General features: G+C 70.1%; 50 protein-coding genes, 2 tRNA genes and 5 pseudogenes (2 of these 57 cut by a window edge). 24 read left to right on the forward strand and 33 right to left on the reverse strand.

All coding sequences use genetic code 11. The features are described 5' to 3' along the window. Window positions 1-203 carry the end of a DUF3515 domain-containing protein gene (locus tag BN971_RS19515; protein ID WP_085180732.1) on the forward strand. 364 nt of this gene lie to the left of the window's left edge, so only the last 203 of its 567 coding nucleotides appear in the window; its start codon lies beyond the left edge, outside the window; the stop codon is at window positions 201-203. An 8-nt stretch (window positions 204-211) separates the two neighbouring features. On the opposite strand, the gene BN971_RS19520 is transcribed toward BN971_RS19515, so the two are convergent. Then, window positions 212-1,330, reverse strand: coding sequence for a D-alanine--D-alanine ligase family protein (locus tag BN971_RS19520; RefSeq protein ID WP_085180731.1), 1,119 nt, complete (start codon window positions 1,328-1,330; stop codon window positions 212-214). Between the two features lie 67 nt (window positions 1,331-1,397). Next, entirely contained in the window at window positions 1,398-2,387 is a 990-nt protein-coding gene (locus BN971_RS19525; protein ID WP_085180730.1) for an NAD(P)H-dependent glycerol-3-phosphate dehydrogenase, read from the reverse strand. A 184-nt stretch (window positions 2,388-2,571) separates the two neighbouring features. On the opposite strand from BN971_RS19525, the pseudogene cofC reads away from it, so the two are divergent. From cofC to mutT1, 3 genes and pseudogenes are all read left to right on the forward strand, one after another. Next, window positions 2,572-2,988 (forward strand): annotated as a pseudogene (gene cofC, locus BN971_RS19530) (2-phospho-L-lactate guanylyltransferase); the annotation flags it as partial. A gap of 89 nt (window positions 2,989-3,077) precedes the next feature. Further along, complete coding sequence (locus BN971_RS19535) at window positions 3,078-5,270, forward strand: RNA degradosome polyphosphate kinase (RefSeq protein WP_085180728.1); 2,193 nt, start codon at window positions 3,078-3,080, stop codon at window positions 5,268-5,270. A gap of 71 nt (window positions 5,271-5,341) precedes the next feature. After that, window positions 5,342-6,286 (forward strand): 8-oxo-(d)GTP phosphatase MutT1, encoded by a 945-nt coding sequence (gene mutT1, locus BN971_RS19540; RefSeq protein WP_085180727.1) that lies wholly within the window; start codon window positions 5,342-5,344, stop codon window positions 6,284-6,286. Window positions 6,287-6,355: 69 nt separating this feature from the next. Here the strand turns inward: mutT1 and BN971_RS19545 are convergent, their stop codons facing one another. The 3 genes from BN971_RS19545 to leuC all read right to left on the reverse strand — a co-directional run bounded on the left by BN971_RS19545 (window position 6,356) and on the right by leuC (window position 9,224). Then, a complete protein-coding gene (locus tag BN971_RS19545; RefSeq protein WP_090350464.1) occupies window positions 6,356-6,955 on the reverse strand; it encodes an HU family DNA-binding protein in 600 nt (199 codons plus the stop codon). Window positions 6,956-7,169: 214 nt separating this feature from the next. Further along, window positions 7,170-7,766 (reverse strand): 3-isopropylmalate dehydratase small subunit, encoded by a 597-nt coding sequence (gene leuD / locus BN971_RS19550; RefSeq protein ID WP_085180725.1) that lies wholly within the window; start codon window positions 7,764-7,766, stop codon window positions 7,170-7,172. 18 nt (window positions 7,767-7,784) lie between these two features. After that, window positions 7,785-9,224: a 3-isopropylmalate dehydratase large subunit gene (gene leuC / locus BN971_RS19555; RefSeq protein WP_085180867.1), complete on the reverse strand. Its 1,440-nt coding sequence runs from the start codon at window positions 9,222-9,224 to the stop codon at window positions 7,785-7,787. Between the two features lie 65 nt (window positions 9,225-9,289). Between leuC and BN971_RS19560 the strand changes: the two genes are divergently transcribed. Further along, the gene (locus BN971_RS19560) at window positions 9,290-9,991 is read left to right on the forward strand and encodes an IclR family transcriptional regulator (protein WP_085180724.1); all 702 of its coding nucleotides are present in this window, start codon (window positions 9,290-9,292) and stop codon (window positions 9,989-9,991) included. Between the two features lie 151 nt (window positions 9,992-10,142). After that, window positions 10,143-10,643 (forward strand): pyridoxamine 5'-phosphate oxidase family protein, encoded by a 501-nt coding sequence (locus BN971_RS19565; protein ID WP_085180723.1) that lies wholly within the window; start codon window positions 10,143-10,145, stop codon window positions 10,641-10,643. A 52-nt stretch (window positions 10,644-10,695) separates the two neighbouring features. Here the strand turns inward: BN971_RS19565 and BN971_RS19570 are convergent. From BN971_RS19570 to BN971_RS19585, 4 genes are all read right to left on the reverse strand, one after another. Then, window positions 10,696-10,768: transfer RNA gene (locus BN971_RS19570), tRNA-Glu, on the reverse strand. An 82-nt stretch (window positions 10,769-10,850) separates the two neighbouring features. After that, window positions 10,851-10,922 (reverse strand) — tRNA-Gln (locus tag BN971_RS19575). A gap of 130 nt (window positions 10,923-11,052) precedes the next feature. Then, entirely contained in the window at window positions 11,053-12,540 is a 1,488-nt protein-coding gene (gene gltX / locus BN971_RS19580; protein WP_085180722.1) for a glutamate--tRNA ligase, read from the reverse strand. Beyond that, window positions 12,537-13,334: a fumarylacetoacetate hydrolase family protein gene (locus BN971_RS19585; RefSeq protein WP_085180721.1), complete on the reverse strand. Its 798-nt coding sequence runs from the start codon at window positions 13,332-13,334 to the stop codon at window positions 12,537-12,539. The genes gltX and BN971_RS19585 overlap by 4 nt, the downstream gene beginning before the upstream one ends. A gap of 163 nt (window positions 13,335-13,497) precedes the next feature. Between BN971_RS19585 and BN971_RS19590 the strand changes: the two are divergent. Further along, a pseudogene (locus BN971_RS19590) lies at window positions 13,498-14,511 on the forward strand (MFS transporter); the annotation flags it as partial. Between the two features lie 133 nt (window positions 14,512-14,644). On the opposite strand, the gene BN971_RS19595 reads toward BN971_RS19590, so the two are convergent. From BN971_RS19595 to serA, 3 genes and pseudogenes are all read right to left on the reverse strand, one after another. Further along, window positions 14,645-15,655 (reverse strand): 3-isopropylmalate dehydrogenase, encoded by a 1,011-nt coding sequence (locus BN971_RS19595; RefSeq protein WP_085180720.1) that lies wholly within the window; start codon window positions 15,653-15,655, stop codon window positions 14,645-14,647. Between the two features lies 1 nt (window position 15,656). Further along, window positions 15,657-15,756 (reverse strand): annotated as a pseudogene (locus BN971_RS26760) (hypothetical protein); the annotation flags it as partial. Next, window positions 15,753-17,339 (reverse strand): phosphoglycerate dehydrogenase, encoded by a 1,587-nt coding sequence (gene serA / locus BN971_RS19600; protein ID WP_085180719.1) that lies wholly within the window; start codon window positions 17,337-17,339, stop codon window positions 15,753-15,755. The gene serA and the pseudogene BN971_RS26760, both read right to left, overlap by 4 nt. A gap of 264 nt (window positions 17,340-17,603) precedes the next feature. Here serA and wrbA point away from each other — a divergent pair, with 264 nt between their 5' ends. After that, window positions 17,604-18,215, forward strand: a complete 612-nt coding sequence (gene wrbA, locus BN971_RS19605) for an NAD(P)H:quinone oxidoreductase (RefSeq protein WP_085180718.1) — start codon at window positions 17,604-17,606, stop codon at window positions 18,213-18,215. 6 nt (window positions 18,216-18,221) lie between these two features. Here the strand turns inward: wrbA and ilvC are convergent, their stop codons facing one another. From ilvC to BN971_RS19620, 3 genes are read right to left on the reverse strand one after another with little or no spacing between them, the layout of a single operon-like run. Next, complete coding sequence (gene ilvC / locus BN971_RS19610) at window positions 18,222-19,223, reverse strand: ketol-acid reductoisomerase (RefSeq protein ID WP_085180717.1); 1,002 nt, start codon at window positions 19,221-19,223, stop codon at window positions 18,222-18,224. Window positions 19,224-19,274: 51 nt separating this feature from the next. Further along, window positions 19,275-19,778, reverse strand: a complete 504-nt coding sequence (gene ilvN / locus BN971_RS19615; RefSeq protein WP_085180716.1) for an acetolactate synthase small subunit — start codon at window positions 19,776-19,778, stop codon at window positions 19,275-19,277. Further along, entirely contained in the window at window positions 19,779-21,647 is a 1,869-nt protein-coding gene (locus tag BN971_RS19620; RefSeq protein WP_085180715.1) for an acetolactate synthase large subunit, read from the reverse strand. It abuts the gene before it with no gap. 337 nt (window positions 21,648-21,984) lie between these two features. Between BN971_RS19620 and BN971_RS19625 the strand changes: the two genes are divergently transcribed. Beyond that, the gene (locus BN971_RS19625) at window positions 21,985-22,323 is read left to right on the forward strand and encodes a PH domain-containing protein (protein WP_085180866.1); all 339 of its coding nucleotides are present in this window, start codon (window positions 21,985-21,987) and stop codon (window positions 22,321-22,323) included. A gap of 7 nt (window positions 22,324-22,330) precedes the next feature. On the opposite strand, the gene BN971_RS19630 is transcribed toward BN971_RS19625, so the two are convergent. Continuing rightward, the gene (locus BN971_RS19630; protein ID WP_085180714.1) at window positions 22,331-23,188 is read right to left on the reverse strand and encodes a DoxX family protein; all 858 of its coding nucleotides are present in this window, start codon (window positions 23,186-23,188) and stop codon (window positions 22,331-22,333) included. A 220-nt stretch (window positions 23,189-23,408) separates the two neighbouring features. Here BN971_RS19630 and BN971_RS19635 point away from each other — a divergent pair, with 220 nt between their 5' ends. Then, the gene (locus BN971_RS19635) at window positions 23,409-24,530 is read left to right on the forward strand and encodes a PQQ-dependent sugar dehydrogenase (RefSeq protein WP_085180713.1); all 1,122 of its coding nucleotides are present in this window, start codon (window positions 23,409-23,411) and stop codon (window positions 24,528-24,530) included. Window positions 24,531-24,536: 6 nt separating this feature from the next. Here BN971_RS19635 and BN971_RS19640 read toward each other — a convergent pair whose 3' ends face one another. The 6 genes from BN971_RS19640 to gatC form a co-directional block, all read right to left on the reverse strand. Further along, complete coding sequence (locus BN971_RS19640; RefSeq protein ID WP_372512008.1) at window positions 24,537-25,103, reverse strand: flavin reductase family protein; 567 nt, start codon at window positions 25,101-25,103, stop codon at window positions 24,537-24,539. Window positions 25,104-25,165: 62 nt separating this feature from the next. Beyond that, on the reverse strand, window positions 25,166-26,677 hold the full coding sequence (gene gatB / locus BN971_RS19645) for an Asp-tRNA(Asn)/Glu-tRNA(Gln) amidotransferase subunit GatB (protein WP_085180712.1): 1,512 nt from the start codon (window positions 26,675-26,677) through the stop codon (window positions 25,166-25,168). A gap of 68 nt (window positions 26,678-26,745) precedes the next feature. Continuing rightward, entirely contained in the window at window positions 26,746-27,936 is a 1,191-nt protein-coding gene (locus BN971_RS19650) for a MinD/ParA family ATP-binding protein (RefSeq protein ID WP_249262750.1), read from the reverse strand. A gap of 291 nt (window positions 27,937-28,227) precedes the next feature. Continuing rightward, entirely contained in the window at window positions 28,228-29,259 is a 1,032-nt protein-coding gene (locus BN971_RS19655) for an ATP-dependent 6-phosphofructokinase (protein WP_085180710.1), read from the reverse strand. A gap of 117 nt (window positions 29,260-29,376) precedes the next feature. Continuing rightward, window positions 29,377-30,858: an Asp-tRNA(Asn)/Glu-tRNA(Gln) amidotransferase subunit GatA gene (gatA, locus tag BN971_RS19660; RefSeq protein ID WP_085180709.1), complete on the reverse strand. Its 1,482-nt coding sequence runs from the start codon at window positions 30,856-30,858 to the stop codon at window positions 29,377-29,379. Continuing rightward, complete coding sequence (gene gatC / locus BN971_RS19665) at window positions 30,855-31,154, reverse strand: Asp-tRNA(Asn)/Glu-tRNA(Gln) amidotransferase subunit GatC (RefSeq protein WP_090350466.1); 300 nt, start codon at window positions 31,152-31,154, stop codon at window positions 30,855-30,857. Before gatC ends, gatA begins: the two co-directional genes overlap by 4 nt. A gap of 169 nt (window positions 31,155-31,323) precedes the next feature. Between gatC and BN971_RS19670 the strand changes: the two genes are divergently transcribed. Beyond that, complete coding sequence (locus BN971_RS19670) at window positions 31,324-31,980, forward strand: ACT domain-containing protein (protein WP_090350502.1); 657 nt, start codon at window positions 31,324-31,326, stop codon at window positions 31,978-31,980. Between the two features lie 7 nt (window positions 31,981-31,987). On the opposite strand, the gene ligA is transcribed toward BN971_RS19670, so the two are convergent. Together ligA and BN971_RS19680 are read right to left on the reverse strand one after the other, a co-directional pair. Then, window positions 31,988-34,066, reverse strand: coding sequence for an NAD-dependent DNA ligase LigA (gene ligA / locus BN971_RS19675; RefSeq protein ID WP_085180706.1), 2,079 nt, complete (start codon window positions 34,064-34,066; stop codon window positions 31,988-31,990). A 135-nt stretch (window positions 34,067-34,201) separates the two neighbouring features. After that, window positions 34,202-34,993: pseudogene (locus tag BN971_RS19680) on the reverse strand (uroporphyrinogen decarboxylase/cobalamine-independent methonine synthase family protein); the annotation flags it as partial. Between BN971_RS19680 and BN971_RS19685 the strand changes: the two are divergent. After that, window positions 34,883-35,515 (forward strand): sensor domain-containing protein, encoded by a 633-nt coding sequence (locus tag BN971_RS19685; protein ID WP_428978068.1) that lies wholly within the window; start codon window positions 34,883-34,885, stop codon window positions 35,513-35,515. The pseudogene BN971_RS19680 and the gene BN971_RS19685 sit on opposite strands and share 111 nt — an antisense overlap. 1 nt (window position 35,516) lies before the next feature. Here the strand turns inward: BN971_RS19685 and BN971_RS19690 are convergent, their stop codons facing one another. Genes BN971_RS19690 through BN971_RS19710 form a run of 5 tightly spaced genes read right to left on the reverse strand, consistent with a single transcriptional unit; the run spans window position 35,517 to window position 39,952 of the window. Next, window positions 35,517-35,801, reverse strand: a complete 285-nt coding sequence (locus tag BN971_RS19690; RefSeq protein ID WP_085180704.1) for a hypothetical protein — start codon at window positions 35,799-35,801, stop codon at window positions 35,517-35,519. Window positions 35,802-35,852: 51 nt separating this feature from the next. Then, entirely contained in the window at window positions 35,853-36,971 is a 1,119-nt protein-coding gene (gene mnmA / locus BN971_RS19695) for a tRNA 2-thiouridine(34) synthase MnmA (RefSeq protein WP_085180703.1), read from the reverse strand. Beyond that, complete coding sequence (locus tag BN971_RS19700) at window positions 36,968-38,149, reverse strand: cysteine desulfurase family protein (RefSeq protein ID WP_085180702.1); 1,182 nt, start codon at window positions 38,147-38,149, stop codon at window positions 36,968-36,970. Before BN971_RS19700 ends, mnmA begins: the two co-directional genes overlap by 4 nt. A 34-nt stretch (window positions 38,150-38,183) precedes the next feature. After that, window positions 38,184-39,104 carry a lysophospholipid acyltransferase family protein gene (locus BN971_RS19705; RefSeq protein ID WP_085180701.1) on the reverse strand — a complete coding sequence of 307 codons (921 nt, stop codon included), beginning with the start codon at window positions 39,102-39,104 and terminating at the stop codon, window positions 38,184-38,186. Further along, a complete protein-coding gene (locus BN971_RS19710) occupies window positions 39,101-39,952 on the reverse strand; it encodes a GNAT family N-acetyltransferase (protein WP_085180700.1) in 852 nt (283 codons plus the stop codon). Before BN971_RS19710 ends, BN971_RS19705 begins: the two co-directional genes overlap by 4 nt. A 263-nt stretch (window positions 39,953-40,215) precedes the next feature. Here BN971_RS19710 and BN971_RS19715 point away from each other — a divergent pair, with 263 nt between their 5' ends. Further along, window positions 40,216-41,706, forward strand: a complete 1,491-nt coding sequence (locus BN971_RS19715; RefSeq protein WP_085180699.1) for a cryptochrome/photolyase family protein — start codon at window positions 40,216-40,218, stop codon at window positions 41,704-41,706. Window positions 41,707-41,999: 293 nt separating this feature from the next. Here BN971_RS19715 and BN971_RS19725 read toward each other — a convergent pair. Both BN971_RS19725 and BN971_RS19730 read right to left on the reverse strand, forming a co-directional pair. Next, window positions 42,000-42,812 (reverse strand): annotated as a pseudogene (locus BN971_RS19725) (electron transfer flavoprotein subunit alpha/FixB family protein); the annotation flags it as partial. A gap of 26 nt (window positions 42,813-42,838) precedes the next feature. Beyond that, window positions 42,839-43,639 (reverse strand): electron transfer flavoprotein subunit beta/FixA family protein, encoded by an 801-nt coding sequence (locus BN971_RS19730; RefSeq protein ID WP_085180696.1) that lies wholly within the window; start codon window positions 43,637-43,639, stop codon window positions 42,839-42,841. 225 nt (window positions 43,640-43,864) lie between these two features. Here BN971_RS19730 and BN971_RS19735 point away from each other — a divergent pair, with 225 nt between their 5' ends. From BN971_RS19735 to BN971_RS19750, 4 genes are all read left to right on the forward strand, one after another. Continuing rightward, window positions 43,865-44,698, forward strand: a complete 834-nt coding sequence (locus BN971_RS19735) for a class I SAM-dependent methyltransferase (RefSeq protein WP_085180695.1) — start codon at window positions 43,865-43,867, stop codon at window positions 44,696-44,698. Then, the gene (locus BN971_RS19740; protein WP_085180694.1) at window positions 44,695-46,275 is read left to right on the forward strand and encodes a 1,4-alpha-glucan branching protein domain-containing protein; all 1,581 of its coding nucleotides are present in this window, start codon (window positions 44,695-44,697) and stop codon (window positions 46,273-46,275) included. The genes BN971_RS19735 and BN971_RS19740 overlap by 4 nt, the downstream gene beginning before the upstream one ends. Window positions 46,276-46,396: 121 nt before the next feature. Continuing rightward, complete coding sequence (locus BN971_RS19745; protein ID WP_090350467.1) at window positions 46,397-47,593, forward strand: glycosyltransferase family 4 protein; 1,197 nt, start codon at window positions 46,397-46,399, stop codon at window positions 47,591-47,593. Between the two features lie 9 nt (window positions 47,594-47,602). Continuing rightward, window positions 47,603-48,955: a TIGR01777 family oxidoreductase gene (locus tag BN971_RS19750; RefSeq protein ID WP_085180692.1), complete on the forward strand. Its 1,353-nt coding sequence runs from the start codon at window positions 47,603-47,605 to the stop codon at window positions 48,953-48,955. Between the two features lie 60 nt (window positions 48,956-49,015). Here BN971_RS19750 and BN971_RS19755 read toward each other — a convergent pair whose 3' ends face one another. Next, window positions 49,016-49,711 (reverse strand): phosphodiesterase, encoded by a 696-nt coding sequence (locus BN971_RS19755; protein ID WP_276011136.1) that lies wholly within the window; start codon window positions 49,709-49,711, stop codon window positions 49,016-49,018. A 52-nt stretch (window positions 49,712-49,763) separates the two neighbouring features. Then, entirely contained in the window at window positions 49,764-50,258 is a 495-nt protein-coding gene (locus tag BN971_RS19760; RefSeq protein ID WP_085180690.1) for a MarR family winged helix-turn-helix transcriptional regulator, read from the reverse strand. Between the two features lie 329 nt (window positions 50,259-50,587). On the opposite strand from BN971_RS19760, the gene BN971_RS19765 reads away from it, so the two are divergent. The 7 genes in view from BN971_RS19765 to BN971_RS19795 are tightly spaced (at most 33 nt apart) and all read left to right on the forward strand, a layout consistent with a single transcriptional unit that may run on beyond the window. Beyond that, window positions 50,588-51,706, forward strand: a complete 1,119-nt coding sequence (locus BN971_RS19765) for a polyprenyl synthetase family protein (protein ID WP_085180689.1) — start codon at window positions 50,588-50,590, stop codon at window positions 51,704-51,706. Window positions 51,707-51,739: 33 nt separating this feature from the next. After that, window positions 51,740-53,269: a phytoene desaturase family protein gene (gene crtI / locus BN971_RS19770; RefSeq protein WP_085180688.1), complete on the forward strand. Its 1,530-nt coding sequence runs from the start codon at window positions 51,740-51,742 to the stop codon at window positions 53,267-53,269. Beyond that, window positions 53,266-54,216, forward strand: coding sequence for a phytoene/squalene synthase family protein (locus BN971_RS19775; RefSeq protein WP_085180687.1), 951 nt, complete (start codon window positions 53,266-53,268; stop codon window positions 54,214-54,216). Before crtI ends, BN971_RS19775 begins: the two co-directional genes overlap by 4 nt. Beyond that, a complete protein-coding gene (locus BN971_RS19780) occupies window positions 54,213-54,536 on the forward strand; it encodes a lycopene cyclase domain-containing protein (RefSeq protein WP_085180686.1) in 324 nt (107 codons plus the stop codon). The genes BN971_RS19775 and BN971_RS19780 overlap by 4 nt, the downstream gene beginning before the upstream one ends. After that, window positions 54,533-54,844, forward strand: a complete 312-nt coding sequence (locus BN971_RS19785; RefSeq protein WP_085180685.1) for a lycopene cyclase domain-containing protein — start codon at window positions 54,533-54,535, stop codon at window positions 54,842-54,844. The genes BN971_RS19780 and BN971_RS19785 overlap by 4 nt, the downstream gene beginning before the upstream one ends. Then, on the forward strand, window positions 54,831-55,559 hold the full coding sequence (locus tag BN971_RS19790; RefSeq protein WP_085180684.1) for a class I SAM-dependent methyltransferase: 729 nt from the start codon (window positions 54,831-54,833) through the stop codon (window positions 55,557-55,559). Before BN971_RS19785 ends, BN971_RS19790 begins: the two co-directional genes overlap by 14 nt. Continuing rightward, a protein-coding gene (locus tag BN971_RS19795; protein ID WP_085180683.1) for an FAD-dependent oxidoreductase crosses the window boundary here: on the forward strand, window positions 55,552-56,661 show its 5' portion. Its footprint extends 441 nt past the window's final position; the window shows 1,110 of its 1,551 coding nt (coding positions 1-1,110); the start codon lies at window positions 55,552-55,554; its stop codon lies off the right edge, out of view. The genes BN971_RS19790 and BN971_RS19795 overlap by 8 nt, the downstream gene beginning before the upstream one ends.

Genomic DNA, 56,661 nt, shown 5'->3' on the forward strand with positions numbered 1-56,661 from the left:
ACGGCGTGCAATGGTTCAAGACCTCAGCCGCGGTCAGGCGCCCCGGGAACGCGGGCGGATCCACCTGGTGCGCCGTGGACCGGTCGGTATACGTGGCGCTCACACTCCCGGCCGAATCCGGGCCCACGCCGATCCAGCAACTCTCCGAGGTGATCGGCCGTGTCCTTCCCGCGGTCCCGATCCAACCGGCAGCCCCCAAATAGGCGGCTCGTCAACGAAGCCCGACGCCGCGGGCCAGCGCCGTCTCGACCATGGTCGCCAGCAGTGTGGGGTAGTCCATGCCGCTGGCGGCCCACATCCTCGGATACATCGAGATCTTCGTGAACCCGGGCATGGTGTTGACCTCGTTGATCACCGGCCCCTCGTCGGTGAGGAAGAAGTCGACCCGGGCCAGGCCCTGGCAATCGATGGCCTTGAACGCCCGGATCGCCAATTGCCGCACGGCGTCCGCGATGTCGTCGTCGACCTTGGCGGGCACGTCCAATTCGGCGGCGTCGTCGAGGTATTTGGTCGCAAAGTCGTAGAACGCATCCTCGCGCCCGCGCACGCCGGCCACCCGGATCTCGCCGACGGTGCTGGCTTCGATTGTGCCGTCGGGCATTTCGAGCACACCGCATTCCAGTTCGCGACCCGGGATCGCCGCCTCGACGATGACCTTCGGATCGTGGCGGCGCGCGGTGGCGATCGCGGCCGGCAGCTCGTCCCAGCCCGCGACCCGGCTGACGCCGATCGACGAGCCGCCGCGCGCCGGTTTGACGAACACCGGCAGCCCCAGGCGCTCGCGCTGCTCGGGTTGCAGCGTCGACTGCGACGGCCGCAGCACCACGTGCGAGCCGACCGGCAGCCCCTCGGCGGCCAGCAGCTTCTTGGTGAACTCCTTGTCCATGCCGGCGGCGCTGGCCAGCACACCCGCACCGACGTAGGGCACGCCGGCGAGCTCCAGCAACCCCTGGACCGTTCCGTCCTCGCCGTAGGGGCCGTGCAGGACCGGGAACACCACGTCGACCGACGCCAGGACCTCGCCGGCACCGTGCCGCAACGACACCAGCTGGCCGCTTCGCCCGGGATCGGCGGGCAGGGCGAGCTCGGTCCCCGACGCGGCGGACACCTCGGGCAACCGCCGGTCGGTGATCGCCAGCGCGTCCGGGTCGCCGTCGGTGAGCACCCACGAACCCCCGGGCGTGATGCCCACCGCGATCACCTCGAAGCGCTCCGGGTCGAGATTGCGCAGGATGCCGCCGGCGGACACGCACGAGATGGCGTGCTCGTTGCTGCGGCCACCGAAGACGACGGCGACGCGCACCCGGCTCGACCGGTCGCTGGCCTCCACAACCTTCAGAGGCTACCGGTTGTCGGCGCCCGGGGCCGCGCGACGGGCCGTCACCTGCGGTTTCGGACTATTCGGGCTTGGTCCTGCGGCCCAGCAGCAGGGCCATCGCCTCGTCGACGGACAGCCCCTTGTGGCACACCCGGTGCACGGCGTCGGTGAGCGGCATCTCGACGTCGTAACTGGACGCCAGGGCCAGCACCGACTCGCAGGACGTCACGCCCTCGACGATGTGGCCCTCCCCGGCCCGCATGGCCGCCTCCATGGTCACGCCCCGGCCGAGGCTCTCCCCGAAGGACCGGTTGCGCGAGTGCGGCGACGTGCACGTGGCAACCAGGTCGCCGACGCCGGCCAGGCCGGCCAGCGTCGCGCCCTTGGCGCCGAGCGCAATGCCCAGCCGCATGATCTCGGCCAGCCCGCGGGTGATGATCGCGGCCGCGGTGTTTTCGCCGAGCCCCACGCCGGCGGCCATCCCGCACGCCAGCGCGATGACGTTCTTGCACGCGCCGCCGATCTCGGTTCCCACGACGTCGCTGTTGGTGTACGGGCGGAAGTACCCGCTGTTCAGCATGCGCTGCAGCGCGACCGCGCGTCCGGAGTCACCGCTGGCGATGACGGTGGCGGCGGGCTGGCATTGGGCGATCTCGCTGGCGAGGTTGGGTCCGGAGATCACCGCGACCTGATCCATGTCCACACCGGTCACCGAGACGATGACCTGGCTCATCCGCATGAGGGTGCCCAACTCGATGCCCTTGGCCAGGCTCACCAGTGTCGCACCGTCGGCCAACGACGGCGCCCAGCCCTCGAGGTTGGCCCGCAGCGTCTGGGCCGGCACGCCGAGGAGGACCGTCGTGACGCCGCGCAGCGCCTCGTCGGCGTCGGTGGTGGCGCGAACGCCCGGTGGCAGCATCGTGCCGGGCAGGTAGTCGGGGTTGTAGCGAGTGGTGTTGATCTGCTCGGCGATATCGGGTCGCCGGGCCCACAACCGCACCTCCGCCTCGGGTCCCATCGCGTCGACGAGCACCTTGGCCAGCGCGGTGCCCCAGGCGCCGGCGCCCATCACCGCGACGGCGCCCGATGTGCCGGCCAATTCGCCACCCCCAGTCTGTTCTCGCGCCGGATGCCCAGCGGCATGTAGCCGATACACACTAGAACAGGCGGGGTCTACATTCACGCGGCGCCGCGGCGATCGCAAGCGCGGCGCAGCCGGGCGCGGCGGGTCGCCGCCATCAAGCCCGCGGCGATCGCAAGCGCTGACCGACCCGACGCCCGAGGGCCACCGCGACCCGCTGAACAACGCGATCGCCGTCGCCGAACGGGCACTCGCCGAGTCCTACACGAATCTCGTTGTGCTGCAGGGAGATTTGCCCGCGCTGCAGAGCCACGAGCTCGCCGGCGCGATCGCCGCGGCGCGCCAGCACCGCCGCAGCTTCGTCGCCGACCGGCTGGCGACGGGGACCTCCGCGCTGTGCGCGTTCGGGACCGCTCTCGATCCGCAATTCGGGCCGGATTCCGCGGCGCGGCACCGCCGTTCGGGTGCGATCGAGCTGACGGGTACGTGGCCCGGGCTGCGCTGCGACGTCGACACTCCGGCCGACCTCGCGGCCGCGCGTCGACTCGGGGTCGGACCGGCGACCGCCCGCGCCCTCACGCAGCACTAGGGATCCCGCGCCAGCAAACCTTTCCGAGGGATGAACGGCGTACCAACGGCGCATGGATGTCCCCGGAGCGCTAGCAGCACCAGCCGGTCATACGCCATGATCTCAGGGTGACAGAAATCGAAGCTCAGGCGCGGGCCGATGAGAACGTGTGGCTTCCGGGCGAGTCGGCCGTGGCGGCGCCACCCGCAGCAACGCCGGCAGCGAACACCGACCAGCTACCCGAAGACCGCTACCTCAACCGCGAACTCAGCTGGCTTGACTTCAACGCACGAGTTCTGGCATTGGCCGACGACAATTCGCTGCCGCTTCTCGAGCGCGCCAAGTTTCTCGCCATCTTCGCCTCCAACCTCGACGAGTTCTACATGGTGCGCGTCGCCGGCCTCAAGCGCCGCGACGAGATGGGCCTGTCGGTCCGCTCGGCCGACGGCCTGACCCCGCGCGAGCAACTGGCGCTGATCGGCGAACAGACTCAGCGCATCGCGACCCGGCACGCCCGGGTCTTTCTCGACTTGGTGCGGCCGGCGCTCGCCGAGGAGGGCATCCACATCGTCACGTGGGCCGACCTGGATGGCCGCGAGCAAGAGGAACTGTCGACCTATTTCATGGAGCAGGTCTTCCCGGTCCTGACACCGCTCGCGGTCGACCCCGCCCACCCCTTCCCGTTCGTCAGCGGCCTGAGCCTCAACCTTGCCGTGACCGTGCGCCAACCCGACGACGGCGGTCAGCACTTCGCCCGAGTCAAGGTGCCCAACAACGTGGATCGCTTCGTCGAGCTCCGCGGCCCGGCCACCGGCGACGACGCCGAGGGGCAAACGGTCGTGCGGTACTTACCGATGGAGGAGCTCATCGCAGCCTTCCTGCCCGTGCTGTTCCCGGGCATGGAGATCGTCGAGCATCATGCGTTCCGCATTACCCGCAACGCCGACATGGAGGTTGAGGAAGACCGCGACGAGGACCTGCTGCAGGCCCTGGAACGCGAACTCGCGCGCAGGCGTTTCGGTCCGCCGGTGCGGCTGGAGATCGCCGACGACATGACCGAGAGCATGCTGGAGCTGCTGCTGCGCGAACTCGACGTGCATCCCGGCGACGTCATCGAAGTGCCCGGGCTGCTCGACCTGTCCTCCCTGTGGCAGATCTACGGCCTGGACCGCCCGGCGCTCAAGGACCGGGCGTTCGTCCCGGACACCCACCCGGCCTTCGCCGACCGGGAAACTCCCAAAAGCATCTTTGCGACGCTGCGCGAAGGCGATGTCCTGGTTCATCATCCGTACGACTCGTTTTCCACCAGCGTGCAACGGTTCATCGAGCAGGCGGCCGCCGACCCCAACGTTCTGGCGATCAAGCAGACGCTGTACCGCACGTCCGGTGACTCGCCCATCGTGCGGGCGCTCATCCAGGCCGCCGAGGCCGGCAAGCAGGCGGTGGCGCTCGTCGAGATCAAGGCGCGCTTCGACGAGCAGGCCAACATTCAATGGGCACGCGAACTCGAACGCGCGGGCGTGCACGTCGTCTACGGGCTCGTCGGCCTCAAGACACACTGCAAGACCTGCCTGGTGGTGCGGCGCGAAGGCTCGGCGATCCGGCGGTACTGCCATATCGGGACCGGCAACTACAACAGCAAGACCGCACGGTTGTACGAGGACGTCGGACTGCTGACGGCGGCCCCGGAGATCGGCGCCGACCTCACCGACCTATTCAATTCGCTGACCGGCTATTCGCGGAAGTTGTCCTACCGCAACCTCTTGGTGGCGCCGTACGGGATTCGCACCGGCATCATCGAACGCGTCGAGCGGGAAGTGGCCGCGCACCGCGAGCGGGGCGACGGACGCATCCGCCTGAAGATGAACGCCCTCGTCGACGAGCAGGTGATCGACGCGCTGTACCGCGCCTCGCAGGCCGGCGTGCGTGTCGAGGTGGTCGTGCGAGGGATCTGCGCGCTGCGCCCGGGAACCGAAGGCTTCTCGGAAAACATCTATGTGCGCTCAATTCTCGGCCGATTCCTCGAACACTCGCGGATCATTCATTTCCGCAACATCGACGAGTTCTGGATCGGCAGCGCCGACATGATGCACCGCAATCTCGACCGGCGCGTCGAAGTGCTCGCCCAGGTCAAGGACCCTAAGCTCACCGCCCAGTTGAACGACTTGTTCGAATCCGCCCTCGACCCGTCCACGCGCTGTTGGGAACTCGGGCCGGATGGACAGTGGGTCGCCTCGCCCCAGGAGGGCCACACGGTTCGCGATCACCAGGTTTCACTCATGGAGCGGCACCGCAGTCCTTAACGCCCCAGTGATGATTTCCCGGCGCGTCCGCCATGGTGCGGCCCCGGCTGAATTGACGTGCAGGAGTTGAGGTGCCAATCGAGAAATCGTCCGCCCGGCGTTCGGGAAGCCGGATCGTCTACGCCGCGGGGGCCGTGCTGTGGCGCCCGGGTGCCGGCGATGCGGCCGACCCGCCGCTCGAGATCGCGGTAATCCACCGTCCCCGCTACGACGACTGGTCGCTGCCCAAGGGCAAGGTCGACCCCGGGGAGACCGCGCCCGTGGCCGCGGTGCGCGAGGTGCTGGAGGAGACGGGACACCAAGCCACGCTGGGCAGGCGACTGGACATGATCTCCTATTCGATCGACCAGGGCGTCAAGAAGGTCTACTACTGGGCGGCGCGCAGCGGCGGCGGCGAGTTCACCCCCGGCAAAGAGGTCGACGAACTCATCTGGCTGCCGGTCCAGGACGCGATGCGCCGGCTCAACTATGCCCAGGATCAAAAGATGTTGCGGCACTTCGCAAAACATCCCGCCGACACCCGTACCGTCCTGGTGGTCCGGCACGGAACCGCCGGCCGGAAGGCACGCTTCAAGGGCAACGACGCCGAACGGCCGCTGGACAAGCGAGGGCGCGCACAGGCCGAGGCCCTGGTTCCCCAGCTGTTGGCCTTCGGCGCCTCCGACGTCTACGCCGCCGACCGGGTCCGCTGCCACCAGACGGTCCAACCGCTCGCCCAGGAGTTGGGTGTGACCGTGCACAACGAGATCACGTTGACCGAGGAGGCGTACGCCAAGAATCGCAAACGGGGCCGGCAGCGCGTGCTGAGCATCGCCGAGCAGGACGGCACCCCGGTGATCTGTACGCAGGGCAAGGTGATTCCCGACTTGATCGAGTGGTGGTGCGGACGCGACGGCGTGCGCCCCGACAGGTCACGCAACCACAAGGGCAGCACGTGGGTGCTGTCGTTGTCGGGCGGCCGGCTGGTCGCGGCCGACCACATCGGCGGCCCGCTGGCCGCGAACGTGCGCGCCTAGCACGCGAATACCCTTCGGGGGCACCGCTGCCACCCGAAGGGTATTCGCCTGTGAAGCCTGGTCGCTGCCCTACTTGCGGCCGCGACGCGCGGTCGCCTTCTTGGCGGGAGCCTTCTTGGCCGGGGCCTTGGTGGCCGCCTTGCGGACCGGCGCCTTGGTCGCGGCCTTCTTGGCCGGGGCCTTGGTCGCGGCCTTCTTGACCGGAGCCTTCTTGGCCGGAGCCTTCTTGGCGGGCGCGGCCTTCTTGACCGGAGCCTTCTTGGCCGGAGCCTTCTTGGCGGGCGCGGCCTTCTTGACCGGAGCCTTCTTGGCCGGAGCCTTCTTGGCGACCTTCTTGGCAGCACCTGCGCCAACACCACGTTTCACTGCGGGTCCTTCCGCCGGGAGGCGCTGTGCGCCAGCTACAACCGCTTTGAATTGGGCACCCGGACGGAACGCCGGGACGGATGTCGGCTTCACCTTCACCGTCTCGCCGGTGCGCGGGTTGCGGGCCACGCGCGCCGCGCGCCGCCGCTGCTCGAAGACACCGAACCCGGTAATCGTGACGCTGTCACCCTTGTGCACCGCGCGCACAATGGTGTCGACGACATTCTCGACGGCGGCGGTTGCCTGCCGACGGTCCGAGCCCAATTTCTGTGTGAGCACGTCAATGAGCTCTGCTTTGTTCATCCAATCCCTCCAAGCTAGTGGTCCCCGTTTTCGCGAACCGACTAGTGGACACGGTAAACCCTCACCCAGCAAATTTCCAAGAGCCACGCGCAATTTCACGGCGGATAGGCCAAAATTTTCGCAATCCGATTGCCTCCCTTGACCGGTGGCAAGCCTTGAAAATCGGCCCGGATTAGTTAGGTGATCGAGACGAATTACCGCCCGGATTGGTCCATTACGAGGCGGGCAAGGTGCGCGGCTTCCAGTCCGGACGCGCCGCTTCAAATGCCTCGATCTCGTCGAGTTTCCGCAGCGTAAGGCCTATATCGTCGAGGCCTTCGAGCAGCCGCCACGCCGTGTGGTCGTCAATCTTGAACGGCAGCACCGTCGTTGCGGCGGTGATATTTCGATCTTGAAGATTGACAGTGATTTCCAGGCCCGGGCTCTGCTCGATGAGCTTCCAGAGCAGCTCCACCCCGTCTTGGGAGACTTCGGCGGCCAGGAGCCCGGCCTTGCCGGCGTTGCCGCGAAAGATGTCGCCGAACCGAGACGAGATAACCACCCGGAACCCGTAGTCCATGAGCGCCCACACGGCGTGCTCGCGCGACGAGCCGGTGCCGAAATCGGGGCCGGCAACCAGAACTGAGCCGCGGTCAAACGGGCTGAGGTTGAGCACGAATGAGGGATCCGAGCGCCATGTGGCGAACAAGCCGTCCTCAAAACCGGTCCGGGTCACCCGCTTCAAATACACCGCGGGAATGATCTGGTCGGTATCCACGTTGGAGCGCCGCAGCGGCACGCCTATGCCGGTGTGGGTGCGAAATGGTTCCATGCCCGTCCTCGATTCTGCTCAGTTGGAGTTCAAGTCGGCCGGCGCGGACAGCGTTCCACGAACCGCCGTCGCCGCCGCGACGGCCGGCGACACCAGGTGCGTTCGGCCGCCTTTGCCCTGCCGCCCTTCGAAGTTGCGGTTGGACGTCGCGGCGCACCGCTCGCCGGGCGCGAGCTGGTCGGGGTTCATGCCCAGGCACATCGAGCAGCCGGCCTGCCGCCATTCGGCGCCGGCCGCGGTGAAGACCTCACCCAGCCCTTCGGCCTCGGCCTGGGCGCGCACCCGCATGGAACCGGGTACGACGAGCATCCGCACGCCGGGGGCGATCGTGCGTCCCCGCAACACGTCGGCCGCCGCGCGCAGGTCCTCGATGCGGCCATTGGTGCACGACCCGACGAACACCGCGTCGACGGCGATGTCGCGCATCGGGGTCCCGGCCCGAAGCCCCATGTACGCCAAGGCTTTCTCGGCGGCCTGCCGCTGGCCGTCGTCGGTCATCAGCTCGGGGTCCGGAACGGCGGCCGAAAGCGGCACCCCCTGCCCGGGATTGGTTCCCCACGTGACGAACGGGCTCAGCTCGCCGGCGTCGAGATGGACCTCGGTGTCGAACTCGGCTCCGTCGTCGGTCCGCAGTCGCTGCCAGTACGCCATCGCCGCATCCCACTGTGCGCCCGTCGGGGCGTGCGGCCGGCCGCGCAGGTATTCGTACGTGGTGTCGTCGGGGGCGATCATGCCCGCTCGCGCGCCGGCCTCGATGCTCATATTGCAGATCGTCATCCGGCCCTCCATCGACAGCGATTCGATGGCGTCGCCCCGATATTCGATGACGTGACCCTGCCCGCCGCCGGTGCCGATCTTGGCGATCAACGCCAAAATGATGTCCTTGGCGGTCACGCCGTCGGGCAACCGCCCGTCGACGTTGACGGCCATCGTCTTGAACGGGCGCAGTGACAAGGTCTGCGTCGCCAGCACGTGTTCCACCTCGGAGGTGCCGATCCCCATGGCCAGCGCGCCGAATGCGCCATGGGTCGAGGTGTGGCTGTCGCCACAGACGATCGTCATGCCGGGCTGGGTGAGGCCCAATTGCGGTCCGACGACATGCACGATGCCCTGCTCGATGTTGCCCATCGGGTAGAGCCGGACACCGAATTCGGCGCAGTTCCGCCGCAACGTCTCGACCTGGACCCGCGACACCGGGTCCGCGATCGGCTTGTCGATGTCGATGGTGGGCACGTTGTGGTCTTCGGTGGCCAGCGTCAGGTCGGGGCGCCGCACCGGCCGGCCGGCCAGGCGCAGGCCGTCGAAAGCCTGCGGGCTGGTGACCTCGTGCACCAGATGCAGATCGATGTAGATCAGGTCGGGAGCCCCTCCTTGATCGGATCCGCCCCCGCGTGCCACAACGTGGTCCTCCCAGACCTTTTCGGCCAGCGTGCGCGGCCCGGCCATGTCGGATCCCATCTCGAATTGCCTCAATTCCGTCATTCCGGGTGGTGTCTCACTATGCGAGACGCTAATATCTTCTTGTGAGACAGCATAGCGGCATCGGCGTCCTGGACAAAGCCGTGGGATTGCTGCACACGATCGCCGAATCCCCCTGCGGACTGGCCGAACTGTGCGAACGAAGCGGATTGCCCAGGGCTACCGCGTACCGGCTGGCCGCCGCCCTCGAAGTTCATCGCCTGCTGGCGCGCGACGACGAGGGGCGCTGGCGCCTCGGGCCCGCGGTCACCGAACTGGCGGCCCACGTGAGCGATCCGCTGTTGGCGGCGGCGTCCGGGGTCTTGCCGCTGCTGCGCGAAACCACCGGTGAGAGCGTGCAGCTCTACCGGCGCGAGGGCACGTCGCGGGTCTGCGTGGCCGCGCTGGAACCGGCTGCCGGCCTTCGCGATACCGTGCCCGTCGGTGCGCGGCTGCCAATGACGGCGGGGTCGGGCGCCAAAGTGCTCCTGGCGTATAGCGATGCCGCCACCCAAAAGGCCGTGCTGCCGTCGGCGATGTTCACCGACCGGGTGCTGGCCGACGTTCGCCGGCGGGGCTGGGCGCAGAGCGTGGCCGAGCGCGAGCCGGGGGTGGCCAGCGTCTCGGCGCCGGTGCGCGATGGCCGCGGCGCCGTCATCGCCGCCATATCGGTGTCCGGGCCCATCGACCGGATCGGCCGGCGCCCCGGGGGGCGCTGGGCGGCCGACTTGCTGGCGGCCTCCGAGGCATTGACACGCCGGCTGTAGCCCTGACGCCGGGCCCGCGCGGCTGTGGCCCCGCTCCGAGACTGCGCCCTCGGCGCCCGAATTGGTCGCCGGCGCGCCCTGAGCGCAGGCTCGGCGCCGCGACGGCAGGCTCGGCAGCAAATCGCGGATTACAACCTGTCAGACTGACGCGATGGGAACCAATCAGCGCGCGAGCATCGTCATGTCGGAGGACGAAATCGTCGACTTCGTCGTCAAGAGCCGCACCGGCACGCTGGCCACCGTCGGGCCCGACGGCCAGCCACACCTGACGGCGATGTGGTACGCCGTCGTCGACGGTGAGATCTGGCTGGAGACCAAGGCGAAGTCGCAGAAGGCGGTCAACCTCAAACGCGACCCGCGGGTGAGCTTCCTCATCGAGGACGGCAACACCTACGACACCCTGCGCGGTGTGTCCTTCGAGGGCGTCGCGGAGATCGTCGACGATCCCGACGTCTCCCACCGCGTCGGCGTCAGCGTGTTCGAGCGCTACACGGGCCCCTACACCGACGAGATGAAGCCCTTCGTCGAGCAGATGATGAACAAGCGTGTGTGCGTGCGCATCGTCGCGCGACGCTCGCGGTCGTGGGACCACCGCAAGCTGGGGCTGCCGCCGATGCCGCTGGGCGGCTCGACCGCGCCGGCGGCGCAATAGCGCCGCCTGCGCGTCTGCTCGCCAGATACTTGAGGACCGGCCGGTGAATGTGTAGCCCCGATGGGATTCGAACCCACGCTACCGCCGTGAGAGGGCGGCGTCCTAGGCCGCTAGACGACGGGGCCAGAACCGATCCGAGCTGTCAGCATAGCTCACGGCGGTAGGCCCACCTAATCGCCGACACCGCCTCGATGAGGCGGGATCTTGCTGGGGTACCAGGACTCGAACCTAGAATGGCTGAACCAGAATCAGCTGTGTTGCCAATTACACCATACCCCATTGGCTGTCTAAAACGGCTGGTCAGAGCGCATTCCGCGGACGGTGTGATGCCGTTGGACGTCGCCGCTGCCGGCCGTTGTCGACCGACGTGCAGACTACCAAAGACTCGGGCGCCGATGCCGCACGCCTGCTAGGCGACCGTTTCGCGGGCGGCCCGGAGGCGCCGCAGGCTGCGGTCGCGGCCCAGCAATTCCAGTGACTCGAACAAGGGCGGGCTGATGGTTGTTCCGGTGGCGGCCACGCGTATCGGCCCGAACGCCTTGCGCGGTTTGAGCGCCAGACCCTCGATGAGGGCCGCCTTGAGGGCCTCTTCGATGCGATCTGTGGTCCACTTCTGCACGCCGTCCAGTGCCTGCAGCGCCGCGTCGAGCACCGCACCCGAATCGGGGCCCAGCTCCTTGGCGGCCGCCTTCAGGTCGATCGCGTACTCGTCGTCGTTGAGGAACTTCAGCAGGTCCCAGGCGTCGCCGAGCACCACGATGCGCGTCTGCACGAGGTGGGCGGCCACCCCGAACGCGTGGTCGTCCAGCCCGGTGTCGTGGCCGTGGGTGTCGAAGAACTCTCGCAGTCGCCGGGTGAACTCGGTGGGGGCCAGCATGCGGATGTGCTCGGCGTTGAGCGCGTCGGCCTTCTTTTGGTCGAAGCGGGCCGGATTGGAATTGACGTCCACGACGTCGAACGCGGCCACCATCTCCTCGAGCGTGAACAGGTCGTGGTCGTCGGCGATCGCCCAGCCCAGCAGCGCAAGGTAATTCAGCAACCCCTCGGGGATGAAGCCGCGATCACGGTGTGCGAACAGGTTGGACTGGGGGTCGCGCTTGGAGAGCTTCTTGGTTCCCTCCCCCAATACCGTTGGCAGGTGGGCGAACTGCGGGATCTTCTCGGCGACGCCGATCCGGATCAGCGCCTGATACAGCGCCAACTGGCGCGGGGTCGACGGCAGCAGGTCCTCGCCGCGCAGCACGTGGGTGATCTTCATCAGCGCGTCGTCCACCGGGTTGACCAAGGTGTACAACGGTTCTCCGTTCGCCCGGGTCAGCGCGAAGTCCGGCATGCTGCCCGCCGCGAACGTGGTGGTACCGCGGACCAGGTCGTCCCACGCGAAGTCCTCATCGGGCATCCGCAGGCGCACCACGGGTTGGCGGCCTTCCGCCAGGAAGGCCGCGCGCTGAGAATCGGTGAGCTGCCGATCGAAGTTGTCGTACCCCAGTTTCGGGTTGCGGCCGGCGGCGATATGGCGCGCCTCGACCTCCTCGGGTGTCGAGAAGGCGTAGTACGCCTCCCCCGCTTCGAGCAGCGCGGCAACCACGTCGCTGTAGATTTCCCTGCGCTGTGACTGCCGGTAGGGACCGTATGGGCCGCCGACCTCGGGGCCCTCGTCCCAGTCCAGGCCGAGCCAGCGCAGGGCGTCGAGCAGCGCGAGATAGCTTTCCTCGCTGTCGCGCTGCGAGTCGGTGTCTTCGATGCGAAAGACGAAGGTGCCGCCGGTGTGTCGGGCATAGGCCCAGTTGAACAGCGCTGTGCGGACCATCCCGACGTGGGGGGTGCCGGTCGGCGACGGACAGAACCGGACGCGGACCGTGCCCGCCGGTGTGGCCCCTGGTGTGGCGGACGTCACGACTTCCCCTTGCGGACCACGGGATTGGTGAGGGTGCCGATGCCCTCGATGCTCACCGAAACCGTGTCGCCGTCCTCGATGGGGCCGACGCCGGCCGGTGTTCCGGTGAGGATGAGGTCCCCGGGCAGCAGGGTCATGACGGCCGAGATCCATTCGATGATGGCGGGGACGTCGTGAATCATCAGCGACGTGCGGCTGTCCTGCTTGACCTCGCCGTTGACCTCCGTCCGCAGTTGAAGATCCGAGGGATCCACCCCAGTGACGATCCACGGGCCGACGGGACAGAAGGTGTCGTGGCCCTTGGCCCGCGTCCACTGCCCGTCGGCCTTTTGTTGGTCGCGCGCGGACACGTCGTTGGCGATGGTGTAGCCCAGGATGTTCTCGGCGGCCTGTGCGGCCGGGACGTCCTTGCACGGCCGGCCGATGACCGCCGCCAGCTCCCCCTCGAAGTGCACCGGTGATGCGTTGGCGGGCAATTTGATCGCGGCGTCGGGCCCGATGATGGCGGTGTTCGGCTTGAGGAATATCACCGGATCGGCCGGCGCGGGGCCGGTGATGCCGCCCATCTCGGCGATGTGGTCGGCGTAGTTCTTTCCGATGCACACCACCTTGCCGGCGAGTATGGGAGCCAGCAGCCGGACGTCGGCCAGCGGCCAGGACCGGCCGGTGAAGGTGGGCGTGCCGAACGGGTGCTCGGCGATCTCGCGGGCGATCATCCCGGCGGGATCGCCCGGTTCGCCCTCGACGCTGACGAACGCGACACCGTCGGGGCTGGCGATTCGACCAAGGCGCATTCGCCCGAGCCTAGTGACGGGCCCCGGTGGTCGGCTCAGCCGGGCTTGCGTTGACATGCGCTGGTCACCTCACCAGCGCCTTCTTTCGACTGTGCAAGCATGGGGAATGCAGAGGGGCCCGACCGCGACCGGCGCACTCGGCGCCCGCGCACGCTGGTCGATGATGGTCGTTTCGCTTGGGGCAACGGCGAGTTCCTTCCTGTTCATCAACGGCGTGGCATTCCTGATTCCCTCCTACCAGGCAACGCGGGGGATCCCGCTCGACGAGGCCGGTCTGCTGTCGTCGATGCCGAGCTGGGGCATGGTCGCCACGCTGGTGCTGTGGGGCTATGTGCTGGACCGGGTGGGCGAACGCGTGGTGATGACCGCGGGGTCGGCGCTCACCGCGGCGGCGGCCTACGCCGCCGCCGCGGCCCATTCGATGGTGTTGACCGGTGTGTTCTTGTTCCTCGGCGGGATGGCCGCGGCCAGCTGCAACACCGCCGGCGGCCGCCTGGTGTCGGCCTGGTTTCCCCCACACCAGCGCGGGTTGGCGATGGGGATCCGCCAGACCGCGCAGCCCCTCGGGATCGCATTGGGCGCCTTGGTGATTCCCGAGCTCGCGGAACACGGCCCGCGCGCGGGGCTGATGTTTCCGGCGGTGGCCTGCGCGGTCGGGGCGGTCGCGAGCGCCGTCGCGATCGTCGACCCGCCGCGCAAACCCCGGGAGGCGGCCAGCGAGCAGGAACTCGCCAGCCCGTACCGGGGATCGTTGGTGCTGTGGCGAATCCACGCGGTCGCGGGTCTGATGATGGTCCCGCAGACGGTCACCGTGACGTTCATGCTGGTGTGGCTGATCAGGAATCTGAATTGGTCGGTCGCCGCGGCCGGTGTCCTGGTCACCGTCGCGCAGTTGATCAGCGCGCTCGGCCGCATCGCGGTCGGTCGCTGGTCGGACCGAATTGGTTCGCGAATGCGGCCGGTCCGCATCATCGCTATCGGCGCGGGCGCGACGCTTTTCCTGTTGGCCTGGGCCGACTTTCTCAATTCCCGCTTCCAGGCGCCGCTGATGGTGGCGATCACGGTGATCGCCTCGCTCGACAACGGACTTGAGGCCACGGCCATCACCGAATTCGCGGGACCGTTCTGGAGCGGGCGCGCGCTGGGCATTCAGAACACCACCCAGCGGGTGATGGCCGCGGCCGCACCTCCGGTCTTCGGCGCGTTGATCAGCGCGGCCAAGTATCCGTCGGCGTGGATGTGGTGCGGCCTATTCCCGCTCCTGGCAGCGCCGTTGGTCCCTGGCCGGCTGCTGCCGCCGGGCTTGGAGGCTACAGCGCGGCGACGATCCGTTCGCCGACTTCGCCGGTGGCGAGCCGTGCGTTCCCACGTGACGCCAGATGACTCGCGACGGCCTGGTCCACTCGGGCGGCCGCGTCGTCGTGGCCCAGGTGGGCGAGCAGCAGCGCCACGGACATGATCGCCGCCGTGGGATCGGCGACACCCTTCCCGGCGATGTCCGGCGCGCTGCCGTGCACGGGCTCGAACATCGAGGGGTTGGTCCGGGTGGCGTCGATGTTTCCGCTGGCCGCCAAGCCGATTCCGCCGCACACCGCTGCGGCCAGGTCGGTGACGATGTCGCCGAACAGGTTGTCGGTGACGATCACGTCGAAGCGGCCCGGGTCGGTGACCAGGAAGATGGTTGCGGCGTCGACGTGTTGGTAGGCCACCTGCACGTCGGGGTATCCGTCGCCGACCTCGGCGACGATCCGCGACCACAGCTTGCCCGCGAACGTCAGCACGTTGGTCTTGTGCACCAGGGTCAGGTGTTTGCGGCGTTGCCGCGCGCGCTCGAACGCATCGACCACCACGCGGCGCACGCCGAAGGCGGTGTTCAGGCTCACCTCGGTGGCGACCTCGTTGGGGGTTCCGACCCGGATCGCGCCGCCGGTGCCGGTGTAGGGGCCTTCGGTCCCCTCCCGCACCACCACGAAGTCGATCGCCGGATTTCCGGCGAGCGGGCTGCTCACCCCCGGGTACAACCGCGCCGGCCGCACGTTGACGTGGTGATCGAGCTCGAAGCGCAGGCGTAGCAACAGGCCTCGCTCCAGCACGCCGCTGGGCACCGACGGATCACCGATGGCGCCCAGCAGGATGGCGTCGTGTCCGCGCAGCTCGTCGAGCACCGTATCGGGCAACAGCTCGCCGGTCGCGTGGTAGCGCCGGGCACCCAGGTCGTAATCGGTCTTCTCGACGCCCGGCAGGACCACGTCGAGGACCTTGAGCGCTTCGGCCACGACCTCGGGCCCGATCCCGTCGCCGGCGATGACAGCCAGCTTCATCGGCGCCGCTCTCCCCCGCGAGCGGGTGGTGCCCCCACCTCATCGCTCCGTCCCCCGCAAGCGGGCGGTACCCCCACTGCATCGTCGTCGGCGCACTTCACGACAGGTCAACCACCTCAAGCTTGTTCGCGCCCACCGCGGCCGCGATGGCCGACCGCACGTCCTCCGGCACGTCCCGGCTCAGTCGCAGCAGGATCGTCGCCGCGGGGCCTTCGACGTCTTCCGACAGCTGCGCGGCGTGGATGTTGACCCCGGCCGCACCGAGCAGGGTGCCGATCTTGCCCAGCGCCCCGGGCTGGTCGAAATAGTTGATCACCAGGTTGGTGCCCTCGGCGCGCATGTCGAAGTGGCGGCCGTTGACCTGGACGATCTTCTGCACCTGTTGCGGCCCGGCCAGCGTACCGGCGACATTGACGGACGAACCGTCGGGCGCGACCGCCCGCACGTCAACGACGCTGCGGTAGTTCGGGCTCTCGGTGGCGGTGGTGATTTCGGCGGTGACGCCGCGTTCGGCGGCCAGCGCGGGCGCGTTGACGAATGTCACCGGACCCTCGGTGACCGCGGAGAACAGTCCGCGCAAAGCCGAAAGCTTGAGGATGTCAACGTCTTCCGAGCTCAACTCACCGCAAACCTGAACCGACAGCGACACCGGCGGCCCCTCGCACAGGGTGGCGACCAGCACCCCGAGTTTGCGCACCAACTCCAGCCAGGGCGCCACCTCCTCGTTGACCACGCCACCGCCGACATTGACGGCGTCGGGCACGAATTCGCCGGCCAGCGCCAGCTTCACGCTCGCCGCGACGTCGGTGCCGGCCCGATCCTGCGCCTCGGCGGTGGACGCGCCCAGGTGCGGGGTGACCACCACCTGCGGCAGCTCGAACAGCGGGCTGTCGGTGCAGGGTTCCTTGGCGAACACGTCAAGACCGGCGGCGCGCACGTGACCGCTGCGGACCGCGTCGGCCAGCGCCGCCTCGTCCACCAGGCCCCCGCGGGCAGCGTTGACGATGATGACGCCGGGCTTGGTCTTGGCCAGCGCCTCCTTGCCGATCAGTCCGGCCGTCTCGGCGGTCTTCGGCAGGTGCACCGAGATGAAGTCGGCGCGGGACAGCAGCTCGTCGAGGGGCAGCAACTCGATGCCCAGCTGTGCGGCGCGGGCCGGCGACACGTACGGGTCGTAGGCGATCAGGTGCGTGCCGAAGGCCGCGAGCCGCTGGGCCACCAGTTGGCCGATGCGGCCCAGGCCCACGACGCCGACGGTCTTGCCGAAGATCTCGGTGCCCGAGAAGGACGATCGCTTCCAGGTGTGCTCGCGCAGCGACGCGTCGGCGGCGGGGATCTCGCGCGCCGCGGACAACAGCAGCGCCAACGCGTGCTCGGCGGCGCTGTGGATGTTCGACGTCGGGGCGTTGACCACCAGCACGCCGCGCTCGGTGGCGGCGTCCACGTCGACGTTGTCCAGCCCGACACCCGCGCGGGCGACGATCTTCAGCTTGGGCGCCGCGGCCAGCACCTCGGCGTCGACGGTGGTGGCCGACCGCACCAGCAGCGCGTCGGCCTCGCCCACCGCGGCCAACAGCTTCTCGCGGTCGGGGCCGTCGACCCAACGCACCTCGACCTGGTCTCCCAGCGCGGCCACGGTGGATTGGGCGAGTTTGTCGGCAATCAATACAACAGGCAGATTCACCCGGACAGACTATCGGCTGCGATTGACGGGCCGGCGTCGCCGTCGTCGCGGTCGGATCTTCCGCGGCCGCGAAGCCACATCCGCCACACCAGTCTCCGTCGGGGGCGGCACCCTTTGTGCCCGCCTCATAGCGACAAATGCGGCGGACGCGGCCGCCGACGGATGAGTGTCGCTATGAGGCGGGCAAAAAGCCACGTCCCTCCGCTCCCGGGACTGGTGTGACAGACGTGGTTCGGCAGTCCGCACCGGGCCTACGATGACGCGATGACCAAACTCGCCGTCATCTACTACTCGGCCACCGGCCACGGCACCACCATGGCGCAACGCGTCGCGTCCGCCGCGCAATCCGCGGGCGCCGAAGTCCGCCTCAGGCATGTCGCAGAGACCCACGACCCGGCCTCGTTCGCGCACAACCCCGCGTGGAGCGCGAATTACGAAGCGACCAAAGACCTTCCGGTCGCCACCGGCGAGGACATCGTGTGGGCGGACGCGGTGATCTTCGGTTCACCCACCCGTTTCGGTTCTCCGGCGGCGCAATTGCGTGGCTTCCTCGACTCGCTGGGTGGCCTGTGGGCGCAGGGCAAGCTGGCGGACAAGGTGTACGCGGGCTTCACGTCGTCCAACACCCTGCACGGCGGGCAGGAAACCACCCTCGTCAGCCTTTACATCACGCTGATGCATTTCGGCGGCATCATCGTGGCGCCGGGCTACACCGACCCGCTGAAGTTCGTCGACGGCAATCCCTATGGGGTGAGCCTGGTTTCCACCCACGACAACATCAGCGAGTTCGACTCCGAAGCCGACCGGGCCACGGGCGACGCCCTCGTTCACCTGGCCCGGCGGGTGGTGTCGGTGGCCGACCGGCTGGCGAGCTGACCGCAGTTACGCCGTCTCGGTGATCGGGCGGTCGACCCAGCTCATCAAGTCGCGCAGCTTCTTTCCGGTGACCTCGATGGGGTGCTCGGCGTTCTCCTTGCGCAGCTGCTCGAGCTGCTTGTTGCCGCCCTCGATGTTGGCGACGAGCTTCTTGACGAACGTGCCGTCCTGGATCTCGTGCAGGATCTCGCGCATCCGATCTTTCGTGCCGGCGTCGATGATCCGCGGACCGGAGAGGTAGCCGCCGAATTCGGCGGTGTCGGACACCGAGTAGTTCATCCGCGCGATGCCGCCCTCGTACATCAGGTCGACGATCAGCTTGAGCTCGTGCAGCACCTCGAAGTACGCCATCTCCGGCGGGTAGCCCGCCTCCACCATCACGTCGAAACCGGCCTTCACCAATTCCTCGGTGCCACCGCACAACACGGCCTGCTCGCCGAACAGGTCGGTCTCCGTCTCGTCCTTGAACGTGGTCTTGATGACACCGGCCCGGGTGCCGCCGATGGCCTTGGCGTAGGACAGCGCCAGCGCCTCGCCGCCGCCGGTCGGGTCCTGGTCGACGGCGATCAGGCACGGCACGCCCTTGCCGTCGACGAACTGGCGGCGCACCAGGTGGCCGGGCCCCTTCGGGGCGACCATCGCGACAGTGACCTCGGCCGGCGGCTTGATCAGCCCGAAGTGAATGTTGAGGCCGTGCCCGAAGAACAGCGCGTCGCCGTCCTTCAGGTTGGGCTCGACGTCGTTCTTGAAGATGTCCGCCTGGGCGGTGTCGGGCGCCAGCAGCATGATCACGTCGGCCCACTTGGCGACCTCGGCCGGGGTGTCGACGTCCAGTCCCTGCTCGGAAACCTTGGCCCGCGACTTGGATCCCTCCTTGAGCCCGACGCGCACCTGCACGCCGGAGTCGCGCAGGCTCAGCGAGTGCGCGTGCCCCTGGCTGCCGTAGCCGATGACGCCGACCTTGCGGCCCTGGATGATCGACAGGTCTGCGTCGTCGTCGTAGAACATTTCCAATGCCACTGTGTAGTTCCTTCTGTTCGATGAGTTACTTGGCGGTGCCTACTTGGTGCCCATCCCGCGCGCGCCGCGGGACAACGACACCACCCCCGATTGGACGATTTCGCGGATGCCGAACGGCTCCAGCACCCGCAGCAGCGCCTCGATCTTGCCGCGGTTACCCGTGGCCTCGATGGTCAGCGCCTCCGTCGACACGTCGATGACCTTGGCGCGGAACAGGTTCACGGCCTCGATCACCTGGCTGCGGCTGCCGGCGTCGGCGCGCACCTTGATCAGCGCCAACTCCCGGGACACCGAATTGTCCTCGTCCAGCTCGATGATCTTGATGACGTTGATCAGCTTGTTGAGCTGCTTGGTGATCTGCTCGAGCGGAGTCTCCTCGGCGGACACCACGATGGTCATCCGCGACATGTCCTTCTGCTCGGTCGGACCGACGGCCAGCGACTCGATGTTGAACCCGCGCCGGGAGAACAGCGCCGCGATGCGGGCGAGGACGCCGGGCTTGTCCTCGACGAGCACCGACAACGTGTGTGTGGTGGCACTCATTTAGGCGTGTCCCTCGCTTTCGTCGTCGAAGAGCGGGCGGATGCCACGCGCGGCCTGGATTTCGTCGTTGCTGGTGCCGGCGGCGACCATCGGCCACACCTGGGCGTCGGCGCCGACGATGAAGTCGATGACGACGGGCCGGTCGGTGATCGCGCGCGCCTGGTTGATGGCGTCCAGCACGTCTTCTTCACGCTCGCAACGCAATCCGACGCAACCCAACGCCTCGGCCAGCTTGACGAAGTCCGGGATGCGGTGGGAGTGCGTGGCCAGGTCGGTCTGGGAGTAGCGCTCCTGGTAGAACAGCGTCTGCCATTGGCGCACCATGCCCAGGTTGCCGTTGTTGATCAGCGCCACCTTGATCGGCACACCCTCGATCGCGCAGGTGGCCAGCTCCTGGTTGGTCATCTGGAAGCAGCCGTCCCCGTCGATCGCCCACACTTCGGCCTCGGGACGCGCGATCTTGGCGCCCATGGCCGCCGGGATGGCGAACCCCATGGTGCCCAGGCCGCCGGAATTGAGCCAGGTGCGCGGCTTTTCGTAGGAGATGAACTGCGCCGCCCACATCTGGTGCTGGCCGACGCCGGCGACGTACACCGCGTCCGGACCGGCGATCTGCCCCAGCTTTTCGATCACGTACTCCGGGCTCAGGCTGCCGTCGCTCTGCGGACCGTAGCTCAACGGATAGGTGGACCGGACCTCGTCGAGATATGCCCACCAGTCGGTCAATTCGAGGGCGACCGGTATCTCGCGGTGCCGGAGCATGGAAATGAGATCGGTGATGACGGCCTTGACGTCGCCGACGATCGGCACGTCGGCGTGGCGGTTCTTGCCGATCTCGGCGGGGTCGATGTCGGCGTGGATGATCTTGGCCTCGGGGGCGAAGGTGTCCAGCTTGCCGGTCACCCGGTCGTCGAAGCGGGTGCCCAGCGCGATCAGCAGGTCGCTGCGCTGCAGCGCCGCCACCGCGGCGACGGTGCCGTGCATGCCGGGCATGCCCAGATGCTGACGATGGCTGTCCGGGAACGCGCCGCGCGCCATCAGCGTGGTGACCACGGGGATGCCGGTCAGCTCGGCCAGCTCCAGCAGCTCCTCGGTCGCCTCGCCGCGGATGACGCCGCCGCCGACGTACAGCACCGGTTTGCGTGCCGCCGCGATCAGCTTGGCGGCCTCGCGGATCTGCCGGTTGTGCGGTTTGGTGTTCGGCTTGTAGCCCGGCAGGTCGAGTTCCGGGGGCCAGTCGAAAGTGCACTCGCCCTGCAGGACGTCCTTGGGGATGTCGACGAGCACCGCACCCGGGCGTCCCGACGAGGCGATGTGGAAGGCCTCGGCGATCACGCGCGGGATCTCGTCGCCGGAGCGGACGAGGAAGTTGTGCTTGGTGATCGGCATCGTGATGCCCGAGATGTCGGCCTCCTGGAAGGCGTCGGTCCCGATCAGCGTGCGCCCGACCTGCCCGGTGATCGCGACGACGGGGATCGAGTCCATCTGCGCGTCGGCCAGCGGGGTCACCAGGTTGGTCGCGCCGGGACCCGACGTGGCCATGCAGACCCCGACCTTGCCGGTGGCGTGCGCGTAGCCGCTGGCGGCGTGACCGGCGCCCTGCTCGTGGCGGACCAGCACGTGGCGCAGCTTCTTCGAATCGAACAGCGGGTCGTAGACGGGCAGCACGGCGCCGCCGGGAATCCCGAAGATCACCTCGACGTCGAGTTCCTCAAGCGATCGGATGACCGACTGGGCGCCGGTAACCTTCTCCGGCGCAAGGCGTTTCGGTTGCGCGGCCGGGGCGGCCGCGGCGGATTCCGCAGCGTCCGAGGCGATGTCGGCGGCGCGCTGCTTTGGCGTGGCGTGTGGCCTGGCGGGAGCGCTCACTGTCCTTTGGTCCCTACTTGTTGTCGAAGTCTCGTTGTGGGCAAGAAAAAACCCCCGTCAGCTCAGCTGCTGCACGAGGGTCGCGTTGGTGCTGGATCGCTTCAAATGCTGACGAGCAAGTCAGGCACCAACGCGCCGACTAAGTACTACAAGCATTCCGGGCTTTCCGGCGATATCCATAGCGTCCGACGGTAGCCTTCGCACAGCTCAGCCGTCAAATCCCGGGCCCGCGGCCGAGGTCGGCCGGTGTGCGCCCACGGCGTCGCCGCCGGTCTGCGGGCGGTGGGATGATGCGGGGGTGGTTACCGCATCCCCCGTCGTCATCAAGGTGTCGCCCATGGCGCACCTCGCCGTCGGGTACCTGACCCTGGGACTGCTGATACCGGTGCTGGTGTGGCCGCTGTCCGCGCCGCTGCTGCTGATCCCGGCGCTGTTGTCGGCGTCGGTCGTCCGGCTGCGCACCGTCGCCGACGACAACGGCGTGACCGTTCGGACGCTGGTGGGCGCCCGGACGGTGGCCTGGGATGACATCGAGGGGCTGCGTTTCCACCGCGGATCCTGGGCGCGCGCGCACCTCAAAAGCGGTGCGGAGCTGCGACTGCCCGCGGTGACGTTCGCGACGTTGCCCCAGCTGACCGAGGCCAGCTCCGGGCGGGTTCCCAACCCCTACCGGTGAGCGCGCGTCAGGCGATCGGATTGACGCCGTTGAGCAGCACCCACACGCCGACGCCGGCGGCGATGCCGACCAACAACGCCACGAACGACCCGATGAAGGGCCGGTGGGCCCAGCCCCGGCCGGCGTCCAGGCCGTAGCGGCCCGGTCCGCACAGGATGACCGCGATGGCCAGCACGATCAGCGTGATCTGGTACTCGTGGCCCTGCGGCAGGAAGAACGCGAAGGCGTGTGACCGCGAGCCGCCCGAGACGGTGGCCAGCAGGCCGTTGATCAGAAAAGCCAACGCGCCCGCCGCGGCCACCGGGGTGAACAGGCCCAGTACCAGCAGCACGCCCGCCACGACCTCGCCGCCCGCGCTGACGTAGGCGAGGATGTCGGCGTGGTGGTAGCCGACGTCGGACAGCGAATTCCGTAGGCCGCTCAGTCCCCCGCCGCCCCACCAGCCGGTGAGTTTTTGCAGGCCGTGGGCGGCCAGCACCACGCCGAGGCCGACCCGCAACACCAGCAAACCGAGGTGCTGGGTTCCGCGCCGCCCGGCCGCGCGCGCGGGGTCGTTTCGGTCGTCGGCATCGATCTGCGCCGGTTCGGTCGCCGAAATCGGTGCGGGCTGCGCGGCCGCGTGCGGCTGAACGTACGGCAGCGGCTCCTGATGGTCGAGGATGTTGTAGCTGGACCCGCCGGGCCCGTCCGTGTGGCCGGGGTCCTGGTACGGGATGACGGTGGTGGTTCCGAAGTCACCCGGATAGCCCACGGGGGTCAGGTCGTCTTCGGGATCGACCAGGCGGGCGGAGGCCGGTCGTCCCGGGGTCGGCGCCGGCGCTTCACCGGGGCGCTGCCAATGTGCGTCATTCGGTTGACTGGTCACAGGTGTCAGGGTAAGGGCAATTGGCCCCGAATTGGGGATTTGAGCGGCGCTTTCGGCGGGTTAGTGTGCCAAGCGGGCCGGAATTGGGCCAAAATCGCCTCCCGGGCCGTCCCGACGCGCCCCGGGCCGGGGGGCCCGCGGCGGAGAATACGGGCGTTCTCGGGCCGCGGGCGGCCATGCGTGTGGCGGCCACGACCGCAGATTCCGTAGCCTGTCGGTCATGCGGGTAGGGAGCTCGGTTCGAGGCGGGCTCGTCGTGTTGTGCGCGGCGGTACTCGTCTCGAGCGGGTGCGCGCGGTTCAACGACGCCCAGTCGCAGCCGTTCACCACCGCGCCGGAACTCAAGCCGCAGCCGAGTTCGACGCCTCCCCCGCCGCCGCCCCTGCCGCCGACGCCTTTCCCCAAGGCCTGCCCGGCCCCGGGCGTCATGCAGGGCTGCCTGGAGAGCACCAGCGGCCTGATCATGGGACCCGACAGCAAAACCGCGCTGGTCGCCGAGCGGACCACCGGCGCCGTCAAGGAGATCGCCGTCAACGCCGAGCCGAAAGTGAAGGTGGTGATCCCGGTCGACCCGTCGGGTGACGGAGGCCTGATGGACATCGTGCTGTCGCCGACCTACAGCCAGGATCGCCTGATGTACGCCTACATCAGCACGCCGAGCGACAACAGGGTCATCCGCATCGCCGACGGCGACATCCCCAAGGACATCCTGACCGGAATTCCCAAGGGCGCCAACGGGAACACCGGGGCGTTGATCTTCACCAGCCCGACCACCCTGGTCGTCATGACCGGCGATGCGGGCAATCCCGCGATGGCCGCGGACCCGAAGTCGCTGGCCGGCAAGGTGCTGCGCATCGAGCAGCCGACCACCATCGGCCAGGCCCCGCCGACGACGGCGCTGTCCGGCGTCGGCTCCGGCGGCGGCCTGTGCATCGACCCGGTCGACGGCTCGCTGTACGTCGCCGACCGGACCCCGACGGCGGATCGGCTGCAGCGCATCACCAAGACCTCCGAGGTGTCCACGGTGTGGACCTGGCCGGACAAGCCCGGCGTGGCCGGCTGCGCGGCCATGGACGGGACCGTGCTGGTCAACCTCATCAACACCAAACTCACCGTCGCGGTCCGGCTCGCACCCTCGACCGGGGCCGTCACCGGTGAACCCGACGTCGTCCGCAAGGACACCCACGCCCACGCCTGGGCGTTGCGGATGTCGCCGGACGGAAACGTGTGGGGCGCGACCGTCAACAAGACCGCCGGGGACGCCGAGAAGCTCGACGACGTGGTGTTCCCGTTGTTCCCGCAGGGCGGCGGGTTCCCGCGGAACAACGACGACAAGACGTAACGCGGTTCAGATGCCACCGAGGGTGAATCTGACGACGCCGTAACGGCGTGTCGCGTCGCCCGACGCACTGTCGAACAGCCGATGCGACGCGTCGTGCCCGGGATCCACGTCGTCGAAATCCGAGAGGTAGAGCGGATCGTCGGAGCACTCGGGGGCCCAGGTGGCGACGGGCTCCAGCAGGTACTGCACGTGATCGCCGACGTCGAACCGATCCAGCGTCCTGCCGACGAACCACGCGATCGCCTCGTCGAGGACCGGCATCCCCTGAGGACCGGCGCGCCACGAGCACCGGTCGAACGGGTTGAGCGCGGGCCCGGTCGGACCGCCGAACAGTTCGGCCAGCCCGCGTTGCTGCCGCGAAAGGACGTGCACCGCAAGGTGTTGCGACTGGCTCGCCACTTCCCAGGTGTCGCTGCCCTTGGCGATCGCTGCGGAAAACCTCGGCGGGTCGACGCCGGACTGGTTGGCGAAGGCGACCAGGCAACCCGACGGGCGGCCGTGCAGCTGCGTCGTCACCACGAACACCGGGCAGTCCAGCATCGACATGAAGTCTTCGAACGATTCGTCCAGCACGCCAACATCATCGTTGCGCGCGACCGCTTGCGGGGCCGAATCGGGTCGGAAGTGAAACCCGGTCAGCCCTGGCCGCAGGCGGCCAGCACCATGTCGCGCACCCGGGCGGCGTCGGCCTGGCCCCGCGTGGCCTTCATCACAGCACCGACGATGGCGCCCGCGGCCGCTACTTTGCCGCCCCGGATCTTCTCCGCGACGTCGGGATTGGCGGCCAGCGCTTCGTCGACGGCGGCCTGGGTGACCGAGTCGTCGCGCACCAGCTCCAGGCCGCGGGCGGCCATCACCTCCCCGGGTTCGCCCTCACCGGCCAGCACGCCCTCCACGACCTGACGGGCGAGCTTGTTGGAGAGCTTGCCCTCGTCGACCAGTGCGACCACCGCGGCGACCTGGGCCGGGGTGATGGCCAGCTCGTCGAGTCCGATGCCGGCCTCGTTGGCCTTTTGCACCAGGAAGTTCCCCCACCAGGCGCGCGCCTGCTCGCTGGGCGCACCCTGCGCGATGGTCGCGGTGACCAATTCGACGGCGCCAGCGTTGACCAGATCGCGCATCACCTCGTCGGACACGCCCCACTCCTGCTGCAGCCGCTTGCGGCCGAGCCACGGCAGTTCCGGGATAGTCTGCCGCAACTTGTCGACGAGCTCGCGGCTGGGCGCGACGGGTTCCAGGTCGGGCTCGGGGAAGTAGCGGTAATCCTCGGCGGTCTCTTTGGTTCGACCGGGGCTGGTGTAGCCGGCCTCGTGAAAGTGCCTGGTCTCCTGCGTGATACGGCCGCCGTTGGCGAGTACCGCGCCCTGGCGCTGCATTTCGTAACGCACCGCGACCTCGACGCTGCGCAGCGAGTTGACATTCTTGGTCTCGGTCCGGGTGCCGAATTCGGCTGCCCCGGTTGGCTTGAGCGACACGTTGGCGTCACACCGCATCGAGCCCTGGTCCATGCGAACGTCGGAAACATCCAAGGCGCGCAACAGGTCTCGCAGGGCCGTCACGTACGCGCGGGCGATCTGCGGCGCGCGGGCACCGGTGCCGACGATGGGCTTGGTGACGATTTCGATCAGCGGCACGCCGGCGCGGTTGTAGTCGAGCAGCGACGTGGTCGCGCCGTGAATGCGGCCGGTCTCGCTGCCCAGGTGCGTGAGCTTGCCGGTGTCTTCTTCCATGTGCGCCCGCTCGATGTCCACCCGCCAGGTGGTGCCGTCTTCCAGCGGCACGTCCAGGTTACCGTTGACGGCGATCGGTTCGTCGTACTGGGAAATCTGGTAGTTCTTCGGCATGTCCGGGTAGAAGTAGTTCTTGCGCGCGAAGCGGCACCACGGCACGATCTCGCAGTTGAGCGCGAGCCCGATCCGGATCGCCGACTCCACCGCGCTGCGGTTGAGCACCGGTAGCGAACCCGGCAGCCCGAGGCACACGGGGCACACCTGGGTGTTGGGTTCGCCGCCGAAGCGGGTGGAGCAGCCGCAGAACATCTTGGTCGCGGTGGACAGCTCGACATGGACCTCGAGGCCGAGCACCGGGTCGAACCGCGCGATGACGTCGTCGTAGTCCATGAGTTCGGCGCCGGCAGCAACAGTCATGCCGCCGATTTTAGTGGTGACCGCGAGGGCGGCGGAGCCGGGCGACAGCGCAGCGGAGCCGGGCGAGATCAGATGGGGCGGGGCCGAGCGGCCGAACCCGGGCGCAGGTCGCGGTTGGCGGCGCGGCCCGGGAACATGTCGGCCAGCGTGGCGGCCATCTCCAGGTAGCTACGCCTGCTTTCCCTGCTCATCCGGTCCAAGGAGATCTGTTGGCCGTCATGGACGTGCCGGTCGAACGGGAGCACCACCGTGGCGGCGACGCGAGCCGACAACTGCTCGAGCTCCTTGGCCGCCACGTTGTCCACCCTGCCCGGCTCGACGTGGTTGATCACCAGCACGGTCGACTTCAGCCGCGAACGATAGCCGTTGTGGGACAGCCACTCCAGGGAAGTCTTGGTCTTGCGTACGGCGTCGAGGGCGGTGCTGGTGACCACCACGAGCGCACAGGACTCCGGCAGAACCGCTTCCATCTCAGGCGAATTCAGCGCCTTGGGGCAATCGACCAGGACCACCGAATAGTGCTGTCGCAGAATGGAAAACGCCCTTGCGACGCCGTGACGGTCCAGCCGCCAGTCGGTGCGGGCATAGTCCGGCAGGCCCAGCACCTCGAGGCCGAAACTGTTCATGTAGGTGTGGGCCCGCACATCGCCGTATTCCGCGACGGTGTCGTCGGCAAGCAGATCGGCCATGCTCAGCGGGTTGCGGCGACCGTGCCGCTCCGCCAGGTCGCCGGCGTCGATATCGACGGCGAGGATCCGATCGTGACGCACGTGGGCGAAGGTCGAACCGAGGGCTTCCACCACCGCGGTCTTCCCCACGCCGCCCTTGAGATTGAGGACCGCGATCGGGAACGCGCCGCCCACCACGGTGCGGATGCGGGCCCGCAGCGCCTGTTCGTACCGGGAATCCTTGCCGGGACCCAGATCGATCCTGGTCAGGCGGTGAACCAACTCTCGCCAGCCCGACCTCCCCGACTGGTCGCCGTCACGCTCGTCGAGGCCGTCGAGGGCGGTGCCGCCCGCTCCGCCTTGGCCGCCGGTGGCATTGCCGGAGCCGGCGTCGATGGTCGCATTACCGCCGGCGCCGCCGGTGCCGCCGGTGGCACCTGCCCCGGTGGCGATGCCGCCGGTGCCGCCACCGCCGGCCGTGATGAGATATGTGTTGGCGGCGTTGTTGACTTCGACGTTGCCGCCGGCGCCACCGGCGCCGCCGGTGCCGGTCGTACTGATACCGCCGTTGCCGCCGGTGCCCGCGGCCACGACACCGATTCCACTGGTCGACGCATCGCCGCCGTTGCCGCCGGCGCCGGCTCACCCGGAAGCCGCCACCCGGGCAGCTCCGGCTGATGCATCGGCGGACCTGATGGCCCCCCCGCCAGTCGTGCAAACTCGGCTCCGCGCGAACCGCGGTTGCTCATATCCCCGGTATAACCGCTTTCCAGCGATTCGGAAACCACAAATCCGCACGGACCGGCCCGACTTTGCCATTTCGGCGACAAATTTCAGCCCTCTTAAATTCGGCGCCACCCGCCGTTTGCCGAATCCGCCGGGTCAGCCGAAGAAGGCCGCCGCGTCGTCGTAGCGGCTCTCGGGCACCAGCTTGAGTTGACGCACCGCGTCGGCCAGCGGCACCCGGCCGATGTCCTGCCCGCGCAGCGACACCATCTGGCCGTACTCCCCCGCGTGCGCGGCGTCAGCGGCGTTGACGCCGAAGCGGGTGGCCAGCACGCGGTCGTAGGCGGTAGGGGTGCCGCCCCGCTGGACATGGCCCAGCACGGTCACCCGGACCTCCTTGTTGATCCGCTTTTCCACCTCCACGGCCAGCTGCGCGGCGACGCCGGTGAAACGCTCATGGCCGAACTCGTCAAGCCCGCCCTCCCGCAAGGAGATTGAGCCGGCGACCGGCTTGGCGCCTTCGGCGACCACGCAGATGAAGTGCGAATCCCCGCGCTGGAAGCGACGTTTGACGAGCCGGCACACCTCCTCGACGTCAAAGGGCTGTTCGGGAATCAGCGTCATGTGTGCGCCGGAGGCCAGCCCGGCGTTCAACGCGATCCACCCCGCGTGTCTGCCCATCACCTCGACCAGCATCACCCGCTGATGGGATTCGGCGGTGCTGTGCAACCGGTCGATGGCGTCGGTCGCGACGGTCAACGCGGTGTCGTGGCCGAAAGTCACATCTGTGCAATCGATGTCGTTGTCGATGGTCTTGGGCACCCCCACCACGGGAACGTTTTCCTCCGAAAGCCAGTGCGCCGCCGTCAGGGTGCCTTCACCGCCGATCGGAATCAGGACGTCGATCCCGTTGTCGTCGAGGGTCTGCTTGATCTGGTTCAGCCCGGCCTTGAGTTTCTCGGGGTGGACGCGCGCGGTGCCCAGCATCGTGCCGCCCTTGGCCAGCAGCCGGTCGTTGCGGTCGTCGTTCTGCAACTGTATGCGCCGGTTCTCCAGCAAGCCGCGCCAGCCGTCCTGGAAGCCGACGACCGACGAGCCGTACCGGGCGTCACAGGTGCGCACCACCGCCCGGATGACGGCGTTGAGCCCGGGGCAGTCGCCGCCTCCGGTCAGAACTCCGATCCGCATGCCCTTATCTTGCACCGTGGCAGGCCAACCCCGCCGAGCAGACGCAGAATCGCACCGCAACGGCGCTATTCGTGCGATTCTGCGTCTGCTCGCCAGGGAGCGGTGCCCGCTCGGCGCCTAGATGGCGGTGGGCAGCGGGCCGCGGGCCGCCTCGTAGGCGGCCCCCACCCGGTACAGCCGGTCGTCGGCCAGGGCGGGCGCCATGATCTGCAGCCCCACCGGCAGCCCGTCGTCCGGCGACAACCCCGACGGCACCGACATGCCGCAGTGGCCGGCCAGGTTCAGCGGCAGCGTGCACAGGTCGAACAGGTACATCGCCAGCGGGTCGTCGACCTTCTCCCCGAGCCGGAACGCGGTGGTCGGAGTCGTCGGCGAGACCACCACGTCGACCGATTGGTAGGCCGCGTCCAGGTCACGGGCGATCAGCGTGCGCACCTTCTGCGCCTGGTTGTAGTACGCGTCGTAGTAACCGGCCGACAGTGCGTACGTGCCGATCATGATGCGGCGCTTGACCTCTGGGCCGAACCCGGCGGCCCGGGTCAGCGCCATCACCTCCTCGGCGCTGTGGGTGCCGTCGTCACCCACCCGCAGGCCGTAGCGCATCGCGTCGAAGCGCGCCAGGTTGCTCGACACCTCCGACGGCAGGATCAGGTAGTAGGCGGCCAGCGCGTACTCGAAGTGCGGGCAGTCCACCTCGGTCACCTCGGCGCCCAGCGCGGTCAGCCGCTCGACGGCGGCTTCGAACGACGCCAGCACCCCCGGCTGGTAGCCCTCGCCGCGCAGCTGCTTGACCACGCCGACCCGCACGCCGCGCAGATCACCGGACGCTCCGGCCCTGGCGGCCCCGACCACGTCGGGGACCTCGGCGTCCACCGAGGTCGAGTCGCGGGCGTCGTGCCCGGCGATCACCCGGTGCAGCAGCGCGGTGTCGAGCACCGTGCGCGCGCAGGGACCGCCCTGGTCCAGCGACGACGCGCACGCCACCAGCCCGTACCGCGACACCGTGCCGTAGGTGGGTTTGACGCCGACGGTCGCGGTCAGCGCGGCCGGCTGGCGGATGGAGCCGCCGGTGTCGGAGCCGATGGCCAGCGGCGCCTGGAACGCGGCCAGAGCCGCCGCGCTGCCGCCGCCCGACCCGCCGGGCACCCGGTCGACGTTCCACGGGTTGCGGGTGGGGCCGTAGGCGGAGTTCTCCGTCGAGCTGCCCATCGCGAACTCGTCCATGTTGGTCTTGCCCAGAATCGGGATGCCCGCGGCGCGCAACCGCAGGGTGAGCGTGGCGTCGTAGGGCGACCGCCAGCCCTGAAGGATCTTGGACCCACACGTGGTCGGCATGTCGATGGTGGTGAAGACGTCCTTGAGCGCCAGCGGGACCCCGGCCAGCGCCGACGGCAGCCGCTCCCCGGCGGCCACGGCGTTGTCGACGGCCGCCGCCGCCGCGAGCGCCTCGTCGGCGGCCACGTGCAGGAAGGCGTGAAACCGATCGTCGGTCGCGTCGATCTGGTCCAGGCAGGCCCGCGTCACCTCGGTCGAGGAAACCTCTTTGGCGGCGATCCGGGCGGCCAGCGTGGCGGCGTCGGATCGGATGAGCTCGGTCACTCGGGGTCCCCCAGGATCTGGGGTACCGCGAACCGGCCGTCGGCGGCCGCGGGCGCCTCGGCCAGCGCCTCCTGCTGGGTCAGGCACGGCGTCGGCTCGTCGGGGCGGGGGATGTTGACTTCGCTGAGCGGGTTGCCGGTCGCTTCGACGCCGGTGACGTCGACGGCCTGGACCTGGCTGACGTGCGTCAGGATCGCGTCGAGCTGTCCGGCGAAGCTGTCGAGTTCGGCGTCGGTCAACGCCAGGCGGGACAGCCTGGCCAGGTGCGCCACCTCGTCGCGGGAGATTTGGGACACGAGCGCAAAGCCTATCCCGGCCGGGTCGCCCGCGAGTGTGCGGCTGGCTTCACATTCGGCGCCGAGCGTGCGGCCGGCCGCACGCTCGAGCGACGGGCCGGGGCGGCGAGGGCGACGACCCCGGCCGGCCGAAATGCCGTCGAAACGTCCCTGTGTAACAGTGTTGGCCGTGCCGTCGTATCTCCTGCGGGTCTCGCTGCTGGACCGCCCGGGCAGCCTGGGCTCGCTGGCGGTGGCGCTGGGTTCGGCGGGCGCGGACATCCTGTCGCTGGACGTGGTGGAGCGCAGCTCGGGCTACGCGATCGACGACCTGGTCATCGAACTGCCCCCGGGCGCCATGCCCGACCGGCTGATCACCGCCGCGGAGTCCCTGACCGGCGTCCGGGTGGACAGCGTCCGGCCCCACACCGGGTTGCTGGAAGCGCATCGGGAGCTGGAGTTGCTCGACCAGGTCGCGGCCGCCACCGACAACCACTCCCGGCTGCAGGTCCTCGTCGACGAGGCGCCCCGGGTGCTGCGCGTCAGCTGGTGCACGATCCTGCGCGATTCGAACGGCCAGTTGCAGCGCCTCGCCGACAGCCCCGGCACGCCGGAAACCAAGGCGACCTCGGCCCCATGGCTGCCGATCCACCACGCGGCGGCGCTGGACAACACCGCCGACTGGGTCCCGCAGTCATGGCGCGACATGGACACCACGATGGTGGCGGCGCCCCTGGGCGACCCGCAGACCGCGGTGGTGCTGGGCCGGCCGGGCCCGGAGTTCCGGCCTTCCGAGGTCGCCCGGCTGGGCTACCTCGCCGGCATCGTCGCGACGATGTTGCGCTGAGCGGCCATTACTCCGGCTGCGTGGCCGGCCCCTCGGCCAGCAGCCGGCGGAAGCCGTCCTCGTCGAGGACCGGGACACCGAGTTCGACGGCTTTGTCGTATTTCGAGCCGGGGGAATCGCCGGCGACGACGTAGTCGGTCTTCTTCGACACCGAGGCCGCGGCCTTCCCGCCGCGCGCAATGATCGCCTCCTTGGCGTCGTCGCGGGAGAAGCCGGTCAGCGAACCGGTCACCACGATCGTCAGCCCCTCCAGCGTTCGCGGCACGCTCGCGTCGCGCTCGTCGGCCATCCGCACGCCGGCGGCGCGCCACTTGTCGACGATGGTGCGGTGCCAGTCGACGGCGAACCACTCGGTGACGGCGGCGGCGATCGTCGGGCCGACGCCCTCGACCCCGGCCAGCCGCTCGGTCGAGGCCGCCGTGATCGCGTCCAGGTCGCCGAACTCCGTGGCCAGGGCGCGGGCGGCCGTCGGCCCGACGTGCCGGATCGACAACGCCACCAGCACTCGCCACAACGGCGCGGCCTTCGCTTTGTCGAGGTTGGCCAGCAGCCGTTTGCCGTTGGCCGACAACGCGCCGGCCTTGGTGCGGAACAGCTCGGTGTGCAGCAGGTCGTCCTCGGTGAGGGTGAACAGGTCGCCCTCGTCGGTGATCACTCCCGCCTTCAACAGCGCGATCGCGGCCTCGTAGCCCAGGCCCTCGATGTCGAACGCGCCGCGACCCGCCACGTGGAACACCCGCTCCCGCAGCTGCGCCGGGCAGGACCGGGCGTTGGGGCAGCGGATGTCGGCGTCCCCCTCCTTGGCCGGGGCCAACGGGGTGCCGCATTCGGGACACGTTGTGGGCATGACGAATTCGCGTTCGGTCCCGTCGCGCAGGTCGACGACGGGGCCGAGCACTTCGGGGATGACGTCGCCGGCTTTGCGGATCATCACGGTGTCGCCGATCAGCACACCCTTGCGCTTGACCTCACCGGCGTTGTGCAGGGTGGCCAGCCCGACCGTCGACCCGGCCACCTTCACCGGCGTCATGAAGGCGAACGGCGTGACCCGCCCGGTGCGCCCGACGTTCACCCGGATGTCGAGCAACTTGGTCTGCGCCTCCTGGGGCGGATACTTGTAGGCCACGGCCCAGCGGGGCGCCCGCGACGTCGCGCCCAACCGCCGTTGCAGCGCGAAGTCGTCGACTTTGACCACCACGCCGTCGATCTCGTGCTCGACGTCGTAGCGGTGCTCGCCCCAATAGGTGACCCGGTCCTCGACGGCGGTGAGGCCGCGCACGCGGGACGTCTCCTCGGCCACCGGCAGCCCCCACGCCCGCAGCGCCGTGTAGGCCTCGTGCAGGGAACCGGGCCGAAATCCGTCGACGCGGCCGAGGCCGTGGCAGATCATCCGCAGCTTGCGCCGGGCCGTGACCGCCGGGTTCTTCTGCCGCAGCGACCCGGCCGCGCTGTTGCGAGGATTGGCGAACGGCGCCTTGCCGTCCTCGACCAGGCTGGCGTTGAGCGCCTCGAAATCGGCCAGCATGAAGAACACCTCGCCGCGCACCTCAAGGAGGGCCGGCACCGGGAATTCGGCACTGTCCGTGAGCCGTTCGGGGACGTCGCTGATGGTGCGGGCGTTGAGGGTGACGTCCTCGCCCACTCGTCCGTCGCCGCGGGTGGCCGCGCGCTCGAGTCGGCCGTCGCGGTACACCAGTGACAGGGCGACCCCGTCGATCTTCAGCTCGCACAGGTAATACGGGTCGCGGCCGATCTCGTTCTCCACGCGGGCGCTCCACGCGGCGAGCTCGTCGCGGTCGAACACGTCGTCGAGGCTCAGCATCCGCTCGAGGTGCTCGGCCTCGGTGAAGTCGGTGGCGAAGCCGGCCCCGCCGACCAGTTGCGTCGGCGAATCGGGCACCCGCAGCTCCGGGTGGCGCTCCTCCAGCGCGAGGAGTTGATTGAACATGGCGTCGAAGTCGGCGTCGGAGATGATCGGCGCGTCCTTGATGTAGTAGCGGAACTGGTGTTCGCGGACCTCCTCGGCCAGTTCCTGCCACTGGCGCCGCGCGTCGGGCGGCACCTCCTCCGTTTCTGCCGAGCTCACCTTCGCAGGCTATCGAAGGGCGCCGACGCCATCCCGGGGCGCCGGCGCACGACGAGATTGCCGTGATGGTCGTCCGTAGCGCCCGAGTCACGGCAATGGCGGCACTCCCGGCGCACCAGAGGCCGCCAAATGCCATCAGATCGCGTCGGGATCCTGCGCGAACGCCTCGGCCGCCTTGGCCGCGAGCTCGATCGCGGTGCGGGCCCATTGCGGCGTCGCGCCGGCTAGACCGCACGCCGGCGTGACGCCGACGCGATCCCGCAGGGCCGACCGCGCGAAGCCCAGGCGGTCGGTCACCGCGACGAGCGCTCCGGCCACCTCTTCGGCCGACGGCCGCCGCTCCGGCGCCGCGGCGGGAACCACGCCGAGGATCACGGTGCGGCCCGACTCGACGAAGGCGGCCATGCCGTCGAGGTCGGCCGCCGTCAGCGTCGTCGGGTCCACCGACACCGCGTGAATCGTACTGCGCTGCAACAACTCCCACGGGATGCCGGCGGCGCAGCTGTGCAGCGCCACGTCGGCGCCGGCGGCCGCGACGCAGGTGTCGATCAGCGCCCCGGCCACCGCCTCCTCCAGCGGGGCGACCGGGCTCAGCGAGGTCACACCGGTCAACCGTCCGCCCAATGCCGTCGGCAGCAACGGTTCGTCGAACTGCACCACCACCGGCGTCTCGAGCCGCCGGGCCAGGTCCGCGCGATGCGCCGCGACACCCTCGGCCAGCGACGCCGCGAGATCACGCACGGCGCCGGGGTCGGTGATCGCCCGATGGCCGTTGGCCAGCTCGAGGCCCGCCGCCAGCGTGATCGGCCCCGGGGCCTGCACCTTGACCACGCGCCCGCCGCCGCGCAGCCCGGCCACCTCCCAGGCTTCCTCCAGGGCGTCGCAGTCCTCGTCGAGGAGGCTGATCGCGCGGCGGGTCACCCGGCCGTGCACGGGGTCGACGTCGACACCATCCTGCTGGACCAGTCGCGGATGCGCGCGATCACCGGCGCCGGCGAGCACCTGTTCATCATTCCGTCGATGGACGGCACCAACCCCGTGGACATCGACGCCCTGGCGGACAGCACACCGAAGGAGTGCCGATTCGTGTTCGCCGAGACGGCGACGTTCGGGCCCGACGTCGAGGAGTTCCACAAGACGACCTTCCAGGACCCGCCGGACGGCGCGCTGATCTCCGAGGGCGCGGCGGCCTACCGCGACGCCGACACCGCCCGGCACGCGTTCGGCGCACTGGTGACCGCGGTCGGCGACTGTGCGGCCGGCTCCTCGGGCCAGACGTTGGTCGGCGACTGGAACGCCGACGCCAGGTCGCTGCACCTCGCGCCCGGGGGCTGCGGCCGCGACTACCGGGTCTTGTCGGTGGCTCTGCTGGAGGTCACCTTCTGCGGTTTCCCGCAATCGGTTTCGGACATCGTGATGACGAACATCGCCGCCAACATCCCCGGCTAGCTCACCAGTGTGCGGTCGACGTCAGTTCGAAGTCGGGCCGGCCGCAGTGGATCCACATCACAACGTGCAACACGGAGAAGGCCACGGAGACCGCCAAGGCGGCGACCGCCAGGCCGAAACCGGTTTCACCGCGCCGCTTCGCCTGGCGCAACCCGACGAGCGCCAGGGCGCCGCTCACAGCCGGGCTGCCGTACATCCCCATCAGGCTGAGGACAAAAGCAGCGACGGCAAAAGCGTTGGTCTGAACACACGGCGCGGCCGTGGCGGCCGCCTGATTGCTGCTCACGCTGTCGATACCCTCCCGCCGCTGCACGGTTGCCCGCGGCTGTCGGGAGAACTATTCGGGACGGCCCTGCACGGATTCTTGACGAATTCTTGGCACGCCGGACGTGTCGGCGATGGTCGCGCTCCCGAGCACCTCGTCGCCGTCGGGATCGGGCCGGTAGAGCACCAGCGTCTGCCCGCGCGCCACCCCGCGCAGCGGGGTGCGCAGCCGCACCACCAGGCCGTCGCCCGACAATTCGGCCACGGCCTCCACAGCTTCGCCGTGCGCACGCACCTGGACCGCGCATTCGACCGGCCCGGCCGGGGCCGCCCCCGCGGTGAAAACGGGGTCGCGCCCGACGAGCCCGCGGACGTCGAGGTCGGCCGCCTCGCCGACCCGGACGGTCGCGGTGCGGGCGTCGATGGCCGTCACGTAGCGGGGCCGGCCGTCGGGGCCGGGCCCGGCGATGCCCAGGCCCTTCCGCTGCCCGATGGTGAAACCGTGCACACCCTCGTGGGTGGCCAGGACCTCCCCGTCGCCGGCGACCACACTGCCGCGGCGCACACCGATGCGCTCCCCGAGAAAGGCGCGGGTGTCACCGGACGGGATGAAGCAGATGTCGTGGCTGTCCGGCTTGTCGGCGACCGCCAGGCCGCGGGCCGCGGCCTCGGCGCGGATGCGGGGCTTGGGCGTATCGCCGATCGGGAAAGCCGCGTGGCGCAACTGTTCTGCGGTCAGCACGGCCAGCACGTAGGACTGGTCCTTGTCGTGGTCGACGGCGCGGCGCAGGCGGCCGCCCGAGAGCCGGGCGTAGTGGCCGGTGGCCACGGCGTCGAAGCCGAGCGCACACGCCTTGGCGGACAACGCGGAGAACTTGATCCGTTGATTGCAGCGCACGCACGGGTTGGGCGTTTCCCCGCGCGCGTAGGACTCGACGAAATCGTCGATGACCTCCGCCTGGAACTTCTCCGCGAAATCCCAGACGTAGAAGGGGATTCCGAGCACATCGGCGACGCGGCGGGCGTCCGAGGCGTCCTCCTTGGAGCAGCAGCCCCGCGACCCGGTGCGCAGTGTCCCCGGCGCGGCGGACAGCGCCAGGTGCACGCCCACCACGTCGTGGCCGGCGTCGACCATGCGGGCGGCGGCGACCGAGGAGTCGACGCCACCGCTCATGGCGGCGAGGACTTTCATTGGATGACCCCCGCGGCGGCCAGGGCGGCCCGGCGCGCACGGTCCACCGCCCCGGGCAGCACCCGCAGCACGGCGTCCACGTCCGCGTCGACGCTGGTGTGCCCCAGGGAGAGTCGCAACGAGCCCCGGGCGCTGGCCGGGTCGGCGCCCATCGCGATGAGCACGTGCGACGGCTGGGCGACACCGGCGGTGCAGGCCGACCCGGTCGAACACTCGATTCCGTTGGCGTCCAACAACATCAGCAGGGCGTCGCCCTCGCAGCCGCGGAAGGTGAAGTGCGCGTTGCCCGGCAGCCGGTGCGGATCGCGAGCGCCGTTGAGGCGCACGTCGTCGACGCCGGCCAGGACCCCGTCGACGAGGCGGTCGCGCAGGGCCCGCAATCGGGCGCCGTTGGATTCGAGCCCGTCGACCGCGATCCGCGCCGCGGTCGCCATCCCCACGGCACCGGCGACATCCGCGGTGCCGGACCGGATGTCGCGTTCCTGCCCGCCGCCGTGCAGCAGCGGGACGCAGGCGACGTCGCGGCGCAGCAACAGCGCGCCCACGCCGGGAGGTCCGCCGAACTTGTGCGCGGTCAGGCTCAGCGCCGACAGCCCGCTGGCGGCGAAGTCGACCGGCACCTGCCCCACGGCCTGAACCGCGTCGCTGTGCATGGGAACACCGAACTCGGCCGCCACGGCGGCGAGTTCGGCGACCGGCAGCACGGTGCCGACCTCGTTGTTGGCCCACATCACCGATACCAGCGCCACGTCGTCGTGGCTTTCCAGCGCCTCGCGCAGCGCCGCCGCCGACACCGACCCGTCACGCGCGGTCGGCAGCCAGGTCACGACGGCGCCTTCGTGTTCGGCGAGCCAGCTCACCGAGTCCAGCACGGCGTGGTGTTCGACCTGGCTGGTGATGATGCGCCGCAGCCGCGGATCGGTGTCGCGGCGGGCCCAGTAGATGCCTTTGACGGCGAGGTTGTCGCTCTCGGTGCCGCCCGCGGTGAAGATCACCTCCGACGGGCGCGCGCCCAGTCTGTCCGCGATCAGCTCGCGGGATTCCTCGACGCGCCGCCGGGCGGTCCGGCCGCTGGTGTGCAGCGACGAGGCGTTGCCGACCGTCCCGAATACGGCCGTCATCGCCTCGACGGCGGCGGGGTGCATCGGGGTGGTGGCGGCGTGATCCAGGTAGGCCATGACGCGACCCACGATACCGGCAGGTCAGTAGCCCCTAGGAGGCCACCAGCACGGGCCGGCGGCCGCGCTGCCGCCCGGCAGGCCTCCCCGCGGGCCCGGGGGCGCCGATGAGCACCGCGGACTGGCATCGGCGGGCCAGCTCGCGCCGGTCGGTGCCGGGCAGCTGCAGGGATTCGACGCGGACGCAGGCCAGCGTGCGGCGCACGGTCAGCAGCCGGCACACCGACCGCGCCAGGGTTTCGTCGCCGACGAAGGCCGGGGCGGTGGACACGCTGCCGTCGGCATGGTGATAGCTGAGCCGAAGCGGCTGCACCGGGCGACCGGCGTCGATCGCCCCCTGGAACATCGCCGGGTAGAACGACCCGCGGCCCCGGTGCGACCGCCCGGCCGGCGACGGACGGGGCACCACCTCGTCGGGCGCACCGCACCAGGTGGTGCCCTCGGGGAACGCCACCACCGTCTGACCGGCCCGCAGCCGGGCGGTGACGGTGTCCACCACCGCGGGCAGCCGCCGCAGGCTGGCCCGCTCGATGGGGATGATCTTCAGCATCCGGGCCACGATGCCGACGGCCGGGCCGGTGAACATGTCCGCGCGCGCGACGAACGACCCGGGCAGCACCGAGCCGATGGCGAAGACGTCCAGCCACGACACGTGCCCGCTGACCACGAGCACACCGCGCAGATTGCGGATCGGGTTGCCGGACAACATGATTCGCACGCCGAAGCAGCGCAGCACCAGCCGGCAGTAGACCCGCTGGATGCGGGTGCGGCCGGGCAGCGGCATCGCGAGCAGCGCCACCCCCGGCACCAGCACCAGCGCCAGCGATACGCGAAGGGTCACCCGCACCGCCACCCGCAGGCGCGACTGGGCCGGCGCGACCGTCGCCAGGCACCCGGCGTCGCACGACGTGCGCGGCAGCCAGGCGTGGGCGGCGAACGGAGCCGGGGCGGTCACTGCACCAGCTCGGAGGCCGCCGACACCGACCGCAGCCTGCGCAGATATCGGACGTCGGCCCGTCGCTTGTCCAGCAGCACACAGAAGTCGCCCACGCCGAAATCCGGGTCGTGCGCCGGCTCGCCGCAGACCTGCGCGCCCAGCCGCAGGTAGCCCCGCATCAGCGGCGGAACCGCGGGTCGCGCCGGGGCGGGTATGTCGTCGAGGGCCAGCCCGCCGACCCGCACCGGCCGGTAAGGGCGGACCCGGTACTCCGGCGGTGCGGCATGGCGGCCGAGGATGAAGTCGCGGACCCCGCGCAGCTGGCTGCCCGGGGTTTGTCCCTCGGGCTCGGCGCCGATCGGCACCGACACACAGCCGGTCACGTAGTCGTAGCCGTAGCGGTCCAGGTAGGCCAGGATGCCGGCCCACATCAGCAGCACCACGCCGCCGTTGCGGTGGCCGTCGCGCACCACCGCGCGGCCCATCTCCACCAGCGAGGACCTCAGCGGGTCGAAGGCGCCGAGGTCGAATTCCGTCTCGGTGTACAGACCCCCGGCGGCGATGGCCCCCGCCGGCGCCAGCATGCGGTAGCACCCCACGAGCTCGCCGGTGTCGTCGTCGCGGACCAGCAGGTGGTCGCAGTACTCGTCGAAGCGGTCACTATCGACGCCGTCGCGTCGTTCGTCGTCGGCGGCGGGCAGGGTGAAGCCGGGCGTGCTGCTGAAGACGTCATGCCGCAGGCGCTGGGCCGCCTCGATCATTGCGGGGTCGGTCGACAACAGCAGGGAGTAGCGCGGTCCGGCCGACGAGCCGATCGCCGAGTCGTCCGGTTTGTCGCTGGCTATCAGGACGGAAGCAATGCTCATGGCACAAACGTGGCTCAGCCGAGGAGCTAGTCGGCATCGACGCTGTGACGTGTCGGTGCACGTGAGATGACGAAATGTGGCGAAAGTGGGCTGCTTCACGCGATTTGTGATGCTTACGTGAACGTTGTCTGTCGCCGAGTTGTCGGCGCGGAACGTGGCTGCCGATTGACACCGGAGCACAGATCGTTACGTTGGTGGACAGACCATCCAAGCGGTCAAGCCCCGGCCGCTTTCGCAGCAGCGTAAACCGATCAAGAAGCAGCGTGGGTGAAACGAGTTCGGCCGCAAGGCGTTGGTGTTTCGCCGACCAACTCGGCCCGCACTTCCTGGACCGCCCCGACCAGCCGGTGCTGCTGATCGAGTCGCGGGCGGTGTTCGAACGCCGCCGATTTCACCGCCGCAAGGCCCACCTGGTGTTGTCCGCGCTTCGTCACCGGGCGGCCGAACTCGGTGACCAGGCCGTGTTCGCGCAGACCCGCACCTACCGCGAGGCGCTGGAACGCGTTCCGGGCCGGATCAGCGTATGCCAACCCACGTCGTGGGCGGCGGAGGAGTTCGTGCGGTCGATCCCCGGCATCGAGGTCCTGCCCGCGCGCGGATTCTGCACTTCCCGAACCGAATTCGACGCCTGGGCCGCAAACCGGCGGACCCTGCTGCTGGAGGGTTTCTACCGCGCCGCGCGCCGCCGGCTGGAGGTGTTGATGGACGGGACCGAACCGGCCGGGGGCCGCTGGAATTTCGACGCCGACAACCGCGAACCCGCGCCGAAGAACGCCGACGGCCTCGGCCTGCCCGCGCCGTGGCTACCGGACGAGGACGAGATCGACGAGCGGGTAAGGGCGGACCTGGACCGCTGGGAGCGCGACGGCACGGCCTCCTTCGTCGGCCGCGACGGGCCGCGCGAATTTCCCGTCACCGCAACCGAAGCGCGCGCGGCCCTGCGGGTGTTCGTGCGAGATCGCCTGCCCCACTTCGGGCCTCACGAGGACGCCATGCTCGCCGGTGACCGGTTCATGGCCCACAGCATGCTGTCGGCGCCCATGAACCTCGGGCTGCTCGACCCGCTGGAATGCGTCTACGCCGCCGAGGACGCCTACCGGGCCGGCCGTGCCCCGCTGGCCGGCGTCGAGGGCTACATCCGCCAGTTGATCGGGTGGCGCGACTACATCTGGCACGTCTACTGGCATTTCGGCCCCGACTACCGCCGCCGCAACGCGCTCGAGGCGCGCGGCCGCCTGCCCGGGTGGTTCGCGGACCTGGACGCCGACGCCGTCGGCGCGCGCTGCCTCTCCGACGTGCTCGCGCAGGTGCGCGACCACGGCTGGGTGCACCACATCCCCCGGCTCATGGTGCTGTCCAACTATGCGCTGCAACGGGGTTGGGATCCGGCGGCGGTCACCGACTGGTTCCACCGGTGCTTCGTCGACGGGTACGACTGGGTCATGGTCGCCAACGTCGTCGGCATGTCTCAGCACGCCGACGGCGGCCTGATGGCGACCAAGCCCTACGCCGCGGGCGGGGCCTACATCAATCGCATGAGCGACTACTGCGGCCCGTGCGCGTACCGCCCCACCGAGCGGACGGGTGAGCGCGCCTGCCCCTTCACCGGCGGGTACTGGTGGTTCCTGAGCCGCAACGAGCGGTATCTGGCGGCCAACCGCCGCATGACCCAACCCCTGGCCGGGCTGCGACGGCTCACCGACCTCGACGAGGTCGTCGAGCAGCAACGCCGGCTCGGTCAATCGGCCCCCTAGGAGGATTCGACCATGATGCTCACCGTAGACCGCAGCATCGCGGCGCCACCGTCGGCCGTGTGGGACCTGCTGGTCGATCTCGATGCGTGGCCGCTGTGGGGCCCGACCGTCCGGGCGGCCCGGCTCGACGAGCCGCACACGGCACTGGCGTTGCACGCGACCGGCACGGTGCAGACGTCGCTGCTGGTCGAATTGCCCTTTGTGATAACAGAATTCGAGCCGGGACGGCTGTGGGCGTGGAAGGTGGCCGGCGTTCCGGCGACGCGGCACTGGGTGGCCCCGGCGGGCGACGGGGCGCGGTGCTGGATCGCGCCCGAGATGCCCAGCGCGATGTACAGCTGCGGCGACACGGTCTTGCCGGTCTGGCCCACCTGGAACTGGCCCGGGTAGTAGCCGGAGTCGACGGCGGCGCGCGAGGCGCCGACGGCGGCGCCGAGCGAGTCGGCCAGCTCCTCGACCACGTGGAAGTTGTCCGCGCTGCCCACGCCGCGGCCGCCGGACACCACAATGGTGGCCTCCGTCAGCTCGGGGCGGTCACCGGCGACCGCGGGCTCGCGGGCGGTGATCTTGGTGGCGTTCTCGGCCGCCGCCGGCACCTCGACGGTGACCTGCTCGCCCGCGCCCGCCTGCGGCTCGGCCTCGATCGCGCCGCCGCGCACCGTGACGATCGGGGTGTCGCCGCTGACCTGCGCCTCGACGGTGAACGCGCCACCGAAGATGGAGTGCACGAACTTGTTGCCGTCCTCGACCCCGACGACGTCGACCAGCAGCCCGGACCCGAGGCGGGCGGCGAGCCGGCCGGCGATCTCCTTGCCGTCGGCGTTCGCGGACAGCAGGACCGCGGCGGGCGAGTTCGACTCGACCAGCGAGGCCAGCACGTCGACGTACGGGGTGATCAGGTATTTCTCGGCGTCGTCGGACTCGGCGACGTAGATCTTCTCGGCGCCGGCCTCCTTGAGCCCGTCGACCAGCGGTGCGGCCGTGCCGGGCTTGCCGACCACGACGGCGGCCGGGGTGCCCAGCGCGCGGGCGGCGGTGATCAGTTCGGAGGTGACCTTCTTCAGGGCGCCTTCGGCGTGCTCGACGAGCAGCAGTACTTCAGCCATGGGTTATTTCGCTTCTCTCGTGAGTGTCAGATGATCTTCTGAGCGACCAGGTACTGGGCGATCTGGGTGCCGCCCTCGCCTTCGTCGGTGACCTTCTCGCCCGCGGTCTTCGGCGGTTTGGGCGTCGACGACAGGACGGTCGACCCGGCGTTGGCGAGCCCGACCTCGTCGGCCTCGACCCCGATCTCGGCCAGGGTCAGGACCGTGACCTCTTTCTTCTTCGCGGCCATGATGCCCTTGAAGGACGGGAAGCGCGGTTCGTTGATCTTCTCGGTGACGCTGACCACCGCGGGCAGGGTGGCCTCGAGGGTGAACACGCCGTCGTCGGTCTCGCGCTCCCCGGTGACCTTGCCGTCCTCGATCGACAGCTTGCGCAGGTGGGTGAGCTGCGGAAGGCCGAGGTACTCGGCGATGATCGCCGGCACCGCGCCGCCGGAGCCGTCGGTCGATTCGTTGCCCGCAATGACGAGCTCGGTGCCCTCGATGGTGCCCAGCGCCTTGGCCAGCGCCCAGGCGGTCTGCACGACGCAGGACCCGTGCATGCCGTCGTCCTTGAGGTGCACAGCCTTGTCGGCGCCCATCGACAGGGCCTTGCGGATCGCCTCGGTGGCGCGCTCGGGACCAGCGGTCAGCACGGTGACGGTGCCTTCAGCGCCGCTCCCCGCCTCTTTCTCGCGGATCTGCAGCGCCTCTTCGACGGCCCGCTCGTTGATCTCGTCCAGCACCGCGTCGGCGGCCTCGCGGTCCAGCGTGTAATCGCCGTCGTTCAGCTTGCGCTCCGACCAGGTGTCTGGGACCTGCTTGATCAGGACCACGATGTTCGTCATGGGTGTGGTTCGTCCTCCTCGAAAAAGTCCCGCAGTCTCGACTGCGCGACCTTGGTACACGGGTGGCACGCACGGCAGTGGTTACCGGCGGGTAACTCTGTGCGGTCTGCCTTCACACCATAGCTGGTCGTCCTGCCCGTATTTCGGGGCCGTCCGCCATCCCCGACCGGCGCCGCCTCCGTCCCGGTTCGCGAATCGGACACTTCGCGTTAGCCTCCCTATTCAATGAGCGCATTCGTCCCCGACGTCGGCCAGGCTCCCGCGGATTCCGCCGCGGTGGTCTCGTCGGCGGCCCCTCCGGCGTTGACGCTGACCGGCGAGCGCACCATCCCCGGCCTGGACGTCGAGAACTACTGGTTTCGCCGCCACGAGGTCGTCTACCAGCGACTGGCAGCCCGCTGCGCCGGACGCGACGTGCTCGAGGCCGGGTGCGGCGAGGGGTACGGCGCCGACCTGATCGCCGGCGTCGCCCGCCACGTGGTCGCGGTCGACTACGACGAGACGACGGTGGCCCACGTCCGGGCCCGCTACCCCCGGGTCGAGGTCCTGCACGCGAACCTCGCGCGGCTGCCGCTGCCCGCCGGGTCGGTCGACGTTGTGGTGAACTTCCAAGTCATCGAGCACCTGTGGGACCAGCCACAGTTCGTCGCCGAGTGCGCCCGGGTGCTGCGCCCGGGCGGGCTGCTGATGATGTCCACCCCAAACCGGATCACCTTCTCCCCGGGCCGCGACACCCCGGTCAACCCGTTCCACACCCGCGAGCTGAACGCCGAGGAGCTCACCGAGCTGCTGGCCGGCGCGGGGTTCCGCGACGTGTCCATCAGCGGCCTGTTCCACGGGCCGCGGCTGCGGGAAATGGACGCCCGGCACGGCGGCTCCATCATCGACGCGCAGATCGAGCGGGCCCTGGCCGCCGACTCCGGGGCGCCCTGGCCGGCGGAGCTGGCGGCCGACGTCGCCGCGGTCACCGTCGACGACTTCGACCTGATCGAGCGCGGCCCCGACAGCCCCGACATTGATGACAGCCTTGACCTGATCGCGATCGCGGTGCGCCCGTGACCGTGTCCCGGGACAAAGTGCCCGGCCTCTTCACGCTGGTGCTGCACACGCACCTGCCGTGGCTGGCCCATCACGGCCGCTGGCCGGTCGGCGAGGAATGGCTCTACCAGTCGTGGGCGGCGTCCTACCTGCCGCTGCTGCGGGTGCTGCGCGCGCTGGCCGACGAGGGTCGGCGGGGCCTACTCACCCTCGGCGTCACCCCGGTGGTCAACGCGCAGCTGGACGACCCGTACTGCCTCGACGGCATGCACCACTGGCTGGCCAACTGGCGGCTGCGGGCCGCCGAGGCGGCCAGCGTGCGCTCGATCCCCCGGTCGAAGTCGGCCGGCTACGAGTCGTGCACACCGGAGGCGTTGCGCGCCTTCGGCATTCGGGAATGCGCCGAGGCGGACCGGGCGCTGGAGGACTTCGCCACCCTGTGGCGCCACGGGGCCAGCCCGCTGCTGCGCGGCCTCATCGACGCCGGCACCGTCGAGCTGCTCGGCGGACCGCTGGCCCACCCGTTCCAGCCGCTGCTCACGCCGCGGCTGCGCGAATTCGCACTGCGTGAGGGCCTGGCCGACGCGCACCAGCGGCTGGCCGGCCGCCCGCGCGGGATCTGGGCGCCCGAGTGCGCCTACGCCCCGGGCATGGAACGCGACTACGCCGCCGCGGGGGTCGGCCACTTCATGGTCGACGGGCCGTCGCTGCACGGCGACACCGCGCTGGGCCGGCCCGTCGGCGACACCGACGTGGTGGCGTTCGGGCGAGACCTGCAGGTCAGCTACCGGGTGTGGTCGCCCAAGTCGGGCTACCCGGGCCACGCCGCATATCGCGACTTCCACACCTATGACCACCTCACCGGTCTCAAGCCGGCGCGGGTGACCGGGCGCAACGTGCCGTCGGAGGGCAAGGCGCCCTACGATCCCGAGCGCGCCGACCGCGCGGTCGACGTGCACGTCGCCGACTTCGTCGACGTGGTCCGGGCCCGGCTGCAGTCGGAGTCCGAGCGCATCGGGCGGCCCGCGCACGTCGTCGCCGCGTTCGACACCGAGCTGTTCGGCCACTGGTGGTACGAGGGCCCGGCGTGGCTGCAGCGGGTGCTGCGCGCCCTGCCCGAGGCCGGGGTACAGGTGGGGACGCTGACCGACGCGATCGACCGCGGCTTCGTCGGCCACGCGGTCGCGCTGCCGCCGAGCTCGTGGGGCTCCGGCAAGGATTGGCAGGTGTGGGCCGGCGAGCAGGTGGCCGACCTGGTCCGGCTGAACGCCGAAGTCGTGGACACCGCCCTGACCACGGTCGACAAGGCCCTGTCGGAGACGGCCTCGCTGAACGGGCCGCTTCCCCGCGACCACGTCGCCGACCAGATCCTGCGCGAGACGCTACTGACCGTCTCCAGCGACTGGCCGTTCATGGTGAGCAAGGACTCGGCGGCCGACTACGCCCGCTACCGGGCGCATCTGCACGCCCACGCCACCCGCGAGATCGCCGGGGCGCTGGCCTCGGGCCGGCGCGAAACCGCGGGACGGCTGGCCGAAGGGTGGAACCGCGCCGACGGCCTGTTCGGCGCGCTCGACGCGCGAAGGCTGCCCCGGTGAGCAACTCCACGGCCGCGCGCCGAGACTGCGTCGGCGGCGCCGAGCCTGCGCCTACGGCGCGTTCCGGCCGCGAACCCGCGCCGTGGGCGCAGTCTCGGCGGCCCAACGGCTGGGGCCGCGCGTGAAGATCCTGATGGTGTCCTGGGAGTACCCGCCGGTGGTGATCGGCGGGCTGGGCCGCCACGTGCATCACCTGTCGACCGCCCTGGCCGCGGCGGGTCACGAGGTCGTCGTGCTGTCGCGCCGCCCCGCGGGCACCGACCCGGGCACGCATCCGTCGACCGACGAGGTGCACGAGGGCGTGCGGGTGATCGCCGCCGCGCACGACCCGCACGAATTCACCTTCGGCGACGACATGATGGCCTGGACACTGGCGATGGGCCACTCCATGGTCCGCGCCGGGCTGTCGCTGAAGAAGCCCCGCAGCGGCCGCCCGTGGCGCCCCGACGTGGTGCACGCACACGACTGGCTGGTGGCCCACCCCGCGATTGCGCTCGCCGAATTCTTCGACGTACCAATGGTTTCCACCATCCACGCCACCGAAGCCGGTCGGCATTCCGGCTGGATCAGCGGGCCGATCAGCCGCCAGGTGCACGCGGTCGAGTCGTGGCTCGTTCGGGAATCCGATTCGCTGATCACCTGTTCGGCGTCGATGGCCGACGAGATCACCGAACTGTTCGGCCCGGGCCTGGCCGGTATCACCGTGATCCGCAACGGGATCGACGCGGCCCGCTGGCCCTTCGCGGCGCGGGCGCCGCGCCGCGGTCCGGCCGAGCTGCTGTTCGTGGGGCGGCTGGAGTACGAGAAGGGGGTGCACGACGTCATCGCCGCGCTGCCCCGGATCAGGCGCACCCATCCGGGCACCACGTTGACCATCGCCGGGGAGGGCACCCAGCAGGACTGGCTCGTCGAGCAGGCCCGTAAACACAAGGTGCTCAAGGCGACTCGGTTCCTGGGCCACCTCGACCACGCGGAGTTGCTGGCGATCCTGCATCGCGCCGACGCGGCGGTGCTGCCCAGCCACTACGAACCGTTCGGGATCGTCGCGCTGGAGGCCGCCGCGGCCGGCACGCCCCTGGTGACCTCGAACGTCGGCGGTCTCGGCGAGGCGGTGATCAACGGCCGGACGGGGGCGTCCTGCCCGCCGGGCGACGTGGCCGCCCGCCGGGCCTGCGCCGCCCGCGACCGGCTCACCGCGGACTTCGACTGGCGCACCGTGGCCGGCCAGACCGCACAGGTGTACGTGGCGGCCAAGCGCGGTGAGCGGCAACCCCAGCCCAGGCTGCCCATCGTGAAGCGCGCCCTGCCGGGCCGCTAGCGTCTAGGCATGGGGCTGGAATTTTCGAGCGTCGTTGACGCTCCGATCGCCGACGTGTTCGCCTGGCACACCCGACCGGGTGCGTTCACCCGGCTGTCGCCGCCGTGGCAGCCCATGCGGCTGGTCAGCGAGGCCTCCTCGCTGCAGGACGGGCGCGCGACCCTGGCCCTGCCCGGTGGCCTGCGGTGGGTCGCCGAGCACCAACCGGACGGCTACGACCCTCCGCGCCGCTTCGTCGACACTATCGGCGGCGACGGCCTGGCCACCCTGCCCGCGCGAATCGCCGTGCGCTGGAAGCACACTCACGACTTCGAGGACGCGGGCGGAAACCACACCAGGGTCATCGACCGAGTCGAGGCGCCGGTGCCCGGGTCGCTGCTGCGCCCGATGTTCGTCTACCGGCACCGTCAGCTGGCCGACGACCTGGCGTCGCACCGGCTGGCGGCCGAGAACGGGCTGCGACCATCGACCATCGCCGTCACGGGATCCTCGGGACTGGTCGGGGCGGCGCTGACGGCGTTCCTGAGCACCGGCGGCCACCGCGTCATCCGGCTGGTCCGCGGCACCCCGCGCGGCGACGACGAACGCCGGTGGAACCCCGACGACCCCGACCCGCGGCTGCTCGACGGCGTCGACGCGGTGATCCACCTGGCGGGCGCCTCGATCGCCGGCCGGTTCACCGACGCCCACCGGCGGGCGATCCGCGACAGCAGGATCGGGCCGACGCGGCGGCTGGCGGAACTGTTGGGCCGCAACTCCTCCGGCGTCCTGATCTCCGCCTCGGCGATCGGCTACTACGGATACGACCGAGGGGACGAGACGCTCACCGAGGACAGCGAGCCCGGCGACGGCTTCCTCGCCGACGTGGTCGCCGAGTGGGAGGAGGCGACCGCACCGGCGCAACGGGCGGGGGCGCGGGTCGTGCTGGTGCGCACGGGCATCGTGCAGTCCCCGCGCGGCGGCACGCTGAAGCTGATGCGCCCGCTGTTCGGCGCCGGCCTGGGCGGCCGTCTCGGCGACGGCCGGCAGTGGTTGTCCTGGATCGGGATCGACGACCTCATCGACGTTTATTACCGCGCACTGTGGGACGCCTCGCTGTCGGGCCCGGTGAACGCCGTTGCGCCGCAACCGGTCCGCAACACCGAATACACCCGCACGCTGGCGCGGGTCCTGCACCGGCCGGCCGTTCTGCCGGTGCCGTCGCTGGGCCCCCGGATATTGCTCGGCGCGCAGGGCGCGCGCGAACTCGCGTTCGCCAATCAGCGGGTCATGCCCGCCGGGCTCGCCTCGGCAGGGCACCGCTTCCGCCAGCCTGAACTCGAGCAGGCGCTGCGCCACCTGCTCGGCCGGCAATCCGGCTAGGGCACGCGCCGGGTGGTCAGCGGCCGCCGGCCCCCGCGATGACGATCCGTGTCGGCCCGGTCAGTCCGCATCCCGTCCGTCGCGGCTGCGCTGGTAGGCGCTGGCGCGCAGGCCGGCCAGCCAGCCCGGGGACAGGCTCACCCCCGGCGCGGTGTTGAGGACCGGATCGAACGACACGTCCGCACCGCGCTCGGCATCGAGCACACGGGTCAGCGTCAGCCGGCCCAGCGGGGTGAATTTGCCCCTGCCGCAGGCCTGGTCGAGCGCCACCTCGACCCCGCCGCGCTCGATGCGATCGCGAACGGTGTCGAGCGACAGCCCCAGGCCCTCGATGTCGGTCACGATCCGGGCCCGCAGCCACCAGTTGCGCCCGCGGTAGTGCAGCCCCATCAGGGTGGTCATCGTGTGCCCGGACCACGAGGCGACCGGCCGCAGGGCCACCGCGCGGGACAGCGCGCCCGAACCCGCGGACACCAGCAGGACGTCCCAGGGTTGCCCCTCGTCCGGCGGGCTGACGCGGATCGCCAGGCCGATGAAATCGGGCAGCGCCCCAGGCGTCCCGGTGGCCTTGGACACCCGGGCGACGACGTCCGACGACGGGATCGGCAGGCCCCGGCCAGTGGGCGCGCTGCGCTCGATCGAGCCCTCGGCCAGCACGCCGAGCGGATGGAAGAATCGTTTGCCGCGCAGGGCCGAGCCCCATTCGAAGGGCAGCGCGACGATGTCGGAAACGCTCACTTGGCGGCGGGTTCCCATTGTCGGCCGTGAAAAACGTGGCCCGGACATCGGTTACGCCCGCTTCGGCGCCTCAGTCGTGGGCGGCGTCCAGTTCACGCTGAAAACCGCGCATCGCGCCGATCAGCGCGGAGAAGACCCGGTGCGCCGCCAGTAGATCGTCGTCGGAGAGCTCCGCGACGGCGGCCCGCGTGTGGGCGGCCAGTGGGCTGAAGAAGGACCGGGCGGTGGCGACCGCGGACTCGCCGTGGCGGAGTACGACCTTTCGGCGGTCGTTCGGGTGCGACTCGCGCCGGATGTGGCCGGAATCGATCAGCCGATCCACCAGATAGGTGATGGCCGACCCGGACAGACCCATCCGGTGGCTGAGGTCACCGGAGGTCATCGGCCGGCCCGCGGTTTCGGCCACCATGATGTGCAGGATGGCGCGGAAGTCGTTGGGCCGCAGGTCATGAGCCGACGCGAAGAGGCGGCCGATCTGGTCGGATTCGGTTGACATCTCCCGCAGGTCGGCCGAGATCAGCGACTCGAGGGCCTCCCGGCCCCGCCGCTGCCCCACAGCATCCATAACCCCTACAGCTTATCGTCAGAACGCCATTTATTTCAGTTGTTTAACGTTTAACTTGTTTAAGCGTATCGGAGGGCCGGCCCGCCGTCCTCCCGGCACCCGCCTGCCTCCCCGGCCGGCCCCCGCGGCGAATTCTCGGTTGGCGAAGCACCAGTACATTCAGTAAATTAATCTTTAAGTAATTGAACGAGCGTGCCTAAGCGCCGCCTGGATAAGTCATTTGAACCGAAGATGTGGTTCTCACGTTCCCCAGGGGAGGTAACTACCGCGTGGACTTGAGCCGCACGAGGCGCAGGATCCCGAGCCGTCCGGAGGGAGCGCGAGGGCAGATGAGCACGCTATTGCAGCCGGGCACGGCCGCGTCACCGGTTTCGGTGGATCCACCAGATACCGGCGGCTTCGACGCCTGGCGGTCACGGCTGCGGCGGGCCGTGCTCGCCGAGGTCGCCGAATTCGCCTCCCTGCGAGCCGCCGAGCTCGACGCGACCGGGGTCGACGAGGCAGGCCGGGTGCTCGTCGAGTTTGTCTCCGAAGGCAAGTGCCTGCGGTCCACCTTCATGTATCTGGGGTGGTTGTGCGGCGCGGCGCCGAGCCGGGCGGCTCTGCGGGCCGCCGCCGGCCTGGAGTTTCTGCAGGCGTTCGCGCTGCTGCAGGACGACGTCATGGACGACTCGGACGAGCGGCGGGGCCGACCGTCCGCGCACGTGCAGTTCGCCCGGTGGCACGGCCGGCGCGCGTTGTCGGGCTCGTCACGGCGCTTCGGCGAATCCGCGGCCGTCCTGCTCGGGGACCTCTGCCTGATCTGGGCCTCGCAGATGATGCGGGAAAGCGGCGTCGAACCGCGGCGACTGCTCTCGGTGTGGCACCGCTACGACGAGATGCGCACCGAACTGGCGATCGGGCAGTTCGCCGACCTGGCCAACGACATCCGCAACCTGCCGTCGCTGGAGACGGTGCTCGACGTCGCCCGGCGCAAGTCGGGAAACTACACGGTGCGCCGGCCGCTGGAGATCGGCGCGGCGATGGCGGACTGCGATTCGCGGACCCTCGCCCAGCTGGGCCGATACGGCGCCGCCGTCGGCGAGGCGTTCCAGCTCCGCGACGATGTCCTGGGCGTGTTCGGCGATCCCGCCACAACGGGAAAGCCCAGCGGAGGAGACTTGCTGGAACGCAAGGCGACCAGCCTTGTGGTCGCCGCCCACCAGCTGGCCGACGCCGCCACCCGAGGAGAACTCACCGAACTGATGAACAGCGATCATCTCGACGCCGCGGACGTCGACCGCTGGAAGGGGCTGATCGCGGCCACCGGCGCGCTGCAACTCATCGAGGGGATGATCAGCGACCGCCTCGCGGCCGCCCGCGGGCAGGTCAGCGTCATGGCGATCGACGAGACGCTGCGCGGCGCGCTGGACAGCATGGCGGCGGCCTGCACAGACCGGGCCGTGTAAGCAGATGACAAAGAAGATGGGGACCCGTTGAGCATGCGGACTGTCGAGGGACGAAGCGACCATGTCGTGGTGGTCGGGGCCGGCCTGTCCGGCCTCTCCGCGGCGCTGTACCTGGCCGGTCGGGGCCGCAAGGTCACGGTGGTCGAACGGTACCCCTGGCCCGGCGGACGGGCCGGCCGGCTCGACGTCGGCGGCTACCGGGTCGACACCGGTCCCACGGTGCTCACCATGCCGGACATCATCGACGACGTCTTCGCGGCCGTCGGCGAGGACCGGACCAGCCGCCTGGAGTTGCTGCCGGTCGACCCGGCCTACCGCGCGGTCTTCCGCGACGGCAGCGCGATCGACGTGCATGCCGACGAGGAGCGGATGACCGCCGCGATCGAGGAGTTCGCTGGCTTCGGGCAGGCAGCGGGCTACCGGCGGCTGCGCGAGTGGCTGGGGCGGCTGTACCGCGTCGAGTTCGACGGCTTCATCTCCGCCAACTTCGACTCGCCACTGTCGCTGCTCACCCCGCAACTGGCGCAGCTCGCCGCCATCGGCGGCTTCCGCAAGTGGGAGCGCATGGTTCGCCGGCACATCACCGACGAGCGGCTGCTGCGGGTCTTCACCTTCCAGTCGCTGTACGCCGGTGTCGCGCCGCGCGACGCCCTGGCCGCGTACGCGGTGATCGCGTACATGGACACCGTCGCCGGCGTGTTCTTCCCCCGCGGCGGCGTCCGCGCCCTGCCCGACGCCCTCGCCGCCGCGGCCGTCGACGCCGGAGTCGAATTCCATTACGGCGCAACGGTGACCGGGCTCGAGCGCTCCGGCGGACGGGTCGCCGCCGTGCGGACGGCCGAATCCGGACGTTTCCCCTGCGACGCCGTGGTGCTCACGACCGAACTGCCGCTGACGTATGCGCTGCTGGGCCGGACGCCGCGGCGCGCGGTGCGGCTGCGACCGTCGCCGTCGGCGGTGGTGGCCCACCTCGGGTGCCGGTCCGTGGCCCCCGAGACGCTGCATCACACGATCCTGTTCGGCGACGCGTGGGACCAGACGTTCACCGACATCATCCGCGACGGGCGGCTCATGCGGGACCCGTCGCTGCTGGTGACCCGGCCGACGGCCACCGACCCGGCGCTGGCTCCCGCCGGCCGCGACCTGTTGTACGTGCTCGCGCCCGCGCCGAACCTGGAGCGGGGCACGGTGGACTGGGCCGGGGTCGGCGACGGCTACAGCCGCACGATGATCGATGAGGTCGCCGACCGGCTGCTGCCCGGCCTGGGCGACGATGTCGAGGTGCTCGACGTCGTCACACCCGCCGACTGGGCCCGCCAGGGCATGGCGGCCGGCAGCCCGTTCGCGCTGGCCCACACGTTCGCCCAGACCGGCCCGTTCCGCCCGGGCAACCTGGTCCGCGGCATCGACAACGCGGTGCTCGCCGGGTCGTCCACCGTGCCCGGGGTCGGCGTGCCGACCGCGCTGATCTCCGGGCGGCTGGCCGCCGACCGCATCACCGGGCCGATCCACCCGGCCGCCCGCCCCGTGACCCGCATCGACACGAAAGCCAGGTTGCCATGATCCGCAGCGAGTTGGACGCCGCCCGCATCGACGAACCGCGCCTGCGCGAGGGGTATCGCCGGTGCCGCGAGCTCAACGCCGCGCACGGCCGCACGTTCTTCCTGGCGACCCGGCTGCTGGCGCCCGACCAGCGGCCCGCGATCCACGCGCTGTACGGCTTCGCCCGCTACGCCGACGACATCCTCGACGACCTGGATCCCACGGTGGGCACGGACGTGCGGGCCGAACGGCTCCAGCAGCTCTCCGACCAGTTCTTCGCCGGCGGGGACCACACGGGGGATCCGGTCCTGGCGGCGGTGACCCACACCGCCCGCCGCTACCGGATCGACCCGCGGCTGTTCGAGGACTTCCTGGCGTCGATGCGGATGGATCTGTCCGTCACCGACTATCCCAACCGCGACGCGATCAACCTCTACATGCGCGGCTCCGCGGAGGCGATCGGCCTGCAGGTGCTGCCCGTGCTGGGCACCGTGGTGCCCGTCGAGGAGGCCGCGCCGTACGCCGCGGCGCTGGGCCGCGCCTTCCAGCTCACCAACTTCCTGCGCGACGTCGACGAGGACCTGCTGCGCGGCCGGGTCTACCTGCCGGCCGACGAGCTGGCCGCCCACGGCGTGGATCGCGACCTGCTGATGTGGTGTCACCAGCATCGCCGCACCGATCCCCGGGTGCGGGGGGCGCTGGCCGCCCAGCACGAAATCACCCGGCAGACTTACCGATTCGCCAATTCCGGGATCGCGCTGCTGGCACCGCGCTCGCGACCGTGCGTGGCGACGGCGTCCCAACTCTACGGCGAGATCCTGGATCGGATCGAGGCCAGCGACTTCGCTGTTTTCACGCATCGGGCCACTGTCGGCAAGGTCCGACGGCTGCGGGTTGCCGGTGCAGGACTGATACGGTCGTGGCGGGCGCGCACCAGCGCGGAGGACGATCGTCCGGGAGCCGAATGAGCGATCGGTGGCAGTACCTACTGGTTCTGGCCGCGTGCCTGGCGGTCACCGCGCCCCTGGAGGTGTTCGGCCGCGGCGTCTACCGCCGGTGGCGGCGGGCCGCCCGGTCGATCCTGCCGGTGGCGTTGATCTTCCTGCTCTGGGATGAGATCGCGGTCGCCGCGCACGTGTGGCGCTACGACGGCGCCTACGTGACCGGCCTGAACGTACCGGTCCGGGTGCCGATCGAAGAGGTGCTGTTCTTCCTGGTCATTCCGGTGTGCGGGCTTCTGACGTACAACGCCGTCGGCACCATCCTGGCCAAGGTCGGCCGCCGATGACGGGGCTGGGATACACGCTGCCCGCGGTCCTGGCCGTCGTGGCCGTGTGCGTGTTGGAGTTGGCGGTGCTGCGCACCGGGCTGTTCCGGCGGCCCGCCTACTGGCTGTCGATGCTGATCGTGCTCGGGTTCCAGATACCGGTCGACGGGTGGCTCACCAAGCTCAGCTCACCGATCGTGATCTACGACGATCGCCAGACCGCCGGCGTGCGGTTCCCGTTCGACATTCCCATCGAGGACTTTCTGTTCGGCTTCGCTTTGGTCACCGCGGTGCTGCTGCTGTGGGAACGGCAACGTGCGCGTGGGTGAACTCGGTCCGGCCCCGGGCGACCTGTCGGCCGCATTCGACGCCGGGGCCGCGGCATACGACCGGCTCGTCGGCGCCAACCCGTGGTACCACCCCCACCTGCTGCTGTCGGCGCAGCGCATGCGAATCCCCGACAACGGCAAGGGATTACGGCTACTGGACGCCGGGTGCGGCACCGGCGCATCGACGGCCGCGCTGCTCGCCGTCGCGCCCGAGGCCGAGATCGTCGCGGTCGACGCGTCGCGCGGCATGCTGGAGGCGGCCCGCGCGAAGGACTGGCCAAAGTCGGTGCGGTTCGTGCACTCCCCCATCGAGCGGGTGGCCGAGCACGGGGTCGCCGGGCCGTTCGACGGCATCCTGGCCGCGTACCTCATCCGCAACCTGGCCGACCCCGACGCCCAGTTGGCGGCCTTCCGCGCGCTCCTGCGCCCGGGCGGCACCCTGGCCGTGCACGAGTACTCGGTGCGCGATTCCGCGGCCGCCACGATGGTCTGGCACGCCGTGTGCTGGGGCATCATCATCCCCGCCGGGTGGTGGCGCACCCGCGACACCACGCTCTACCGCTACCTGTGGCGCAGCGCGCTCGCGTTCGACGGCGCGGCACGTTTCCGCGAGCGCCTCACCGACGCGGGCTTCGCGGCGGTGCGCAGCGAAACCGTGCCCAGCTGGGAGGCCAACATCGTGCACACCTTCCTCGCGGAGGCCCCCGATGACTGATTCTCCCATCGCTCTGGGGACCGACCGCCGACGCCAAACTCTGCCCGCCACCGGGGGATTGGCGGACGCCGCCACCCTGCCGTCGCGGCCCCGCGTGGTGGTGGTCGGCGGCGGCATCGCCGGGCTGAGCGCGGCCACGGGCCTGGCCGAACGCGGGGTCGCCGTCGAGGTGATCGAGCGCGAGCCCTATCTGGGCGGGCGCGTCGGCGGCTGGACCGAGCGGCGCGACGGCTCCGAACCGCTCGCGATGAATCGCGGCTTCCACGCGTTCTTCCGGCAGTACTACAACCTGCGCTCCCTGCTCGCGCGGATCGATCCGCGGTTGGGCATGCTCACCCCCGTCGAGGACTACCCGCTCATCGACGGCGAGGGCCGGCGCGACACCTTCCGCGGGCTGCCGCAGACCCCGCCGTGGAACGCCGTGGCCTTCGCGGCGCGCAGTCCCACCTTCCGGCTGCGCGACTTCCTTCACCTCGACGCCCGGGCGGCCGCGCCGCTCGCCGCGGTCTCGCTGCCCGGCATCTACCAGCGCCTCGATCACCTCGACGCCGCAACGTTTCTGGAGAACATCCGCTTCCCCGAGGCCGCCCGGCACCTGGCGTTCGAGGTCTTCTCCCGCAGCTTCTTCGCCGACCCGTCGCAGCTGTCGGCCGCCGAGTTGGCGACCATGTTCCACATCTACTTCCTGGGCTCCAGCGAGGGCCTCATCTTCGACGTCCCGACCGCGAACTACGACAAGGCCCTCTGGGAGCCGCTGCAGCGCTACCTGGAATCGCGCGCCGTGCAATTCCGGCTCGGCGCCAACGTGCTGCGCATCGACACGGGTGCGGCCGGCGGTTTTCGCGTGCACACCGACTCCGGGGACCACCTGGACGCCGACGGGGTGGTCCTGGCGGCCGACGTCGCCGGCCTGCAGCGGATCGTCGCCGAGTCGAGCGACCTGGGCAACGAAACCTGGCGCGGGCAGATCGCGCAGATGGGCATCGCCCCGCCGTTCGCGGTGCACCGGCTGTGGCTCGACCGGCCCGTCGCGGCGGACCGGTCGGCATTCCTGGGCACCGCCGGCCACAAACCGCTCGACAACATCAGCGTGCTGGAGCGC

The sequence above is a fragment of the Mycobacterium bohemicum DSM 44277 genome (genome assembly GCF_001053185.1).
GTDB lineage: Bacteria > Actinomycetota > Actinomycetes > Mycobacteriales > Mycobacteriaceae > Mycobacterium > Mycobacterium bohemicum.

Excerpts from the sequence above, each read along its gene's own strand:
- BN971_RS19525 (WP_085180730.1), bottom strand. The coding sequence starts at position 2,387 with ATGGGCGCCGGCGCCTGGGGCACCGCGCTGGCCAAGGTGCTCGTCGAC.
- BN971_RS19545 (WP_090350464.1), bottom strand. The coding sequence starts at position 6,955 with ATGAACAAAGCAGAGCTCATTGACGTGCTCACACAGAAATTGGGCTCG.
- leuD (WP_085180725.1), bottom strand. The coding sequence starts at position 7,766 with ATGGAACCATTTCGCACCCACACCGGCATAGGCGTGCCGCTGCGGCGC.
- leuC (WP_085180867.1), bottom strand. The coding sequence starts at position 9,224 with ATGGGATCCGACATGGCCGGGCCGCGCACGCTGGCCGAAAAGGTCTGG.
- BN971_RS19565 (WP_085180723.1), top strand. The coding sequence starts at position 10,143 with ATGGGAACCAATCAGCGCGCGAGCATCGTCATGTCGGAGGACGAAATC.
- BN971_RS19585 (WP_085180721.1), bottom strand. The coding sequence starts at position 13,334 with ATGCGCCTTGGTCGAATCGCCAGCCCCGACGGTGTCGCGTTCGTCAGC.
- BN971_RS19595 (WP_085180720.1), bottom strand. The coding sequence starts at position 15,655 with ATGAAGCTGGCTGTCATCGCCGGCGACGGGATCGGGCCCGAGGTCGTG.
- wrbA (WP_085180718.1), top strand. The coding sequence starts at position 17,604 with ATGACCAAACTCGCCGTCATCTACTACTCGGCCACCGGCCACGGCACC.
- ilvC (WP_085180717.1), bottom strand. The coding sequence starts at position 19,223 with ATGTTCTACGACGACGACGCAGACCTGTCGATCATCCAGGGCCGCAAG.
- ilvN (WP_085180716.1), bottom strand. The coding sequence starts at position 19,778 with ATGAGTGCCACCACACACACGTTGTCGGTGCTCGTCGAGGACAAGCCC.
- BN971_RS19625 (WP_085180866.1), top strand. The coding sequence starts at position 21,985 with ATGGCGCACCTCGCCGTCGGGTACCTGACCCTGGGACTGCTGATACCG.
- BN971_RS19635 (WP_085180713.1), top strand. The coding sequence starts at position 23,409 with ATGCGGGTAGGGAGCTCGGTTCGAGGCGGGCTCGTCGTGTTGTGCGCG.
- gatB (WP_085180712.1), bottom strand. The coding sequence starts at position 26,677 with ATGACTGTTGCTGCCGGCGCCGAACTCATGGACTACGACGACGTCATC.
- BN971_RS19655 (WP_085180710.1), bottom strand. The coding sequence starts at position 29,259 with ATGCGGATCGGAGTTCTGACCGGAGGCGGCGACTGCCCCGGGCTCAAC.
- mnmA (WP_085180703.1), bottom strand. The coding sequence starts at position 36,971 with ATGAAAGTCCTCGCCGCCATGAGCGGTGGCGTCGACTCCTCGGTCGCC.
- BN971_RS19700 (WP_085180702.1), bottom strand. The coding sequence starts at position 38,149 with ATGGCCTACCTGGATCACGCCGCCACCACCCCGATGCACCCCGCCGCC.
- BN971_RS19710 (WP_085180700.1), bottom strand. The coding sequence starts at position 39,952 with ATGAGCATTGCTTCCGTCCTGATAGCCAGCGACAAACCGGACGACTCG.
- BN971_RS19730 (WP_085180696.1), bottom strand. The coding sequence starts at position 43,639 with ATGACGAACATCGTGGTCCTGATCAAGCAGGTCCCAGACACCTGGTCG.
- BN971_RS19735 (WP_085180695.1), top strand. The coding sequence starts at position 43,865 with ATGAGCGCATTCGTCCCCGACGTCGGCCAGGCTCCCGCGGATTCCGCC.
- BN971_RS19750 (WP_085180692.1), top strand. The coding sequence starts at position 47,603 with ATGGGGCTGGAATTTTCGAGCGTCGTTGACGCTCCGATCGCCGACGTG.
- BN971_RS19755 (WP_276011136.1), bottom strand. The coding sequence starts at position 49,711 with ATGGGAACCCGCCGCCAAGTGAGCGTTTCCGACATCGTCGCGCTGCCC.
- BN971_RS19760 (WP_085180690.1), bottom strand. The coding sequence starts at position 50,258 with ATGGATGCTGTGGGGCAGCGGCGGGGCCGGGAGGCCCTCGAGTCGCTG.
- BN971_RS19765 (WP_085180689.1), top strand. The coding sequence starts at position 50,588 with ATGAGCACGCTATTGCAGCCGGGCACGGCCGCGTCACCGGTTTCGGTG.
- crtI (WP_085180688.1), top strand. The coding sequence starts at position 51,740 with ATGCGGACTGTCGAGGGACGAAGCGACCATGTCGTGGTGGTCGGGGCC.
- BN971_RS19775 (WP_085180687.1), top strand. The coding sequence starts at position 53,266 with ATGATCCGCAGCGAGTTGGACGCCGCCCGCATCGACGAACCGCGCCTG.
- BN971_RS19780 (WP_085180686.1), top strand. The coding sequence starts at position 54,213 with ATGAGCGATCGGTGGCAGTACCTACTGGTTCTGGCCGCGTGCCTGGCG.
- BN971_RS19785 (WP_085180685.1), top strand. The coding sequence starts at position 54,533 with ATGACGGGGCTGGGATACACGCTGCCCGCGGTCCTGGCCGTCGTGGCC.